45 protein-coding genes and 4 pseudogenes are annotated in these 57,671 nt (G+C 70.1%); 19 read left to right on the forward strand and 30 right to left on the reverse strand.

Annotation, left to right across the window (positions count from 1 at the left end):
• Positions 1–418 precede the first annotated feature (418 nt).
• The 5 genes and pseudogenes from ACGFSA_RS19760 to ACGFSA_RS19780 all read right to left on the reverse strand — a co-directional run bounded on the left by ACGFSA_RS19760 (position 419) and on the right by ACGFSA_RS19780 (position 4,767).
• Positions 419–1,813: an NAD(P)/FAD-dependent oxidoreductase gene (locus ACGFSA_RS19760; RefSeq protein WP_393305839.1), complete on the reverse strand. Its 1,395-nt coding sequence runs from the start codon at positions 1,811–1,813 to the stop codon at positions 419–421.
• Positions 1,814–1,982: 169 nt separating this feature from the next.
• Positions 1,983–2,741 carry a PaaX family transcriptional regulator C-terminal domain-containing protein gene (locus tag ACGFSA_RS19765; protein WP_393305841.1) on the reverse strand — a complete coding sequence of 253 codons (759 nt, stop codon included), beginning with the start codon at positions 2,739–2,741 and terminating at the stop codon, positions 1,983–1,985.
• A 54-nt stretch (positions 2,742–2,795) separates the two neighbouring features.
• Positions 2,796–3,665: pseudogene (locus tag ACGFSA_RS19770) on the reverse strand (4-hydroxybenzoate 3-monooxygenase); the annotation flags it as partial.
• Between the two features lie 43 nt (positions 3,666–3,708).
• Positions 3,709–4,443, reverse strand: a pseudogene (gene pcaC / locus ACGFSA_RS19775) (4-carboxymuconolactone decarboxylase); the annotation flags it as partial.
• Between the two features lie 108 nt (positions 4,444–4,551).
• Complete coding sequence (locus ACGFSA_RS19780) at positions 4,552–4,767, reverse strand: hypothetical protein (protein ID WP_393305843.1); 216 nt, start codon at positions 4,765–4,767, stop codon at positions 4,552–4,554.
• A 23-nt stretch (positions 4,768–4,790) separates the two neighbouring features.
• On the opposite strand from ACGFSA_RS19780, the gene ACGFSA_RS19785 reads away from it, so the two are divergent.
• The gene (locus ACGFSA_RS19785) at positions 4,791–5,603 is read left to right on the forward strand and encodes an ABC transporter ATP-binding protein (protein WP_393305845.1); all 813 of its coding nucleotides are present in this window, start codon (positions 4,791–4,793) and stop codon (positions 5,601–5,603) included.
• A 416-nt stretch (positions 5,604–6,019) separates the two neighbouring features.
• Here the strand turns inward: ACGFSA_RS19785 and ACGFSA_RS19790 are convergent, their stop codons facing one another.
• From ACGFSA_RS19790 to ACGFSA_RS19805, 4 genes are all read right to left on the reverse strand, one after another.
• Complete coding sequence (locus ACGFSA_RS19790) at positions 6,020–6,802, reverse strand: GntR family transcriptional regulator (protein WP_393305847.1); 783 nt, start codon at positions 6,800–6,802, stop codon at positions 6,020–6,022.
• A 477-nt stretch (positions 6,803–7,279) separates the two neighbouring features.
• Positions 7,280–8,257, reverse strand: coding sequence for a sulfite exporter TauE/SafE family protein (locus ACGFSA_RS19795; RefSeq protein WP_393305849.1), 978 nt, complete (start codon positions 8,255–8,257; stop codon positions 7,280–7,282).
• On the reverse strand, positions 8,254–9,681 hold the full coding sequence (locus ACGFSA_RS19800; protein WP_393305851.1) for a rhodanese-like domain-containing protein: 1,428 nt from the start codon (positions 9,679–9,681) through the stop codon (positions 8,254–8,256). The genes ACGFSA_RS19795 and ACGFSA_RS19800 overlap by 4 nt, the downstream gene beginning before the upstream one ends.
• Positions 9,682–10,093: 412 nt before the next feature.
• A complete protein-coding gene (locus ACGFSA_RS19805) occupies positions 10,094–11,296 on the reverse strand; it encodes an FAD-dependent oxidoreductase (RefSeq protein WP_393305853.1) in 1,203 nt (400 codons plus the stop codon).
• A 135-nt stretch (positions 11,297–11,431) separates the two neighbouring features.
• Here ACGFSA_RS19805 and ACGFSA_RS19810 point away from each other — a divergent pair, with 135 nt between their 5' ends.
• The 8 genes from ACGFSA_RS19810 (at position 11,432) to ACGFSA_RS19845 (ending at position 18,929) form a co-directional block, all read left to right on the forward strand.
• The gene (locus tag ACGFSA_RS19810) at positions 11,432–11,578 is read left to right on the forward strand and encodes a hypothetical protein (protein WP_393306002.1); all 147 of its coding nucleotides are present in this window, start codon (positions 11,432–11,434) and stop codon (positions 11,576–11,578) included.
• Positions 11,579–11,841: 263 nt separating this feature from the next.
• Positions 11,842–12,525, forward strand: a complete 684-nt coding sequence (locus tag ACGFSA_RS19815) for a cupin domain-containing protein (protein ID WP_393305855.1) — start codon at positions 11,842–11,844, stop codon at positions 12,523–12,525.
• The gene (locus tag ACGFSA_RS19820) at positions 12,522–13,586 is read left to right on the forward strand and encodes a hypothetical protein (protein ID WP_393305857.1); all 1,065 of its coding nucleotides are present in this window, start codon (positions 12,522–12,524) and stop codon (positions 13,584–13,586) included. The genes ACGFSA_RS19815 and ACGFSA_RS19820 overlap by 4 nt, the downstream gene beginning before the upstream one ends.
• Positions 13,583–14,128, forward strand: coding sequence for a hypothetical protein (locus ACGFSA_RS19825; protein ID WP_393305859.1), 546 nt, complete (start codon positions 13,583–13,585; stop codon positions 14,126–14,128). The genes ACGFSA_RS19820 and ACGFSA_RS19825 overlap by 4 nt, the downstream gene beginning before the upstream one ends.
• Positions 14,125–15,036 carry a hypothetical protein gene (locus ACGFSA_RS19830; protein ID WP_393305861.1) on the forward strand — a complete coding sequence of 304 codons (912 nt, stop codon included), beginning with the start codon at positions 14,125–14,127 and terminating at the stop codon, positions 15,034–15,036. Before ACGFSA_RS19825 ends, ACGFSA_RS19830 begins: the two co-directional genes overlap by 4 nt.
• Positions 15,037–15,135: 99 nt before the next feature.
• Positions 15,136–15,672, forward strand: a complete 537-nt coding sequence (locus ACGFSA_RS19835) for a hypothetical protein (RefSeq protein ID WP_393305863.1) — start codon at positions 15,136–15,138, stop codon at positions 15,670–15,672.
• Positions 15,673–15,754: 82 nt separating this feature from the next.
• The gene (locus ACGFSA_RS19840; protein ID WP_393305865.1) at positions 15,755–17,530 is read left to right on the forward strand and encodes an asparagine synthetase B family protein; all 1,776 of its coding nucleotides are present in this window, start codon (positions 15,755–15,757) and stop codon (positions 17,528–17,530) included.
• A gap of 37 nt (positions 17,531–17,567) precedes the next feature.
• A complete protein-coding gene (locus ACGFSA_RS19845) occupies positions 17,568–18,929 on the forward strand; it encodes an aldehyde dehydrogenase family protein (RefSeq protein WP_393305867.1) in 1,362 nt (453 codons plus the stop codon).
• Positions 18,930–19,124: 195 nt separating this feature from the next.
• Here the strand turns inward: ACGFSA_RS19845 and ACGFSA_RS19850 are convergent, their stop codons facing one another.
• A complete protein-coding gene (locus ACGFSA_RS19850) occupies positions 19,125–19,925 on the reverse strand; it encodes a YoaK family protein (protein ID WP_393305869.1) in 801 nt (266 codons plus the stop codon).
• Positions 19,926–20,628: 703 nt separating this feature from the next.
• Between ACGFSA_RS19850 and rox the strand changes: the two genes are divergently transcribed.
• On the forward strand, positions 20,629–22,056 hold the full coding sequence (rox, locus tag ACGFSA_RS19855) for a rifampin monooxygenase (RefSeq protein WP_393305871.1): 1,428 nt from the start codon (positions 20,629–20,631) through the stop codon (positions 22,054–22,056).
• Positions 22,057–22,606: 550 nt separating this feature from the next.
• Here rox and ACGFSA_RS19860 read toward each other — a convergent pair.
• Positions 22,607–23,212, reverse strand: a complete 606-nt coding sequence (locus ACGFSA_RS19860) for a TetR/AcrR family transcriptional regulator (RefSeq protein WP_393305873.1) — start codon at positions 23,210–23,212, stop codon at positions 22,607–22,609.
• Between the two features lie 46 nt (positions 23,213–23,258).
• Here ACGFSA_RS19860 and ACGFSA_RS19865 point away from each other — a divergent pair.
• Positions 23,259–23,723 (forward strand): annotated as a pseudogene (locus ACGFSA_RS19865) (SRPBCC family protein).
• 320 nt (positions 23,724–24,043) lie between these two features.
• Complete coding sequence (locus ACGFSA_RS19870) at positions 24,044–25,018, forward strand: alpha/beta fold hydrolase (protein ID WP_393305875.1); 975 nt, start codon at positions 24,044–24,046, stop codon at positions 25,016–25,018.
• Between the two features lie 167 nt (positions 25,019–25,185).
• Here the strand turns inward: ACGFSA_RS19870 and ACGFSA_RS19875 are convergent, their stop codons facing one another.
• The 8 genes and pseudogenes from ACGFSA_RS19875 to ACGFSA_RS19910 form a co-directional block, all read right to left on the reverse strand.
• Positions 25,186–26,388 carry an alpha/beta hydrolase gene (locus tag ACGFSA_RS19875; protein ID WP_393305989.1) on the reverse strand — a complete coding sequence of 401 codons (1,203 nt, stop codon included), beginning with the start codon at positions 26,386–26,388 and terminating at the stop codon, positions 25,186–25,188.
• Between the two features lie 491 nt (positions 26,389–26,879).
• Entirely contained in the window at positions 26,880–28,451 is a 1,572-nt protein-coding gene (locus ACGFSA_RS19880; RefSeq protein WP_393305877.1) for a N,N-dimethylformamidase beta subunit family domain-containing protein, read from the reverse strand.
• Between the two features lie 329 nt (positions 28,452–28,780).
• Positions 28,781–29,785 carry a hypothetical protein gene (locus tag ACGFSA_RS19885; RefSeq protein ID WP_393305879.1) on the reverse strand — a complete coding sequence of 335 codons (1,005 nt, stop codon included), beginning with the start codon at positions 29,783–29,785 and terminating at the stop codon, positions 28,781–28,783.
• Between the two features lie 16 nt (positions 29,786–29,801).
• The gene (locus tag ACGFSA_RS19890; protein WP_393305881.1) at positions 29,802–30,071 is read right to left on the reverse strand and encodes a hypothetical protein; all 270 of its coding nucleotides are present in this window, start codon (positions 30,069–30,071) and stop codon (positions 29,802–29,804) included.
• 74 nt (positions 30,072–30,145) lie between these two features.
• Entirely contained in the window at positions 30,146–31,144 is a 999-nt protein-coding gene (locus tag ACGFSA_RS19895; protein ID WP_393305991.1) for a PQQ-binding-like beta-propeller repeat protein, read from the reverse strand.
• 9 nt (positions 31,145–31,153) lie between these two features.
• Positions 31,154–31,498, reverse strand: coding sequence for a hypothetical protein (locus ACGFSA_RS19900; protein WP_393306005.1), 345 nt, complete (start codon positions 31,496–31,498; stop codon positions 31,154–31,156).
• A gap of 355 nt (positions 31,499–31,853) precedes the next feature.
• Positions 31,854–32,012 (reverse strand): annotated as a pseudogene (locus ACGFSA_RS19905) (hypothetical protein); the annotation flags it as partial.
• 161 nt (positions 32,013–32,173) lie between these two features.
• On the reverse strand, positions 32,174–32,683 hold the full coding sequence (locus ACGFSA_RS19910; RefSeq protein ID WP_393305883.1) for a hypothetical protein: 510 nt from the start codon (positions 32,681–32,683) through the stop codon (positions 32,174–32,176).
• 763 nt (positions 32,684–33,446) lie between these two features.
• Here ACGFSA_RS19910 and ctaD point away from each other — a divergent pair.
• Positions 33,447–35,177: a cytochrome c oxidase subunit I gene (ctaD, locus tag ACGFSA_RS19915; protein WP_393305885.1), complete on the forward strand. Its 1,731-nt coding sequence runs from the start codon at positions 33,447–33,449 to the stop codon at positions 35,175–35,177.
• Positions 35,178–35,216: 39 nt separating this feature from the next.
• A complete protein-coding gene (locus tag ACGFSA_RS19920) occupies positions 35,217–35,546 on the forward strand; it encodes a hypothetical protein (protein WP_393305887.1) in 330 nt (109 codons plus the stop codon).
• 533 nt (positions 35,547–36,079) lie between these two features.
• Here ACGFSA_RS19920 and lpdA read toward each other — a convergent pair.
• The gene (lpdA, locus tag ACGFSA_RS19925; protein ID WP_393305889.1) at positions 36,080–37,492 is read right to left on the reverse strand and encodes a dihydrolipoyl dehydrogenase; all 1,413 of its coding nucleotides are present in this window, start codon (positions 37,490–37,492) and stop codon (positions 36,080–36,082) included.
• 653 nt (positions 37,493–38,145) lie between these two features.
• Between lpdA and ACGFSA_RS19930 the strand changes: the two genes are divergently transcribed.
• The 3 genes from ACGFSA_RS19930 to ACGFSA_RS19940 all read left to right on the forward strand — a co-directional run bounded on the left by ACGFSA_RS19930 (position 38,146) and on the right by ACGFSA_RS19940 (position 40,704).
• The gene (locus tag ACGFSA_RS19930; protein WP_393305891.1) at positions 38,146–38,343 is read left to right on the forward strand and encodes a hypothetical protein; all 198 of its coding nucleotides are present in this window, start codon (positions 38,146–38,148) and stop codon (positions 38,341–38,343) included.
• A gap of 151 nt (positions 38,344–38,494) precedes the next feature.
• Positions 38,495–38,719 carry a hypothetical protein gene (locus tag ACGFSA_RS19935; protein ID WP_393305893.1) on the forward strand — a complete coding sequence of 75 codons (225 nt, stop codon included), beginning with the start codon at positions 38,495–38,497 and terminating at the stop codon, positions 38,717–38,719.
• 47 nt (positions 38,720–38,766) lie between these two features.
• The gene (locus tag ACGFSA_RS19940; RefSeq protein ID WP_393305895.1) at positions 38,767–40,704 is read left to right on the forward strand and encodes a M4 family metallopeptidase; all 1,938 of its coding nucleotides are present in this window, start codon (positions 38,767–38,769) and stop codon (positions 40,702–40,704) included.
• Between the two features lie 204 nt (positions 40,705–40,908).
• Here ACGFSA_RS19940 and ACGFSA_RS19945 read toward each other — a convergent pair whose 3' ends face one another.
• Genes ACGFSA_RS19945 through ACGFSA_RS19955 form a run of 3 tightly spaced genes read right to left on the reverse strand, consistent with a single transcriptional unit; the run spans position 40,909 to position 43,730 of the window.
• Entirely contained in the window at positions 40,909–42,129 is a 1,221-nt protein-coding gene (locus ACGFSA_RS19945) for a cytochrome P450 (RefSeq protein ID WP_393305897.1), read from the reverse strand.
• Positions 42,130–42,141: 12 nt separating this feature from the next.
• A complete protein-coding gene (locus ACGFSA_RS19950; RefSeq protein WP_393305899.1) occupies positions 42,142–43,524 on the reverse strand; it encodes an NAD(P)/FAD-dependent oxidoreductase in 1,383 nt (460 codons plus the stop codon).
• On the reverse strand, positions 43,521–43,730 hold the full coding sequence (locus tag ACGFSA_RS19955) for a ferredoxin (RefSeq protein ID WP_393305901.1): 210 nt from the start codon (positions 43,728–43,730) through the stop codon (positions 43,521–43,523). The genes ACGFSA_RS19950 and ACGFSA_RS19955 overlap by 4 nt, the downstream gene beginning before the upstream one ends.
• 757 nt (positions 43,731–44,487) lie before the next feature.
• On the opposite strand from ACGFSA_RS19955, the gene tkt reads away from it, so the two are divergent.
• A complete protein-coding gene (gene tkt, locus ACGFSA_RS19960; RefSeq protein ID WP_393305903.1) occupies positions 44,488–46,662 on the forward strand; it encodes a transketolase in 2,175 nt (724 codons plus the stop codon).
• 90 nt (positions 46,663–46,752) lie between these two features.
• On the opposite strand, the gene ACGFSA_RS19965 is transcribed toward tkt, so the two are convergent.
• The 7 genes from ACGFSA_RS19965 to dnaK form a co-directional block, all read right to left on the reverse strand.
• Positions 46,753–48,456: an FAD-dependent oxidoreductase gene (locus tag ACGFSA_RS19965; RefSeq protein WP_393305905.1), complete on the reverse strand. Its 1,704-nt coding sequence runs from the start codon at positions 48,454–48,456 to the stop codon at positions 46,753–46,755.
• 93 nt (positions 48,457–48,549) lie between these two features.
• On the reverse strand, positions 48,550–49,005 hold the full coding sequence (gene trxA, locus ACGFSA_RS19970; protein WP_393305907.1) for a thioredoxin: 456 nt from the start codon (positions 49,003–49,005) through the stop codon (positions 48,550–48,552).
• Positions 49,002–51,629 carry an ATP-dependent chaperone ClpB gene (gene clpB / locus ACGFSA_RS19975; RefSeq protein WP_393305909.1) on the reverse strand — a complete coding sequence of 876 codons (2,628 nt, stop codon included), beginning with the start codon at positions 51,627–51,629 and terminating at the stop codon, positions 49,002–49,004. The genes trxA and clpB overlap by 4 nt, the downstream gene beginning before the upstream one ends.
• Positions 51,620–52,003, reverse strand: coding sequence for a chaperone modulator CbpM (locus ACGFSA_RS19980; RefSeq protein WP_393305911.1), 384 nt, complete (start codon positions 52,001–52,003; stop codon positions 51,620–51,622). Before ACGFSA_RS19980 ends, clpB begins: the two co-directional genes overlap by 10 nt.
• Entirely contained in the window at positions 52,000–52,974 is a 975-nt protein-coding gene (locus ACGFSA_RS19985) for a DnaJ C-terminal domain-containing protein (protein ID WP_393305913.1), read from the reverse strand. The genes ACGFSA_RS19980 and ACGFSA_RS19985 overlap by 4 nt, the downstream gene beginning before the upstream one ends.
• Before the next feature lie 6 nt (positions 52,975–52,980).
• Positions 52,981–53,502, reverse strand: coding sequence for a nucleotide exchange factor GrpE (locus tag ACGFSA_RS19990; RefSeq protein ID WP_393305915.1), 522 nt, complete (start codon positions 53,500–53,502; stop codon positions 52,981–52,983).
• 9 nt (positions 53,503–53,511) lie between these two features.
• On the reverse strand, positions 53,512–55,404 hold the full coding sequence (gene dnaK / locus ACGFSA_RS19995; RefSeq protein WP_393305918.1) for a molecular chaperone DnaK: 1,893 nt from the start codon (positions 55,402–55,404) through the stop codon (positions 53,512–53,514).
• Positions 55,405–55,654: 250 nt separating this feature from the next.
• Between dnaK and ACGFSA_RS20000 the strand changes: the two genes are divergently transcribed.
• On the forward strand, positions 55,655–57,475 hold the full coding sequence (locus ACGFSA_RS20000) for a PucR family transcriptional regulator (RefSeq protein ID WP_393305920.1): 1,821 nt from the start codon (positions 55,655–55,657) through the stop codon (positions 57,473–57,475).
• Positions 57,476–57,671 lie beyond the last annotated feature (196 nt).

Genomic DNA, 57,671 nt, shown 5'->3' on the forward strand with positions numbered 1-57,671 from the left:
AGATCGACTACTTCGTCTCGGACGACGGCCTCGACGAACAGGCGCGGTCAGTGCTGGCCGAGTCCGTGGGCGAGCTGATCCTCGCGGACACCGGCCAGTCCTGACCGCGCCCCGCTCCGAGTACCGCGGTTCAGTGCGTCTCGAAGCTGCCGAGCCGTGGGGACACCGCGCCCGTCGCGCCGTCGGCGACGCGCGAGCACGGCCACTGGAAGGGCCTCCTGCCCGACGTGACGCTGCTGGTCGAATGGCCCGAGCGGGCCGACGACCCCACCGACCACTGGATCTCCAGCCTGCCGAGGACACCCCGCTCGTTACCCGACCGTGTCGTGGCTCCGGTGACACTTCGGGGAACAATCGGCGGCCATTCCCGGCGAGTTCCCCGTTACCCGCGTGATCTCGTCACTCGGGCTACCCGTCGTCAGCTGTCGAAGCCGAGGCCGAAGCGGTCGAGCGTCTTGAGCCAGAGGTTGCGCCGGCCCTCGTTGCGGTCGGCGCGCGCCATCGACCACTTGGTGATGCCGATCCCGGCCGAGCGGATCGGGTCGGGCGGGAACGGGAACGGTTTGCGGCGGACGAGCTCCAGTTGGGTCCGCTCGGTGCGTTCGCCCGCCAGGAGGTCCAGCATGACCTCGGCACCGAAGCGCGTGGCACCGACGCCGAGGCCGGTGAATCCGGCCGCGTGGGCGACCTTCCCGTGATGACTCGTGTCGAAGAACACGCAGAAACGGGTGGAGGTGTCGATGGCACCACCCCAGGCGTGGGTGAACCGGATGCCTTCCAACTGCGGGAAGGTCGTGAAGAAGTGCCGGGCGAGGGTGGCGAAGGTCTCGGGCCGCTGGTCGTGTTCGGCGCGGACCTTGCCGTCGCGGTGGTAGACGGCGTCGTAGCCGCCCCACAGGATGCGGTTGTCCGCGGAGAGCCTGACGTAGTGGAACTCATTGGCACAGTCGGCAAAACCCTGCCGGTTCCGCCAGCCGACCGAGGCGAGCTGCTGCTCGGTCAGCGGCTCGGTCATGAGCGCGTAGTCGTACACGGGGACGGTGTACGGGCGGTGGCGGCGCAGCAGGGAGGGATAGGCGTTGGTGGCCAGGGCGACACGCCGGGCGGTGATCCGCCCGTAGGGGGTACGGACCGCGATCACGGCGCCATGCTCGGCGAGCGAGGTGGCGGGCGTGTGCTCGTGGATGCGGACGCCGAGGTCGAGGCAGGCGCGCTTGAGCCCCCAGGCGAGCCGGGCCGGGTTGACCATGGCCACGTCGTCCTTGTTCCACATGCCGCCGTGGAACGTCGGCGAGTCGATCTCGGCACGGACCGCCTCGGCGTCGAGCAGCAGCGGCTTGCCACCGAACCGGGCGAGGGCCTCGGCCTCCTCCTTCAGTCCCTCGACCTGGTACGGCTCGGTGGCCACCACCAGGGAGCCGGTGCGCTCCCAGGAGCAGTCGATGCCGTGGCGTTCCACAGTGTCCTCGATGGCCTGGAGGTTCTCGCGGCCGAGTCGTTCCAGGAGGCCGATCTCCTCGGGCCAGCGCTGGAGGCCGTTGTGCAGGCCGTGGGTGAGGCTGGACTCGCAGAATCCACCGTTGCGGCCGGAGGCGGCGCCGCCGGCCTCGTCCGCCTCGATGAGCACCACGTCCATGGACGGATCGCGCTCCTTGGCGACGAGGGCGGTCCACAGCCCGGTGTATCCGCCGCCGACCACGAGCAGGTCGCAGGTGGTGCCGCCGACGAGTGCGGGGGCGGCCTGCGGCCGGTCGGGGTCGTCGAGCCAGAACGGGGTCGGCGAGGCGTCCCGGAGTGAGGTGAGGTGGTCCATGGGGCGGGGCTCCTTCGGATCGCGGAGGTACGGGCCTCCGAAGTGCCGCTATGAGACCGCCCGGGGGACCATAAGGTCAATGGTGTTGACATAAGGCTCCCGAACGCCGTCTCCGCCGTCGTGCTCGGCCGACCCGCGATCCCGCCGGCTCCCGGCGGTCCAGGATCTCCTAGGCGATCCGCTTGGCCTCGGGCTCGAACCGCTCCGCCAGCTCGCGGAAAAGTCCCTCCGCGCGCTCGGCGGGCCACTCCTCGGGAAGGTGTTCGGCAGGCAGGTGGGGGTCGCGGCGCACCAGGTCGAGCCAGTCGGTGTGGAGCAGAAGCTGGCGCCCCAGGTCGTCGCGTGCCTCGGTCGGTGCGTGGCCGTCGCCCCATCGGGCCAGGAAGGCGCGGTAACCCTCGGCAATGACGTCGACGTCGAAGGCGGTACGGAGCAGAGGGCCGGCCTCGGTGGGTGCGGCAGCCTCGCCGTGGAAGGCCTTGATACGGTCCTCCAGCCCGAGTTCCACAGCCAGGGGGGCGACGTCGACCTGGCCGGGGGCCTCCCACAGGCCGCTCTGCAGCAGGCCGAATCCGGCCCAGACGAGCCGTGAGCGCAGGTCGTGCCGCTCGCGGCGCCAGGATTCGGACAGCGAAAAGGCAACCAGGGTCCCGGTGCCGTCCCAGGCACGGTTGACGGCACCGGTCCGCCAGATCCGCTCCCGCCCATCGGCGAGCACGGCGGCGGCACGGCCGGTCAGCGAGAAGTACATCCGGCGGCCCCGCCGGCGCCGCTCCAGCAGGCCGCGGCCGACCATGCGAGTGAGGGTCGAGCGGACGGCGTCCTCGCCGACCTGAACGCGGGCGAAGGCATCGATGACGCTCGCCGAGGACAGGGCGGTGTCCGTGCCGAGGACGTGGATGCCGAAAAAGCTCAGAGACGAGATCAAGGCTCAGGCGGGCGCCGACCTCGGGCGCAGCTCCTGGCTGGAGATCGCCCAGCCGTGGGCCGCGTCGCCGGCCAGGAAGAGGCGACCGTGGCGCATGGGCTCGGCGACGAAGCTGCGCATCGGGGTGATGCTCTTCTCGGTGATCGGTCCCCGCCGCAGCGTCCAGTCACCGTCGACGGCGAAGCGGGTCTCCAGCTCGTCCCAGACGCGCTCGTCCGGCCAGTTGTCGGTGCTGTCGTCCGGGTCGACCTGGAGGTAGAGCCGGCTGACCTCGGGCGAGCGCATGCTGTGCAGGGCGAAGCCGCGCTCGTGGTGGGCGTAGATCAATTCCTCGCACGAGGGCGGGACGTCGGCGAGGATGCCGAGCCAGGAGAAGGGGTACGTCCGTTCCGTCACGGTGAGCAGGCCGTCCGGCACGGAGCGGCGACCGATGCCGTGGAAGCCGTCGCAGGCGACGACGATCTCGCAGTCCAGGGTGTGTTCGGCGCCTTCGTGGCGGTAGCGAATGCTCGGGCGGTCGGTCTCGATGCCGTCGACGGACAGCGCTTCCGCCTCGAACAGGACAGTTCCGCCGTCCTGTTGGCGCCGGTCGATGAGGTCCTTGACCACTTCGGTCTGCGCGTAGACCATGACCGACCGGCCACCGGTGAGGGACGGGAAGTCGATGCGGTGGGAGCGCCGGTCGAAGCGCAGTTCGATGCCGTGATGCTCCAGGCCCTGGCGGTCCATCCGCTCGCCGGCCCCGGAGTCGCGCAGCACGTCGACGGTGTCCTGTTCGAGGATGCCGGCCCGCTGGCGGCGTTCGACGTAGCCGCGGCTGCGCAGTTCGAGGACGACGTTGTCGATGCCCTGCCGGTGGAGCAGGTGGGAGAGCAGGAGTCCGGCGGGGCCGGCGCCGATGATTCCTACGGTGGTACGGGGCATGAGGGCTCCAAGAGAGGTAAGAGGGGTGCTGGGCGCGGCCGTATCAGAGGGGGGACAGGACGCCGTCCTCGGCGAGGACGCGCTGGGCCGTGGCGAAGGCGGAGTTGGCCGCCGGCACACCGCAGTAGACGGCGGAGTGCAGCAGGACTTCCTTGATGTCCTCCGGGGTGAGCCCGTTGCGCAGCGCCGCTCGTACGTGCAGAGCGAGTTCCTCCTGATGCCCGTGGGCGATCAGGGCGGTCAGCGTGAGGCAACTGCGGGTGCGGCGATCGAGACCGGGGCGGGTCCAGATCTCTCCCCAGGCACAGCGGGTGATGTAGTCCTGGAAGTCGGCGGTGAACTCGGTGGTGCGGGCGACGGTCCGGTCGATGTGCGCGTCGCCGAGGACCGCTCGGCGGACCGCCATCCCCTCGGCGTGCCTGCTGCCGTCGTCGGCGGGGGCCTCGAAGTGGCCGAGGAGGGTGCCGAGGACGGCCTGAGGGCGTTCGGCGGGCGCCAGGTGCGAGGCTCCGGGGAGTTCCAGGAGAGTCGCTCCGGGGATGCCGTCGGCCAGTTCCCGGGCGTGCCCGGGCGGGGTGGCCGGGTCGTCCCGGCCGGCGACGACGAGCGTCGGCGCGGTGATCCGGTGCAGATCGCGCCGCAGGTCGTAGGCGGCGAGGGCGTCGCAGCAGGCCGCGTACCCCTCGGGGGCAGCGGCGCGTAGGTCGTCGACGAGCCGTCCGGCCACCTGGGTACGGGTGAACCCGGCGGTGAACCAGCGTCCGGGGGCGCCGTGGGCCGCTTCTCCCCTGTGCCCACCGGCTGATCCTCACAGCCGCTGGGCCCGCGCACGACGGTCCCGGGAACCGTCCGCCGGGACGCTCGTGGACGGCGCCACCGATCGCTTTCAGGAACCACTCGGTTGACCATGCGTGGCCACGGCGACGCCCTCGTTCGTCAGCGCCATGGCGCTGGTCTCGCTGTTCTCCGTCCAACTGGGCTGGTTCCCGGGGCCGGGCGGCACCCCGGAGGGCTTCACGGCCCGCTGCGCCCACGCACAACCGCGCTGCTCCGAGGAGCCCCCGTACTGGCGCGGTACGGCGACGGACTCGCCGCGTGCCACCGCGCCGACGAAGGGATCACGCTGTGACCGGCACGACGAAGGGGCTCGTGGTCGAGGGGCTGTGCAAACGGTACGGGGACCACACGGCGGTCGACGACGTGTCGTTCACCCTGGCACCGGGGGCTTCACTGCCGATCGTCGGCGAGTCCGGCAGCGGGAAGACGACGACCGTACGGATGCTGGTGGGCCTGGCACGACCGGACGGCGGCACCGTCCGCCTGGACGGCCGGGACCGCTCCGCCCGCGCCCGGAGCCGGGCCGAACGGCTCGCGCGCGCCCGCGAGATACAGATGGTCTTCCAGGATCCGTATCTCTCGCTGGACCCACGGGTGACGGTCTCCGACTGCGTCGACGAGGTGCTGCGCCTTCACACCCGGTTGGACGCGGCCGCCCGTCGCTCGCGGGTCGCCGAACTCCTGGACCAGGTGGGCCTCGGCGAACGGGAGGCCGGGGCCCTGCCCCGGCGGCTCTCCGGCGGACAGCGCCAGCGGGTCGCCATCGCCCGGGCCCTGGCGGTCGAACCCCGCGTCCTCATCCTCGACGAGGCGGTCGCGGCGCTCGACGTGTCCATCCAGGCACAGATCCTCGACCTGCTCACCACGATCCGGCGCGAGTCGGGCATCGGCTACCTCTTCGTCACCCACGACCTCGCCGTGGTCCGGCACATCGCCGACGATGTCCTGGTGCTCAGGTCGGGCCGAGTCGTCGAGGCGGGCCCGACGCATCGCGTACTGGACACCCCGGAGCATCCGTACACCCGTCTGCTCCTCGACTCCGTACCGCGTCGCGGCTGGGACCCGAGCCTGGCGACGGCCGGCCGCCGCGCCCTCGACTGACGGACACCGGCCTGACCGCCGCCTCGCGGCGGTCAGGCGGGCCCACGTCAGGCCGTACGGAGAAGCGTCCACGTAGGCACCGGCCTCGTTCCGCAACAGCCGACCGCCCGGCGTCACGCCACAGCTCTCGATGTGCGTACGGAGCATGCACACGAACTGCGGTGGGACGGGCACAGGTCGCGTGACTGTAGGGCCTGTTTCGGAAGTCCCGCCTGCCAGGCGGCGTCTGGCCCGCCCTACGGGCGGACGACGCTACTTTCGAAACACGCCCAAGTAGGGTCGGGGACTGGCGCGGTGGCTTACGCTCCGTTTCCAGTCCCCGACCCTACCAAGTGCTTGCTGCGGTAGTTGCCGTGCCGCAGCGGTATCCACCTCGTTCGGCACGCTCCGTCGGGCCCCCGAGGAGCGATCCCGGGTCAGGGCGTACGGACCGGAGCGCCCAGCCGGTAGCCGTCGTCGGTGGAGAACGCGGCGGCGACGGCGAAGCGATCTGCTCGGACGAGCGTCTGCCGCCACTCGACCTGGCGTCGGCCGGCGTCGTGACCAAGCCGGTCGATCGCGAACAGCGCAGTGGACTCGGGGCAATCGAGCAGGGTGCGCTCCCCGCGGCCGGGCGTGACGGCCCGAATGCGCTCCCAGCCGCCGCTGATGCGAGTGCCGCAGTGGCGTTCGAGCTCGTCGTAGAGCGAGGTGCGGGTGAAGTCGACGTCCAGGAGAGGGCGGGCCACGTCCGCAGGAAGCCACACGCGATCGACGGCGAGCGGCTCCTCGTCGGCGAGACGGAGACGTTCGAGGTAGACGAGCGGTGTGGATTCCTCAAGTCCCAGACGAGCAGCAATGACACCGTCGGCGCGCTGGTCGAGCACACGCACGATGCTGCGCTGGACGGCGCCGACCTCTTCGACAGATCGAAAAAGGCTGTACGCCTCACCGACCTTCTGCTCCAGCGGGTGGCCAGCAGTGAACCGGGAGACCTTGCCGCGCCGGGCGGTGACGAGGCCCTCCGCACGAAGCTGACGGAGGGCCTCGCGGACCGTGTGCCGACTGACCTGGTACTCGGCGACGAGGTCGTGCTCGCCGGGGAAGACGTCGCGGAACTCGCCGTCTTCGAGACGGCGCAGCAGGTCGGCGCGCAGCTGTGCCCACAGCGGCTTGCCCGCGGATCGGGTGAGGGAACGGGGGCCGGGTCGGGAGGTCACCGGTGCCCTCCTGGGGCTCGGGGGTCGGACGGAGGCTACTGACACAACGTGAATGTTCGTACATTTGCAGGGGCGGTGCAAACCCGCGCTCACCGGCTCCTCGGACTAAGAGCGACCGGCACATGGGAGGCGGCGTCGCGGGGCTGGGCACGCACATCTGCGGCGTTGTCGTCAGTCAACAACTCCCCCATAGCCCTAAGGGCATGGGGGACCCCCTTCGCGTTGCCTCCCTCCTCCGCCGTGCAGCTGCACGCACCCAGCCCCGCTCCTTCTCCCACCCCCCATGTGCCGGTCGGTCTAAAGACGCGTTGACCTGGCCCGCAGGGGTGGCGGCCCGACGTGACCGGCACCCGTACCCCCGGCGGGTTCCGGACGCCAAAGGCCACGCGACGGGCTCGGTTGCCCGTCGCTCAGGCGGCAGCCGATCAGCAGTGACCGTCACCCGCCGCGGCACCAACCGCGGCCATGCGGGAAACCTCAGACGAACACGTCGATGAGCATGAACACGGCCATCGCGAGCAACAGGGTGGCGAAAGCCCGCTGCAAGGTGGCACCGGAGAGCTTGGCGGCCAGCCGCTTGCCGTCCCAGGCGCCAAGGATGGCGGCGCCCACGAACGGACCGAATATCGCGAGGTCGAGGGACATTCCTCCGGCCGCTAGGCGGGTGGCGAGGGACGCGACCGAGTTGATGAGGATGACCACGAGGCTGGTGCCGACAGCCTTCCGCATCGACAGGCGGAGCACCGACACCAGGGCCGGTACGGCCAGGAAGCCGCCGCCGACGCCCAGCAACCCGGTCACCGCACCCAGGCCGGCCCCGGCCACGGCGGTCCGCAGGTACCCGGCCCGGCCGACGGACCTCCCATGGCCGTCGTCGGCGTCAGCGCCGCCCGCCTCTTCCGGCGCGGGACCGCCCGCACGCTTTGCAGCCACGCTTGTCCCGCCGGCCGTTCGGTGTGCCGCCCGGACGGCGGTCGCGTCCGCAAGCCCGGGCCGGCCGGAGTGGGACGCGACGGCCCCCACGGCCGGCCCGGGTGCGGTGGCCTGCGAGGCGGCCGTCTCGGACGCGGCGGCCTGGCGCGTCCCGTGCGCTGCGCGCAGACCGCGCAGCATCACCGCGGCGGCGAGAGCGGCCAGGACAGCGAACGCGGTGGTCAGCACGGCCTGCGGGATGCGGTGGGCGACCATGGACGCCCCGATGGCGGGTGCCACGCCGGCCGCGGCGAACAGGGCGCCGGTCCGCCAGCGGATGTTGCCGGTGCCGAGGTGGCGGGCGAGGGCGGTGACGGAGGTGACGGTGACGACGACCAGACTGGTGGTCCCGGCGTCGGCGGGTGCGACGCCCAGGAGATACACCAGGGCCGGGACCGCGAGCACACCCCCGCCACCACCGAGCGCGCCGAGAGCCAGGCCGACCACGGCTCCGCAGAGCAGGGCGAGGATCAGGACGCTCACGCCGGGACGCCACCCGGGGTCGTGTCGGCGGGGTGCGTGACCTCACCACGCCAGGCGGAGAAGCCGCCGCGTAGGTCGGTGGCCTCGAAGCCGCGGGCGCGCAGTACGGACGCGGCCACCGATGAGCGGTTGCCGCTCGCGCAGAACACGGTCAGCGACTGGTCGGTCGGCAGCTCACTGAGGCGGCCGACCAGTTCGGGCAGCGGGATGAGGCGAGCACCGGGGATGGTGCCGCTTTCACGCACCTCGCCCGGGCCGCGCACGTCCACCAGCTCGAAGTCGTCCGCGTCCTTGGCGAGCCGGTCATCGAGGCCGGCGGCTTCCACGCGCTCTGCGGCGGTCAGGTATTCGGCGTCGACGGCGTCAACCGGGGTCATCAAGGCACCGAGGACGTGGTCGAAGCCGATGCGGGCGAGACGGTTGCGGGCCTCGCGCGCGGTGGCCGGGTCGCCGCACAGGATGATGCTGTCCCGGGCGTCGAGCACCTCGCCGGCGAGCTCGGCGAAGCGTCCGCCGAGGGGGACGTTGACCGCGCCGGGCAGGTGGGCGGAGGCGAACGACTCCGGGTCCCGCGTGTCCAGGACGATGGCGCCGTGCGCCCGGGCGTCGAGGAAGGCCTCCGGGGCGAGGGGGACAGCGGGGGTGTTTTCGTCCAGGACTGGACGTGCCTGGCGGTTGCGCACGGATGTGAACGCGAAGTAGGCGGGCGCGGCGGGCTGACCTTCGGTCACAACGGAAACGAACTCGTCCTCGGTCATGTCGGCCAGGGCATAGTTGTTCAGGCGCTGGTTGCCGATCGTACAGCTCAGCTCGGTCGAGAGGTTCTTGCCGCAAGCCGAGCCGGCCCCGTGCGCCGGGTAGACACGTGTGTCGTCGGGGAGGGTGAGCAGGCGCTCGCGGGTGGAGTGGTACAGGGCGCGGGCCATGTCCTCGGCGGACCGGCCGCGGGCGCTGAGCAGGTCGGGACGGCCGACGTCGCCGATGAACAGCGTGTCGCCGGTGAGGACACCGTAGGGTATGGCGTCGCCTGCATGTTCGCGTACGACGACGCAGATCGACTCGGGGGTGTGGCCAGGGGTGTGCAGGATCTCCAGGTCGACCTCGCCGAGGCTGAGGTGCTCGCCGTCGTCCAGGGGGTCGGTGTCGAAGTCGAGCGTGCCGGCGGAGCCATAGGAGATGCGGGCGCCGGTGCGCTCGGCCAGCTCCAGGTGACCGGAGAGGAAGTCGGCGTGGATGTGGGTCTCGAGGACCCGCTCTATGGTCAGGCCGTGACGGTCGGCGGTGGAGATGTAGTCGTTGACGTCACGCTGTGGGTCGACCACGACGGCCCGGCCGGTGGTGCGGTCGCCGACGAGGTACGAGGCGTGGGAGAGGCAGTCGAGGTAGAACTGCACGAAGACCAGCGGTCCGGTGTGGTTCGTCATGACGGGCTCCTGCGGTTGAGCGGTGAGGATGCGCCGGGGCATCGGGCCCGGGGCGCGAGTGGCGGGTCAGTGGGGCCGCGCGTCATGGATGCGGCGCGGCGACGGCTAGTGCCGTGACCGGCAATGTTTGCCCCGTGAGGAGCGTCGTCCGGTGCGTGCGGTCGCAAGGCGGCCGGAAGTCCTTGGATGGGGTCTCCCCTGCTCGAACGGAGCTGAGAGCTTGGGGATGGAGCTACCAGGGCTTTTGGCCAACGCGGCGAGCGGGCGTGCTGGACGACGCGACGGGGCAAAGCTTGCCGGGAGGGGCACTAGGTGGCCAGCAACAGGATGGCGATGTACGCCGGGACCGCGGGTGCGACCCGCCGGGTCTCCGGTCGGTGCGGCGGTCGGGTTCCCGCTTTCGGGCGTCGGATCAGGCAAGCCCGCGGAGCATGAGGTTCCAGTAGAGGAACGGCAGGCCGCGCCGCTTGAGGTACCACATGTCGGTGCGTTCGCGGATGGTGTCGATCACCGGGATCGACGGGGTGGGCTGACCGCTGTAGTCGAACTCGGCGAGCAGCATCTTGTTGCGGGCCGTGGTCAGCGGGCACGAGGAGTAGCCGTGGTAGGCGGCCGTGGGTTCCCGGCCGTTCATCGTGGCGAGGAGGTTCTCGACGACCACGGGCGCCTGCTTGCGCACGGCGGCGCCGGTCTTGGAGTTCGGGGACGATCCGACGTCTCCGAGGGCCCAGACATTGGGGTACCTGACATGCCGCATGGTGTGCTTGTCGATCTCGACGTAGCCGGCCGGGTCGTCGGCTCCGGCGAGCGGGCTGCGCTTGATCCAGTCCGGGGCGCTCTGCGGTGGGACGAGGTGAGCCATGTCGTACGGCAGGGTCTTCGTGCCCCCGGTGCCCAGGTCGGTGACGATCACCTCGCGGGCCTCGGGGCGCACCTCGGTGACCTCGCTGCCGTAGTGGACGTTGATGCCGTACCGGCGGACCACGTCGTCGAGCACGCGCGCGAACTCCGGAACGCCGAAGATGGCGGCACCGGGTATCACGAGGTGGACGTCGATCCTGCCCAGGACGCCCTGTTCCCGCCAGTAGTCGGCGGCGAGGTACGCGATCTTCTGCGGGGCGCCGCCGCACTTGATGGCGCCCGTCGGCATGCTGAACACCGCGCTGCCCGAGCGGGTCCCGCGGATGAAGCGCCAGGTCGCGGGAGCCGTGTGCGGCAGGTAGTTGCTCGACAGGCCGTCCTTGCCGAGCCCGGCCTCCAGGCCCGGCACTCGATCCCAGTCCAACTGGATGCCGGGGCAGACCACCAGGTGGTCGTAGGAGACGGTGCCGCCGTCGTCCAGCGTCACCTCCTGGGCTTCGGGGTCGATGGAGACCGCGGCGTGGCGGATCCACCGCACGCCCTTCGGTACCACGGTCTCCTGCGGGCGGATGCTCTCCTTCAGCGGCGCTCGTCCGCCGCCGACCAGCGTCCACAACGGTTGGTAGTAGTGGTGAAGGCTCGGGTCGAGCACTGCGACGTCCTTTTCACCGGCGCGGCGGAGCCGAGCCGCGACCGAGATACCTGCGGTCCCGCCGCCGATGATCACGGTCCGGTGGTGCTGCTTGGTCACCAAGGGAACCCTCCGATCAAATGTACGTACATTCAAGCTAGACGGCGCGACTCCGGTGCGCAAGCCCCCCTGCGGAAATGTCAATCAATTGTACGTACATTTATCTTGCGCTCGGCTGCGCGCCTGTCCGCCTCGCGCGTGGCCGGATCGGCCTTCTCCCGGCTCGGACGGCGTGCCCCGTCCTCCGGAAGGGATCTCTCCCGCAACCTGGTGCTCAACGTCGTCGCCGACCGCACCGGCGAAACGACCATGGGCGCGGTCGCCGAGGAAACCCTCGGTAGCTGAGCCCGACCATCCAAGATCCCGACAGAGTCAAGCCGGCCGCGCGCCGCTTCAACACGTGCACCTCGTGGACTGCGCGGTCATCCGTCCACTCCGTGCCACGCACGTTCGCCCGCCGTTCCCTCGCGCTTTGCCCAAGTGCCAGTCCAAAGGCTCCCGTTGTTGTGGATCAAGGCCATACGATGCGCTTACGAAGCGCGCGCCGCGCACAGGAGGACGGGGGAGGCGCGATGTCCGGGAGACCGCATGACGGTATATCCGACGCCATGCCGGGCGGAGCATGGGGCACGCTCCCCGACGCTGTGGAGCTGTACCACCTGAGGCCGGACGGAGGCATCGGGCTGGCCGACTGCGAGGGCGCCCGCGAACTGGGACCCGAGCGGGAGTTTCTCCGCTTCATCGATGACGGGCAGTTCGCCCACTACCTGGTGGGCGACGCGGCGACCTCCCCCGAGCGTCCCTCGAACGCCACGGTCAAACTCGGTGTCGTGGGGCCGCGCAGCGCCTTCACCCCGCATGCCCACGGCGGTGAACACTTCGTCCTCAGCCTCGGCCACGCGGCCTGCGGCCTCTACGACGCGGACCGCGACCTGGTTACCGAAGTCCCGATGACTCCCGGGATGTTGATACGGATTCCGGAGATGATGCCCCACTCCTTCGCGAACAGGGGCACCGATCCGCTGACGATCCTCGCGGCCAACACCGGTTACGGGATCGACCACGAGGACTACGCGATCACCGCCGGGGAGGCCGAGCGCCGCGCCGCGGGTGACACCCCGACAGCCGGCCAGGTGGCGGTAGCCGCCGCCACCGACTATCGCGCCCTCGCCGCCGCCCTGCGCGACATCGAGCGCCATCAGCAGGACCGCGGCATCGCCACCACCACCGTCCGCGAGCGCCTGGCCGCACGACTGCGCCGTGTGGCGACCGCACTGGAGGTCCGCCGGTGATCTGTCCGCACTGCGAGAAGAACCTGCTCCGCAAGGAGCGCCCCAACAACACCTGCTCCCACTGCGGGCGCACGTACGCGCTCGACCCCAAGACCAACTCCCTCGGCCTCAGCGACCTGCGGGTGCGCAGGATCGTCGCCAAGGCGACGGAGGAGGGCAGGATCGCGGTGACGCCGGACCAATTGTGGTACGCGCTCTCGCGCAGGCGCCTCAAAAAGGGCACGTTCGCGCCGGGGTGTACGGAAATCTCACTCTTCGTGGGCCTGATCGTCGGCGTCTTCGGCATCTTCACCGGGACCGTGTACCTGGCCCTCATCGCGTGCGCCCTGCTGCTCGTCGCCGCGGGCTTCGCCCTCGCACGAGCCGCCGGTGCGGGCCGGGGCTTCCCGGTCATGAGCCGTGCGGCGTTCCGTTCGGAGGCGCTCGCGTCCTGGCGGTACGTGTACGGCGGGCTGCCGCCCGGGGTGGTCGACGACGCCCCTCCCGTTCCCTCTCAGGCCAGGACTCGTGCGCCCTCCGGTGCTGAGGCCGGGGCCGTACTCCTGTGCCCCGACCACTCCATCACGGCCTTCCTCGACGCCGACGGCCTGCCCGCCCATTACGGGATCGCGCTCGCCGAGGATCTCGACGCGGTCCTCGCCCTGCCCGCACGGGGCCCGGTGATCGTGCTCCACGACGCCGACGCGCACGGGGAGCTTCTCGTCCGGCGCGCCCGCACGGGTCTGGGGCAACGCACGGTGATCGACGCCGGGTTGCCGCTGCGCACCGTCCGCGGTCTGGCACAGGCCGTGCCCTACCGCGACAAGCAGGGGAAGCCCGACAAAGAGACCATGGCGCTCCTCACCGAGCTGGGCGAGTTCACCAAGGCGGAGCTGAGGTGGCTGGGAAAGGGCTGGCGCTTCCCGCTCGTCGGCATGCCCCCCGCCCGGCTGCTCGCCGCCGTCACCCGGGTCGCCGAACAGGTCACGCGGAGCGTCGATCCGGAGCGGCGTCGCGCCGCGTCCGTGGGATTCATGACCTGGCCGGGTCCAGGGGCCCAGGACCACGCGGGTGAGCGATGATCTGCCCCCGCTGCGCCGCCTCGCTGACGGGCAAGCAGCGCAACGGCAGAATACGCGCGCACTGCGGGAAGCGCTTCGCGCTCGACCCCGCCGTACACGGCAAGGGCATGCATGACATCCCTATCCGGGGCATCGCGGAACGCGCCACCGACCACGGCCGCCTGAGGATCACCCTCACCCAGCTCTGGTACCTGTTCCGCAGCCGTAACTACGCCTGGGCCGGGCGGGATCCGCAGGGTGTGCCGGCGAAGATCCGCTGGCTCGTGGCCCTGCCCGAGGCCGACGCGGAGTGGCTCGGCGAAGGCTTCTGGGGTCCGCTCGCCGCCGTGCCGCCGCGCGTCCTCGAGTCGATCGTCGTACGGGCGGTGGAACGGGCGCCGGCCGCCCCGCGGCCCACCCCCCGCGAGACCCTCACGCACGGCTTCCTCACCTGGCCGCAGGCGCCGTGGACCCCGAGAACCTCGCGGGCACCTGGCGCCCGCCCACCCGGCACGTACAAGAAGAGAACCGGCACGTACAAGAAGGGCACCAGCTCCGCATGACGCCGCGACGCCTCCAGGCTCCCGGAATCGGGACCTCCACGGCCCGGGACTCCCGTACCGGCCGCGGGCCGGGCGCCCGCCTCCTCGACCTCGCGATCACCGGCGCCGCCGCGCGCGCCGCGGGCCCGGGCGGCATCAGATTCACGGAACGGCAGCTCTATTACGAGACCTGCCGTGTCCTGAGCCCGGCCGCGACCCTGCTCCCCCGCATCCCGCGCACCCCGGCCCCTCCCCTGCGGCTGCCCACGTTCACGCGTGCGCTGGAGGCACGGGGCCGGGAGGCCGTGGACGGCCTGCTCCCGCCGGTCCCGTCCGCGCCGTCACGGCCTCTGCCCGCGCCCGATGCCGCCGAACCCGACCTCTACGCCTACGGGCTCCCCCGCCTGCTCGTCTGCCAGGACGGCTCGATCGCCCGGATGCTGCTCGCCAACCATGTGCACCTGGAGGCGGCCTGCCCCGTCCTCGCGGCGCCCGACGCCCTGCCGCTCGACCCGCGCCTCGTCGCGGCGCTGGAGCGGGCCGAGGGCGCGACGGTCCATGTGCTGCACGACGCGAGCCCGGAGGGCATCGGGCTCCCGGCGCGGGTCAGGGCCGCTCTCGGCCCGGTCCCCGGCGTGCGGATCGCATCGATCGGGCTCGTGCCCCGGCATGCGGCAACCCTGCGCCTTCCGACCGGCCGTGGCCCGGTACCGGCTCCGCCGCTGGAGCCCTGGCCGCCCGGGCTGCGGCCCGAGGAGGCCGCATGGCTGGCGCGGGGACGGTTCACTCAGGTCGCGGCCGTGTCACCGCCCCGCTTGGTGCGTACGGTGCTGCGCCTCACGCGGGGACCGCGACCGCCGCGGAACTCCATGTGGTCCGAACTGCGCGGGCTGCGCACCGCGGGTTTCCTGACCTGGCCCGCCTCGTGATCCGCCGCGTCACCCGCCCGTGAACCGCGGGGTGACCCGTCCCGGCGAGCCCCTCTTCCCGCGGGCACGACCGCCCCACAGACCCGAGGAACGCACACGATGATCCGACCTCAAGAGATCGGCTACTCCGACGAACTGCTCGCCGACGGCAGCGTGCACCGGCGTTACGAGGACGGCCGGGAGGAGTGGCGCGACCACGAGAGCTCCTCCCGTCACCTCGTGCGCTGGCACGACAACCGGAATGCCTCCGGCACCGACGAACTCCTCGGCAACCACATCATCAAGCGGGTTTTCGCCGACGGCACGGTGACATACGCCCGGGACATCGGATACGGCCGCACCCTGTGGGGCCGCGGCGAGACGGTGATGGTCAACCGGACGTCGTTCGGCGGCAGGATGGGCGTCATGCTCGCGGGCCTGGGCATTGCGGGCCTCGCCATCACCGCCGCCCAGCTGCCGCCGTCGATCATGAGCCCGGAAGAGGAGGAGGAGCTCCGCCGGCAGCAGGCGCAGAGCCAGTCGTCGTCCTCGGGCGACTCGGGCGGGGGCGGCGATTCCGGTGGCGGCGGGACGGACGACTGGGACGCGGGCTGGGACGACGGCGGGGACACCTGGAGCGACGACGACTTCGGCTGAGCCTGCCGCGTCGGCACCAATGGAAGCCGTAGGAGCGGCGGTAGCAGTACGGAACACGGAGCACCGAGGAGAGGAGCCATCCATGGCACGCTTCTGCGTCTGCCTGTCCCCGACCACCCGGCAGGCCCGGGCCCATGTCGAGGCGATGGGTGCGGCCGGGACCGGCCGGGCATCCGTGGACGTCCCCGGGGCTGCCCTGGGGCTGATCGCGGACGAACCCGGCCGCGCCGACGGCCCGTTCACGGCATTCGGCCTCACGGCGATGGGTGAAGTCACCCTCCACAACCGCCCGGCCCTCCTGTCCGCGCTGCACACCGAGGGGACCCCCGTACCTGCCCGCTGCTCCGACGGTGAACTGCTGCTGCGCTGCTGGGCGCGGCTCGGCGACGCGGGAGTGGCGCTGGCCGAAGGCATGTTCGTGCTGGCCGTGCTGGACGGCACGGACCTGATCCTGATCCGCGACCACGTGGGAGCCCGAACGCTCTTCTACGCCCGCGCCGAAGGAGCCTGGACGGCCTCGACCTCGCTGCGGGCGCTGCGGCGCTGGCCCGCGCTCGGCACCTCGATGAATCTGTCCGCGGTCCGTTCGTTCCTCACCTTCGCCTATCTGCCGGGCGAGGAGACGCTCCTGACCGGCGTGCGGGAAGTCCTGCCCGGACGGGTGCTGCGGCTGACAGAGGACGGCGCGGTCACCGAGACCGTGCACTGGGAGCCCCACGAGCACATCGCGGAGCCGGTGCCGCAGGATCCGACGGAGCATGTCCTTGCCCTACGGGCGATCCTGGAGCAGGCGACGGCCGAAAGGCTCCCGGAGGCGGAGCCGGCAGCGGTGCTTCTCTCCGGCGGGATCGACAGCTCCCTCGTCACCGCGCTGGCGACGAAGCTCCACAGCCATCCGGTGCACACGTACTCGATCAGCTTCGGCGACGAACTCCCCAACGAGCTGGGCTACTCGGGCCTGGTGGCCGCCCACTGCCATACCCGCCACCGAGTTCTGAACGTGTCGGGGAAGACGGTCGCCTCACGGCTCGCGGAGGCGGCTGCGCTCCTGGACAGCCCGGTGGGCGATCCGTTGACGGTCCCGAACCTGTTGCTCGCGGAGACCGTGGCCGCGGACGGCGCGTCGGTGGTGCTCAACGGCGAGGGCGGCGACCCCGTGTTCGGCGGCCCGAAGAACCTCCCGATGCTGGTGCAGGAGATGCACCGTGAACCGGGGGCGCCCTGGGACGAGGACCGGGCTACGGCGTATCTGCGCTCGTACCGCAAGTGCTGGACGGACCTCCCCACGCTACTGACCCCGCAGACGCTGGACGCACTGCGGGACGCCCCGCGCCCCCAGCGGTTCGTGGAGCCGTATCTGGCGCCGGGCGTCGACAGCCCACACCGCATGGGCCACCTCCTCAACCAGCTCCTGCACTGCAATCTGCGGACCAAGGGCGCACACCACATCCTGACCAAGGTGGAGCGCCTGACGGCATCGCAGGGCATCGAGGGCCGGGCACCGCTCTTCGACCGCCGGGTCGTCGACCACGCGTTCGCGACGCCGCCGACGTACAAACTCCGTGGCTCTGCGGAGAAGTGGATCCTCAAGGAGGCCGTGCGCGATCTTCTCCCCGACACGGTGGTCGACCGCCCGAAGAGCGGGATGCGGGTGCCGGTGCAGCAGTGGCTGACGGGTCCCCTGCGCGACCTCGGAAACGATCTGCTGCTGAGCCGGCAGTCGGCCCACCGGGGCCTGTTCCGCCCGGACACGATCCGCGCCTGGATGAAGGGCGAGGGCACGCTCCTGCCCCGTCACGGCGGCAAGCTGTGGCTGGTGCTGACACTGGAACTGTGGCTGCGGTCGTACGCGTTGTGAGAAACGAGCAGCAGGAAGCGACGAGCGGGAAGCAACGATGAACACTGAACTCACCGATCCTCGCACGGGACGTCCCCGCGGCACCGCTCCCGTCTCCCGCGAGCCCGAGGTGGCTGCGGCCGTGGCAGCGGCCCGTACGGCGCTCGGCGCATGGAGCGCCCTGACCCCCAAGGACCGGGCGCGACGCCTGGACCGGCTGGCGACGCTGATCGAGGACAGCGCGGCGGAGTACGCGGCTCGTGAGCGGGCCGGTACGGGCAAACCGGATGCGGAGACGGCAGGCGAGGTCGAGCAGGTGGCGGATCTGTTCCGTTTCTACGCGACGGCGGCACGGACCCGGACAGCCCCGGCGGCGGGCCGACTGGTGACCGGGCACGAGAGCTGGGTGCGCTGGGAGCCGATGGGCGTGGTCGGGGTGATCATCCCCTGGAACTACCCGCTGATGATGGCGGCCTGGCGCTGCGCCCCGGCACTCGCCGCGGGCAACACGGTGGTGGTGAAGCCGGCGGAGACCACCCCGGACACGCTGGAACTGCTGGCGGAGCACGCCGAGCGGACCCTGGGCGAGGGCGTGCTCCAGTCCCTTCCGGGAGACCGGCGGACAGGCCGGCTGCTGGTCGAGTCCCCGGTGGACATGGTCGCGTTCACGGGCAGCGGGCGGGCGGGCCTGGATGTGGCGGCGCGGGCGGGGACGCGCCGGATCAGCCTGGAGCTGGGCGGCAACGCCCCGGCCGTCGTTCTCCCGGACGCCCCGGCGGACACGTATGCGTCGCTCGCGGAAGCGGCCACGTACAACGCGGGCCAGAGCTGCGCGGCGCCGGCTCGGGTCGTCACGCTCACGGAGAACTACGAGTCGACCATCGCCCGCCTGACGGAGGCGATGGGGGCCCGGCTGGCAGGCCGTGACTTCGGCCCGCTGAACAACCCGGACCAGGTGGCGCGTTACGACGCCCTGGTCGCCTCCTCGTCCGCGAAGCGACTCCTGGCGGCGGACATCGCCACCCTGCCGGGCGAGGAGCACGGCCATTGGCGCGCGGCCCTTGTCCTGGCGGATCTCCCGCACGACGACCCGACGGTCACCGAGGAAGTCTTCGGCCCGCTCCTCACAGTCCAGCACGCGGACACCGTGGAGGCGGCCCTGGACCTGGCAAACAGTGTCCCCCAGGCCCTGGCGGCCAGTGTCTGGACTACCGACCTCGGCACGGGGCTCGATCTCGCGGCCCGCCTCGACGCGGGCGAGGCCTGGCTCAACTGCCATCTGGTGCAGACGGCGGAGCTCCCGCACGGCGGGCGTGGCTCGTCCGGCCACGGCACGGACCTGAGCACGCTGGCGCTCCAGGAGTACCAACGGCCCAAGACGGTGACGGTGCGACTGAGGCCCGGCCTGCGCGAGAGCTGAGGCAGAGGGCCACCGGACGACGGCGGGCGGCGCCCGTCCAGTGGTCCGATCGCAAGGCGCCGGAAGTCCTTGGATGGGGTCTCCCCTGCTCGAACGAAGCTGAGAGCTCGGGGAAGGAGCTACCAGGGCCGTTGGCCAACGCGGCGCGCGGGCGTGCCGGGCGGCACGACGGGGCAAAGCGCGCCAGGAGGGGCGCTAGTGGGGCACAGGTCGCCGGAAAGAAAGCGTGAGGGCCGCAGTCAGCAGCACCAAGGGGAGGGCCAGAGCAGCCGCCCGTGCGTGGGTGACAAGAAGCGCTCCCAACCCTGCCCCTGTCGGCAGCATCGCGATCACCGCAATGTTGTATCGCTCAACCTCTTTCTTGACGGCGAGTGCGACCAGCGCGCCGGTGAGAGCGCCCGTCATGTAGGTGGTCGAGAGATTCGACCCGCCGGCGACACGGATCATGCCGCCCTGGCAGCCCATGCACACGGCCATGGCCGCCAGGAGGACCAGTTGGCTGGTGCCGGCCGGCTTGCCGTCCAGAGCGGCCCAGGCCGTCATCGCACCAGTCATGACAATCACCTCTGCGAGCAGTGCGATCCGGGCACCGCTCCATCGTGCGCGGCCCGGGAGGGAAGCAACCCGACTGCCGAGAAGCACGCCGCAGGTGTACGCGATGATCGCCAGTGCTGCGTGACCGGCCAGCAGCACGTCGTGGGTGGCGATGGCGAGACCGAACAGAGCAAGGTTCGCGGTCATCACGCTGGTGAACACACCACCGAGGGTCATGAAGCTGATCGCGTCGACCGCTCCCGTCGCCATGGCCAAAAGCAGAACAGGAAAAGAGGACTTGAGGTTTCGTGGCTGAGCGAGCCACAGCTCGGGGGCCTGCGTCATGCATCGACTCCACATCGAGGTCGGATTCATGTGTGCACCGCAGAACGTCTGACACTGCACGGCAGGTTCGGTGCGGACGTCATCGGGCTGTGCGCGGCGCACGGTGAAGCCGGACACCGTGCCGCGAGTCTAAGACCGACCGGGTGGAGTGTCCGCACTACCCATGTCGGGCGACACCAGCGTCGACTCTGCGGCGCGCTGCGGTGGCACGCAGGCGCAAGCGCAGACCGTCCGCCGGACCTCGATGCGAGCGAGCACCCACACCCCCTGCTCGTCCCGAGCCCGGACAGCTGTCTGCCGGGCGGGGACTTCGCGTTCCTGCGGCACCAGTCCCGCGGAAGCTGGAATGCCTGAGGAATGTTCACCCGCAACTTCTGGCTGGACGACGACATCGGTGAGCTCGTCACGGTCCTGGACCTGCTGGCTCCCCACGTTGAAGATCCCGGATACGGCGGAGCCGGCGGCGGCATCACCGTACGCGGCGCATCACCGCTTCGGGAGGGGTTTGCCCGTCCACAGCCGACAACAAAAGGCAAGGAGGTTACCCACTCCTTGCCGCTCTCAACGTATAGCGCACCGGGGGCCTTGCGGCAAGACCCGGGTCGTGCTGCAGAATCTCCAGCCGAAGCCAGAACCTGTGTAAATCAGGGATTCGCGAAGTGCGTGTGCTTTTGGCGACGTATGGGTCTCGCGGGACGTCGAACCGTCGGTGGGACTCGCGGTGCGGTTGCGGGCACTCGGCGCCAGAGGTGCGGGTGCCCGCCGCCGGACTGCGCGGAGCAGCTGGCGAAATGCAACCTTGTCGAATTGGGGGGTTTTCATGATTGACGTGATCGTTGCCGGCGGCGGGCCGACCGGCTTGATGCTGGCCGGCGAGTTGCGGCTGCACGGCGTACGCGCGCTCGTGCTGGAGAAGGAGGCGGAGCCGACCGGGCTGTCCCGCGCGCTCGGCCTGCACGCGCGCAGCGTCGAGGTGATGGACCAGCGAGGTCTGCTGAGGCGGTTTCTCCCGCTCGGGCAGCAGTTCGCGGTCGGTGGTTTCTTCGCCGGCCTCGGCACGTCGTGGCCTGACCGGCTGGACACCGCGCATTCGTACGTCCTCGCCATCCCGCAGAGCATCACCGAGCGCCTGCTGACCGAGCACGCCACCGAGCTCGGCGCCGAGATCCGGCGCGGCTGCGAACTGGTCGGGCTGAGCCAGGACGAACACGGAGTGACCGCCGAGCTGGCCGACGGCACGCGGCTGCGCTCGCGCTACCTCGTCGGCTGCGACGGCGGCCGCAGCACGGTGCGCAAGCTGCTCGGCGTCGGCTTCCCCGGCGAGCCCGCCAGGATCGAGACGCTGCTGGGCGAAGTGGAGGTGGCCGCGCCGCCGGAGACGCTGGCCGCCGTGGTGGCCGAAGTCCGCAAGACCCATGTGCGGTTCGGCACCATCCCCATGGGGGACGGGGTGTACCGCATGATCGTGCCCGCCGAAGGGGTGGCCGAGGACCGTGCGACCGCGCCGACCCTTGAGGAGTTCAAGCAGCGGCTGCGGGTGTTCGCCGGCACCGACTTCGGCGTGCACTCACCGCGCTGGCTCTCCCGCTTCGGCGACGCCACCCGGCTGGCCGAGCGCTACCGGACCGGCCGGGTGCTGCTGGCCGGCGACGCGGCGCACATCCACCCGCCGACCGGCGGGCAGGGGCTCAACCTCGGCATTCAGGACGCGTTCAACCTCGGCTGGAAACTGGCCGCCGAGGTGGGCGGCTGGGCACCGGAGGGGCTGCTGGACAGCTACCACACGGAACGGCACCCGGTGGCCGCCGACGTGCTGGACAACACGCGCGCGCAGACCGAGCTGCTGTCCTCCGAGCCGGGTCCCCGGTCAGTGCGCCGGCTGGTGTCGCAACTGATGGAGTTCGAGGAGGTGAACCGGTACCTGATCGAGAAGATCACTGCGATCGGGGTCCGCTACGACTTCGGCGAGGGGCATGAACTGCTCGGCCGGCGGCTGCGGGACGTGGGGCTGAAGCGCGGTCGCCTCTACGAGCTGATGCACGGCGGCCGCGGACTGCTGCTCGACCAGACCGGCCGGCTCTCGGTGGCGGGCTGGACAGATCGGGTGGACCACGTCGTCGACGTCAGCGAGGAACTGGACGTGCCCGCGGCGCTACTACGGCCGGACGGCCATGTGGCGTGGGTCGGTGAGGATCAGCAGGATCTGCTCAGCCAGCTGCCCAAGTGGTTCGGCGCTGCCGCCGGCTGAGCGCGCAGTTGTGGCTCGCGAGAGCAGGACCTGTCTCCGGCCGGGTTCGGCACGGTCCGGTGCCGGACCCCGCCGGCTCGAAGCCCCCGCGAAGTACGCCGACCCCGGTCACGGGAGAAATCGGTCGTCGCCCATCTCAACCAGTGGGGCGGCACCCTGATGTGATCGGACTCGATGATCCAAACGAGACAGCGTAGACCATTCCGCAACATCTGATAGCCGGGCTTATCAGCAGGGTCGCAGTTCTCCGGGGTGTGGTCGAGGTGCGCGGTGGTCAGGATGACGCGGGAACCGGTGCCGTACGCGGGTTGGCCGTGCCGGTTGAGGCACCGGCCGGGGTGGCTGCCGCGTCCGCACTCGCCCTCACGCTCACGTTGCCACCCGGCGCGTTCCCTGACGGTCTTGGAGCTCTCCGGCCAGTTGTCGGGCTCTCCAGACGCTCGCATGTGTCTCAGGAAGCCTGCGAAGCGGCGTACGTCCACCTCGGCGACCGTTGTTCGAACGGTGGTACGTCGTCTGACCCAGCCGCTCGGCCTGATCGGCGACCCCGTCACTCCGAGCCGTAATACAGCCGGAGGAACTCCTCCATCGCCGCGTCGACGCCGGCGCGGTCACCGGTAGCGAGCAGGTCAAGCAACAGACCGCGGACGGTGGCAAGCCCCAGCCTGGCGCGGTTCCGGGCCGCGGCAGGATCCGCCCCTGCGGCCATCTCGGCGGCCACGAGTGGCTCCAGCCAGTCCGTCACGAACCCTTCGAGAACAGGGGCGGCCTCGAAGCGGCCCCGCAGCGCGCGCCCGCAGATTTCGAAGAAGAGCCGCTCCTGACCGGCCAGCGCAGGGTCCGTCAACTGCTGCCACAGTCGCCGCGCGACATTGGCCGGCGAGAGACCGGGCTCCAGTCGGAGCCGGGACAGCAGATCACGCTGGCGCCGCTCAGACGTCCTGACGATCTCGACGAGCAGCTGTTCCTTGGAACCGAAGTAATGGATCAGCATGCGGTGACTGACGCCGATCGCGGCGCCCAGGCGGCGCAGGCTCAGGTCCGCGATGCCGTGTGCTGCGACGTGGTCGACGGCCGCGTCCACCAGTTGGGCGCGCCGGCCCCCGTCCGTGCCGTGCGCGGCGCTCTCTGGATGCACGTCGTCCGTATTCACCACATCGCGAGTGTACCAATTGGTACATGGCGCATGTACCGTGTGGTACATGAAGTCTGTCACCGTGTCGATCGACGTGCCGCAGGCGCCGGAGCAGGTCTACGACTTCCTCGATGTCATGGCTCACCACGAGCGATTCACCAACCACTACCTGACCGACTGACGCTACAGCGGCCCCGGCCGCGGCGTCGGGTCGTGCGCCACGGTCACCGCCGCACTGGGCGGCACGAAGACCGACGTCACCATCGAGGTGGTCGAGGCCGACGCACCGCGGCGCATCGTCGAACGCAATGTCAGTACGGCCGGCCGGCGCCTGGCCCACGGCGTCTACACCATCGAACCGCTGCGAACCGGTGGGAGCCGCGTCTCGTTCACGTACACCTGGGTGCGCGCCCCTCTCGCCGACCGCCTCCTGGCACCCGTCGTCCGGGCCATGATGCAGCGCGCCAACCGCACGGTCATGCATCGCCTGGCCGCCGAGTTGGCTCGCCACGTCTCCGCTGCCGGCTCCTGACGGCGGCGCATCTCGACTCTTCTGCCCGAAGCAGGGATCGAGCCCCGTGGCGGCCCGGACGATCGAGGCGGTGGTGGTGACGATACGGGCGGGAGCCCAGGTGGCGAGCACGTCGGGCGGCAGGCCGAGCGCTTCCTGAGTGCGGCGTTGACCGACAACCTGTGCTCCGCCCCGGGGAGCGGGTCCTGGCATGCCCGGCGAGGCCGGCCCTTCACTCCGATGCCCCGCCCCTTTCACCCGGTCGGACAGCGCTGCCGGGCCCGGCGGCGCCTATGGGTGAACGCTGAGGTGCTGTTGACCTCAAGGGAGGAGAAAACCGGATGAACGCATGGGCGATCTCCGGCACACGGCGTCGAATACTGCGCGCACACGTCACCGTCGCCGGATGTGCACTGGCCCTGTGCGCGTCCGCGTCGGCTCCGGCTGCCGCGGAAGGCGACACGACCGCCACGAAACCCACCGTGGTCCTGGTGCACGGCGCGTTCGCGGACGGCTCCAGCTGGAACGGTGTCATTTCACGCCTCGAGCGCAGCGGCTACACCGTCGTCGCGCCCGCCAACCCGCTGCGCGGGCTGTACAACGACTCGACCTACATCGCCTCGGTACTCGACAGCATCAAGGGCCCGGTCGTGCTTGTGGGCCACTCCTACGGCGGCGCCGTGATCAGCTCGGCCGCGGCCGACAACCCCAGGGTGAAGTCGCTCGTGTACGTGTCGGCGCAGATGCCCGACGTGGGCGAGAGCGGCATGTCGCTGGCCGCGCGGTTCCCCAGTGAACTGGCCACCGCCACCAGGTCCGTCCCGTACCGGGAGAGCGGCCGCAGCGGGACCGACCTGTACCTCAAGCGCGACAAGGTTCACCAGGTCTTCGCCGCCGACCTGCCGGTGAGCCAGGCGAATCTGCTGGGGGCCACCCAGCGGCCCGCCGCTACGACCGCGTTCTCCGAGAAGGCCAAGGTCGCGGCCTGGAAGCACATCCCGTCCTGGGCGCTCGTCGGCCGGCAGGACAAGACCATCAGCCCGGATCAGGAACGCTTCCAGGCGAAGCGCGCCGGTTCGCACACCGTAGAGATCAACTCCTCCCACGTGTCCTTGATCGCCCATCCCGCGGCGGTCGCCGACCTGATCCTCCAGGCGGCCGGAGCTCCCTCCTCCGCCCGGCCGTCCCGGGCGGTCGCCGGGTCCGCGAATGACGTCCGCGCCAAGGCCGCCCTCGCTGGTTTCGCGGGAGCGTCCGTGGCCGCCGGCGCAGGGGCCGTCCTCCTCGGCCGCCGGCTGCGACGCACCCGCCGCTGACGGCGGGCCGACACGGCGCGCCCCTCACGCGTCCTCCGCTTCGGGGCCGACGAGTGGTAGCGCGCCGAGCTGCGCCCTGGCTCGGCTCACAGGTTCAATCCAACCGTGCGGGATCTCCGTCGTCGCCGCGGCAGTCACCGAGCTGACCGCAGCCCACGACGGCGTCCTCACCGCAGATGATCCACGGGCCGCACTCGCGCGCCCCGGTCCGGCTCGCCCCCCTCGATCGGATGTGCCTCGTGGGAGCGAACCGGCCCGCGTGGGGACGTCATTTCGGCCGTCAGCCAGCGGAAGACCTGCGGCACTTGGCGTTTCCACACCCTGATTGTGTGCGGCCCGCGCGCCTCGACCACCACCACCCGTGTCGGGGGTGCTGCCGCCCGCCGCAGCGCGAGGCCGTCACGGTAGCCGTCGTTGCGCCGGCCCGAGAGGTACAGCGCGACGCGCGGCGGGGTGGTGGCGTGGCGCAGGATCCACAGCGGATTGTTGACCCGCCGCAGCTTCGGGTCCCCGGCCGTGAGGGAGACCCGCTCGGCGGCCGGGTCGTTGTAGCCGGAGAGGCCCACGGCGGCCCGGTACCGGTCGGGGTGGGCGAGCGCCATTTTCACGGCGCAGTGTGCCCCGGCCGAGAACCCGGCCACCGCCCAGCCTCTCGCACGGCTCTGCGCGCGGAAGGTGTCGGTCACCATCTGCCGGACGTCCACACTCAGCCAGGATTCGGCGTCCACGACACCCGGCACGTTGGCGCACCCGGTGTCCTGGCCGGCCAGCAGATTGGTGCGCGGCTCCACGAGGATGAACGGGGCGATCTCCCCACTCCGCATCCCGGCCTCCAGTTGCGACTGCACCCGCAAGCCGCTGAACCACGCCTTCGCCGATCCGGGGTAGCCGCCGAGGAGCTCGACCACGGGGAACTTCCGGTTCCGGAAGGCCGGCTGGTTGTACTGGGGCGGCAGCCATACGTACACCTCGCCACGCACCCCCGACACCCGACCGCTCAACCGGGTGACGCGGACGCCCGGGCCCATGCGGGCGTCATGCGCCGGACTGAAGTCCTGGACGACCTTCGGCTCGTTCGCCGGTCGTTTGTGGTCCCCGAGTCCATCGCGCCCAAGGTCCGGCGCGGCGACGATGTGTTGTCCGGTGCCGAGCAGGTCGGCCCAGCTGTCATACAGGCCGTTGGCGTTGTTGACCATCACGAAGACGCTCAGCACGGCCGACGCCTGGGCGAGGACGACCATCGCCAGGCGCACCGCGCCGCGCACCAGGGCGGGGCCGCGTACCCGGCCCCACAGCAGCAGGGGCAGCAGCACGGTGACCACGGCCAGCGCGATCGTGGTCAGGGAGAAAGGTGTCCCCGTCAGGCTCATCACGCCTGGGAGGATGCCGTACGAACTGCGCTGGTTACCCGCTTTTCCGTCTTTTTACGCCGAACGCGAGAGACCGGGGAACGCCATGTTGACGCCAGGGACTGTCGGCCCGTGTCCTCACGGCTCGGTCTCCCTGTGCGCGGGGGCTCCGACGCGCCGGCGGTGCCGCCGCCCCCGGACAAGTCGGCAGGGGCGGCCCAGCGGGTCGGTTCGTGGCGGTTCGAGAGCTGGGCTTGCGCAGGCCGGAGGGCCCCGATGACGTTCTCGGCGGCGTCGGAGACCGCAGGGCGGGTATCCGGACGGGGCGCTCGGGCCCCGTCCCGGCCAGTGACCGCGCTGCTCGCCTGCGCGCTCGGCACCTGCATCGGCGTGCGCCCCACCGTCACGGCCGGTGCCGCCCTGCTCTCGCCGGGGCCGCTCGTTCGGCACGATGACCCGGATACGGAGGACAACGAACGTCTGCGGAACGCCATCGGAGACGGCGGAGAAGCTCAGGGTGGCGGCGGCGGATAGAGGGTGCTCGCATTGTTCCGGGGCTTCGGCCTGTTCCTGCCGCACGGGCCCTCCGCGAACGCTCGGATCAGGTTCTCCGTCGTGCGGGTGACGAACCGCCCGGTGCGTGCGTCCATTCCATGGTTGCGTCCGTTGTCCCGGGTTCCGGCCATAAGGGCCTCGACCCATCGCATCGTCCCGGAAGCGAAGACTCCCGATCCGCTCGGCACGGTGTAGTACGCGGAGTCAGAATGGCTTGGCATGCCTTTGAAAAAGAGCGGGGAGTGCGCAACGACCTCAAGCGGCGCCGGGGTGGGCGTCCCCGGCGTGACCCGGTCGTACTCCACCCCGACCAGATGGTCGAAGGAGTCTCCGCGCCTGACCCCGGTCCCTTCGAAGAGCCAGTGGTCGTCGGCATGGACCACATACGGGGCGTCGACCGGATAACCCTCGTAAAGGACGCCGGTGAGGGAGGATTCGGGGTCGGCTCCGGGCGGCTGTCGGAAGTCATGTGTCGGCAGGGCCGGATGGTCAGTGAGGTAAGGGTCTGCCCGATAGTCCGATTTGTAACAGACCACCGTGCGTGCGTCGCCGGTGGGTCCCCGCTCCAGCCTGATCCGGCGGAAGCAGGCGTTGGCGCCGAGGAAGGCCACATTGGTACCGGAGTCACGCGCCCGGGTCACGTGGTCCCGTTGCTGTGGGCTCCAGTACTCGTCGTGGCCCAGGGAAAGCGCCGCGCTGGCGCCGCGAAGCACGCCGGGTTCGCGGTGGACGTCCACCCCCGTGGTGTAGGCGAGCGGAATTCCCAGCCGCTCCGCGAGAACGACTACCGCCCTCTCGTAGACCATGAACTTCTCGGCGCCGCTGCGGTCATAGGGCCGGTCGAAGCTGACAGCGAGCGACCGTGTCCCGTACGCACCGTCCTCGCCCTGATAGAGGCTGTACCCGCCCCAGGCGTTGTACGCCTGCCAGGTCGACGCCGCGTGCATCAGCACTGTCCTGCCCACGCCGGACGCCGAACGGACGATCAACGGCACATAGCGCTGGTGACCGTTGTCTGCTTCCAGTCGGAGCAGGTACGCACCCTCCGGCCAGCCGTCGGTGCGTACGCCGACCGTGCGCTTCCAGTCGGCCCGCACTGTACGAGTGACCTCCAGCAGCCGGGGCCGGGCCTGGACCGAGCCGGCGATACGGCGCGAACGCCACACCAGGCGCGCCTGGTGTCCCCCGTACCAGCCGACCCGGTAAGCCGAGACCCGGAAGCCGGAAGCGGTCGTGGAGACGTACAGACCGAACTCCTCGCCCGGCAGCACGCTGACTCTGTCGGTGTATCCCTGGACGGCCTCGGGCGTTCCCTCCGAACGGATACGCCAGTCGGGGTTTCCCGCGCGGGTCCGCTCACCGTCCCCGGTGGACCGGGTGGCACCGGGCGGGGTGGTCTCGGCGCGGGACCCCTTCGCAACGGAGGAGCGGCAGCCGGCCGCCATCGCACCAGCCACGGCAACAGCGAGGAAATGCCTGCGCTCCAGACGCCCGGGCGCCCCGTCGTCCTGCCTCTCGGCCCGCTCCATGTGATCCGCCAAGTGTTCCCGCCGCGACACCGTCACAGGCGATCGTCCCCCGGCACGCGCTCGCGGACGAGCCGAATCGGGCACACGGGGCAGCGCCCGTGATGAGCCCCACCATGCGCAGAGCCGCCTCGGTGACCGAGGGGGTGCGGACGGGCACATCACGACCGCGAACGCGGTGCTGGTGCCAAGGCGTCGCACCGCCGACGGGCGCGGGAGGGAGAACGTCTGCCCGGCCCGGCGTCCGCTCGTGGAGACGCCGGCTGAACTTCTGGTGGTGGCTGACACCGAGGACGGGCACGTGGACGCCCGCCGCCGCCCCTTGCCGTGGATCACGATGCGAGGACGCGGCCGGCGGCGACTGCTGATGCCACGGTGCCGCCGATGACGACGGCCCAGGCAGCGACGACCGGGACGCGGGTGCTCCAGGTGCGCAACGCGGGCGAGGTCGTCGCTCGGGCGAGAAGGGCGTCGCGACCGCGTAGCACCGCAAGGCCGACGGCGGTCAGGGTCAGCGCCATGCCGGCACCGAACGCCGCCACCATCGCGACGGCCGCGCCGACCCGGCCGGTCAGCAGTCCACTGAGGAGGACGAGGAACGCCGACGGGGAAGGGAGCAGGCCGCCGGATGTGCCGAGCAGCAGGATGCCGCGCCAGGTGAGCAGAGACGCGGACGTCGGGACGTGGTGGCTGTGGTCGTGGTGATCGTGGTCATGCCCGTGGTGGTGACCATGGCTGTGGCTGTGCTTCCGGTTGGTCAGGTGGCGCCGGAGCAGGCCGATGCCCACGGCGACCACGACCAGGGCTGCGGTCAGCTGCAGCCAGTTCGTCACCGCTGCGACGTCCGGTGCGTGTTGGGCGGCGAGCCACCAGCCCACGGCGAGTACGGCGACCGACGCCGTGTGCATGACTGCGACGATGGCGCCGAGCCACACCGCGTCCCGTGCCCTGCCCTGGCCGCCCACGAGGTACCCGGCCGCGAGCGACTTCCCGTGACCGGGGGCGCAGGCGTGGAAGGCGCCCACCGCTACGGAGACGAGAAGGGCCAGTGGCAGTACGACTCCGTGATCCAGCAGTGCCGCAAGGTCTGTGGTCCATATCGTCGCCGGCCCCGTGGATGCGGTGGCGGCGGAGCTGCCTGCTCCGCCGAGGGCGAGGGTAAGGGTGGGGTCGCTCGCCGTGTGCAGGCCGCCGCCGCCTTCCTCGGTCACGGAGATCGTGCGATAGGCCTGGTTGACGTCGGTCAGCGCGGTGATGGTCAGGGCGACCGTGTCCACGGGTTCGGGGCAGGTGTAGTGGATCAGGGCGCCCTTGCTCGCGAGCTGCAGGGTGTCCACTGCGCCCAGCCGGCACTCACGCCCGTCCTGGCGCACGGTGATGTGCGAGCCGAGGTAGGCCGCGTCGTCCCCCCCTGGCCGCCTGGTGCAGGACGTCCAGGTCGTTGCGCTGGGCCGACCAGGTGATCTCGACGGTGCGGCCTTCGGCCTTGACCTGGGCGACCGGCGGTGTGCCGAAGGGGTGTGCCTCGGCCATGCCTGCGGCGCCGAGCAGCGCCAGTGCGGCAGCGAGGCCGATCAGCAGGAGACGGGCGGCGTGGCTGCGGGTGGTGCGGAGGGTGTGCACAGTGGTGGTCCCGTCGGGAGTGGAGCGCCGCGAGTTGCCTCCCCTGGCGGGGGAGGCAACTCGCGGACGGTTGATCAGTGGTCGTTACCGCGCAGGTGGCGGGCGGCCAGTGCGTGGAGCGTGCCGTCGTCGGTGAGGGCGAACACGTAGTCACCGCTGACGGAGAGCGCCGAGGCCACGCCGGCGCCGAGGTTGTACTCGGTCAGTCGCTTGCCGGTGGCGCGGTCCAGGACGACCAGGCGGCCGTCGCGGGTGCCCGCGTACACCAGGTCCTTGGTGACCAGGGCGTGCATCGCGGGCGAGCTGAGGTCCCCGGTGCACCCCACGGGGCTCCTGCCGGGCAGGTAGCCGACCTTGGTCTCCCAGAGCGGCTTGGACGGGTCGGCCGCGCTGGTGTCGTAGGCGCGGATGACGCCGTCGCGGCTGGCGATGTAGGCGGTGGTGCCCCAGATCGCGGGGCTGGTCAGCGGGGCGGGGCCGCTCTCGCCGCAGCCGCTGCCGCCGCCCAGCGGGGACTGCCACAGCACAGCACCAGTGCTGAGGTTGTGCCCACGGACGCCACTGTTCGTCATCGTCACCAGCTGCGGGTCCCCGTTGGCCGGGTCGGTCAGGGCCGGGGAGGAGTGGCTGGCGATGTCGCCGTTGGTGTCCTTCGCCCACAGCTGGCGGCAGCCGACGAGGTCCATGGCGACCACCGTGTTGCTGGAACCGGTGTGCAGGTAGGCGATGTCGGAGCCGGGCCGGCGGACCGCCGTGCTGTGGAACTGGCCCCAGCTCGTTGCGCCGTTGAAGCCGCCCAGCAGGTCGCCGGTCTTGGCGTCACGGCACTCGACCTTGCTCCAGTTCTGGTAGACGGCGACGGTGCGCGGCTCGGCGTTCAGGTCGAAGACGGTGACCGGACCACCGGCCCGGCCGTACCGGCGCACAGTGTCGCCGTACTGCTTCTCGTCCTCGATCTTCTGCCAGACGACGTGGCCGTCCTCGACGTCCAGAGCGTAGATCCGGCCGACAGCGGTGGTCAGGTAGACCTTGCCGTCGTGGTAGGTCGGCGCCGACTCGGCGTCACCGTCCAGGTAGGTGCGTCAGATCTCGCGGCCGGACTTGATGTCGTAGGCCAGCATCATGTGGTTCGGCGAGTCGAACGCCCTGGAGGAGACGATCACCTTGCCGTCCACGACGACCGAACCGTTGAGGTTGAACTGCTCGCCGGTGTTGGCCGCCCACTGCAGGTCGAGCTCGGCGCCCGGGTTGTCGCTGCTGGCGGAGCGCCCCGCTTCGTCGCGGCCCTGACGCAGCCAGTCCTGGCCGGTCTTCGGCGCGGCGATCTTGCCTTCGGGCACCACCGTGAAGGTGTTGGTGACGGTGGGCCACGCCTTGCCGCGAGTGTCGACCGCGGTCATCTCGGCCGTGTAGGTGTCCGGCCGCATGCCGGGGAGGCGGTCGGACCACGGGGTAGAAGGGCATGCCGAGCTTGCCGTCGGTCAGGCCCTTGCGCAGGATGTCGTAGCCGCGCTGACGCCGCGGCTCCGCCGCGTAGTCGGTCACGGTGTTGTCGCCGGTCGTGATCGCCATGGTGGCGCCGTCGACCTCGGACATCGCCTCGACCTGCCTGGGCCACCACTGCGACGCGCTGAGGGCGGCGCCGTCCGTGGTGTTGCTGACCTCGATGTCGGAGTTCATCACCCACTTTTCGGTGGGGTTGGCGGCGTTCTTGTCCTTGACGAGGGCGAAGTCGATGCCGGAGTGCGGGTCTTCGCCCTCCGGGACCTTGTGGAAGAACTGCGGGATGTAGTCCTCGCGCAGTGCGGGGGTGTAGCCGTTCGGGGAGACGATGCTGATGAGGTCGGTCTCCCGGCGGGTCGGATCGATCTGCAGGGTGTACGAGCCGTCGGGGCCGGTCGTCGTCCAGATGGAGCCGTCCGTGACGTCGACCCCGGGCATCGGAGCCTCGCCCGGGTCGCGCTTGCCGTTGCCGTTGGTGTCCTCGAAGACCGTGCCCGTGCCCGTGCCCGTGACAGTGACCGTGACCGTGTTCGCGGTCGCCGCTGCTTCCCCGGCGAGCGGCGCCGCCACGGCCACCTGGGGAGCCAGGAAGGACAACGTCACCCCGCCGGCGACGGCCAGCTTGATCCGCCCGCGGCCGGCACACACCCTGGCGACCAGCTGGGCGAGCTGGAACCGCCCGGTGCGGATCTGCCACACCGCGAGCAGCAGCGCGGCGGCCAGCACGATGCCGAGCGCCACCGCTGCCCACGGGAGGTGGGAAGCGCGTGGGCACCTGTTGCGTCGACAACCGGGGTCTGCGCGTTGGCATTGACCGTGGTGCCGTCGAACTCGACGACGGCCTGGGTCAGCCCGCCCTGCTTCAGCATCGCGCTCAGGTCGAGCTTGTCGACGTGGCAGCCCCACGCGAGCTCGACCACCACACCGCCGGGGACGCCGCCGGTGTCCCCGGCGACGCCGGAGCCGGTGGCGGGGCAGCTCGCGCTCAACAGGTGCGACGCCCAGGCACCCGCCTTCTGCGGTGACACCACGTCACGATGGACTATCAGCCGCCCACTGGTGACGTCGTCCTTGGTCGCGATGACGAGTTCGGCGTGCTGCGGTGACACATGCGCCGCAGCAGGCGGTGCACAGAAACACAGGATGAAGTAGAGCAGTGCAAGGCCAAGGCCAGCTGCTCTTCGGAGGGATCTCATGGGCAGGGAGGCTAGCTTGACTAGACAACTTGCCGGTCCTGGGAAGCGCGATCTTCATCGAACGGTCCACGGGAATTCATGCGTGGGCGCGTGAGGCCTCCCGTGGCGGCGCCGCCCGGCGTCGGTGAGCCGCATGAGGACCGGAGCCCGGATGGTGTGGACCGAGGGCCGCACGAGTGGACCGGGGATGAGCCGGCGGCCTTGCTCTCCTCCGCGCCCGGAGCTTTTCCCGGGCTGGGGGCGCGCTCCAGGCCGGTGTCCGGCTCGCCTTCGGGGGTCTGGTCCGGTTCGGGCATAACGGCGCGTTGGATGCTGAGGAACGCGGTGGCCAGCATGCAGGCGGTGACGTGCCGGTGCCAGGGGGTCCACTTGGGGACCTGGTACTGGGTCAGGCCGAAAGCGTGGACTCATCAGTACTCAGCCGGACACACCGACGAACAGCTCTCGGGGTCGGACAGCGCGGGCAGGGCCGACTTTGGCGAGACACTTCCTTAACAGGAAAACAATTCCCTTCTGTTCGCTCCGGCCTTGGGCATATGAAAGAGCAATCATCCCGGGTGCGGCCCTGATCTCTACTCCGATCGGCCGAATGACCAGCGGCTCACTTCGCCAGCCGGGACCCTCTCGCCTACAGTTCCCGCGTGGCCGGTATGCCGTCGGCCGAAGGAGCGTTGAAGTGGCGAACAGGGTCACCGTCGGACCGGCTGATTCCGACGATTCATACGAGGACGAACTGCCGGCAAAGCAGAAGCGGCCAGGCAGCATCGTCGTGAAATGGGCGACTACCACCGATCACAAGACGATCGGCACGATGTACCTGGTCACGTCGTTCGCGTTCTTTGTCATCGGCGGTGTGCTGGCGCTCCTCATGCGCGCCGAGCTGGCCCGTCCCGGCCTGCAGATCCTGTCGAAAGAGCAGTTCAACCAGTTGTTCACGATGCACGGCACGGTCATGCTGCTGATGTTCGCGACGCCGCTGTTCGCCGGGTTCGCGAACTGGATCATGCCGCTGCAGATCGGCGCGCCCGACGTGGCGTTCCCGCGGCTGAACATGTTCGCGTACTGGCTGTACCTCTTCGGCTCGATCATCGTCGTCAGCGGCTTCCTCACCCCGCAGGGTGCGGCGGACTTCGGCTGGTTCGCCTACTCCCCGCTCACGGACGCCGTCCGTTCGCCGGGCATCGGCGGCGACCTGTGGATCATGGGCCTGGCCTTCTCCGGATTCGGCACGATCCTCGGTTCGGTCAACTTCATCACCACGATCGTCTGCATGCGCGCACCCGGCATGACGATGTTCCGCATGCCGATCTTCGTGTGGAACGTCCTGCTGACCGCCGTGCTGGTCCTGCTGGCCTTCCCGGTGCTCGCCGCCGCGCTCCTCGCGCTGGAGGCGGACCGCAAGTTCGGTGCGCACGTATTCGACGCGGCCAATGGCGGCGCGCTGCTCTGGCAACACCTCTTCTGGTTCTTCGGCCATCCAGAGGTGTACATCATCGCGTTGCCGTTCTTCGGGATCGCCTCCGAAATCATTCCCGTCTTCAGCCGCAAACCGATCTTCGGTTATGTCGGTCTGATCTCCGCGACGATCGCCATCGCGGGCCTCTCCATTACTGTGTGGGCGCACCACATGTACGTCACCGGCGGTGTGTTGCTGCCGTTCTTCTCGTTCATGACGTTCCTCATCGCGGTACCGACCGGTGTGAAGTTCTTCAACTGGATCGGCACGATGTGGGGAGGATCGGCCTCCTTCGAGACACCGATGCTCTGGACCGTCGGCTTTCTCGTCACGTTCCTCTTCGGTGGTCTGACCGGCGTCATCCTGGCCTCGCCGCCGATGGACTTCCACGTCTCGGACTCGTACTTCATCGTCGCGCACTTCCACTACGTCGTCTTCGGCACCGTGGTCTTCGCGATGTTCGCCGGATTCCACTTCTGGTGGCCGAAGTTCACGGGCAAGATGCTGGACGAGCGGCTCGGCAAGATCACGTTCTGGACGCTGTTCGCGGGCTTCCACGGCACGTTCCTGGTGCAGCACTGGCTCGGCGCGGAGGGCATGCCGCGCCGTTACGCGGACTACCTCGCCGCCGACGGCTTCACCCTGCTGAACACGGTCTCGTCCATCTCCTCGTTCCTCCTCGGACTGTCGATGCTGCCGTTCTTCTACAACGTGTGGAAGACCGCCAAGTACGGGAAACCGGTTGGGGTCGACGACCCGTGGGGCTACGGCCGTTCGCTGGAGTGGGCAACCTCCTGCCCGCCGCCGCGGCACAACTTCCTCACCCTGCCGCGGATCCGCTCCGAATCCCCGGCATTCGACCTCCATCACCTGGAGATCAGCTCCATCGAGGAGATCGGCAGACATCCGGCCGCCCCGGCGACAGCGGCGCCGGGGGACGAGCAGGCGTGAGGACAGGTGCCGGAGGACAGCGTGTTCGTAGGGGCTGATATGGAGGACGACGGCCCGCTCGCTCGGCTCGGCGACTACGTCCTGTCGAGTGCGGAGGACGAAGAGGCGCGCCGCCGGGCCGTCCGCTTCGCTGAGCAGCTGCCCTGGCTGACGGCTGCTCAGCGGGCCGAAATCGAACGTGTCTTCGCTGCCGACTGGGCTGCCGCTGCGCGGGCGATCGACGCCCGGGTCTCCGCTCGGTCGGCCGAACTCGTCACCGAGTACGCCACCCGCTACCGATTTCTCAGAACGCGCTGTCTGCTGGCCGTCGCGGCCGGCATCGGCGTGGTGACCGGCGTCCTCGGCGTTGCCATGCTTGTCGCCCGCTGACGTCCGTCCTCCCGGACCGGACCGGCCTGTGAGCCGAGAGAAGATCATGGACAGGGGGCGGGTGCCATACCCGTCAACTGGATTCGCCGGTGCGACGCTCATCGCCGGGTGCCTCGCTGCGTTCAGCTCCTGCGGCATCACAGACCGCCGGACAGGTCTGAACCCGTAGGTGAACGCAAGCAGCTCCCACCGCCCGGACAGACGACCGCCCAACTGGGATTTCCGTAGCCTCCGAACCCGGCAAGCGCACGACGCAGGTGCCTGGTTCCGGCTCCGCAGCCGCGACGCCGGCCCGGGCCGCGCCCGCTGACGTACTCCGCATCAGCGGAGAAAGGCCGGACCCGCTGACAGGTCCCGGGGGCAGGCACATCCACGTTCGGCGACCCCAGGTGCCGAGCCCGACCGGAGTCATGAAGGGTGGACATGCCACAGCCGGTGGCGGGCGACGTGCCGTCGGGGCGGTTTCATGGCCTGCCCCGGCCCCCGAAGACGGAGCCGACGGAGTCCGGGGGCGAACGTGGGGCGCCGCCTTCTCACATGTTGATCATGTGCCCGGCGAGTCCGTGCACGGCCTCCTTGACCGCCTCGCCGAGCGTCGGGTGGGCGTGGACGTTGCGAGCGACCTCGTGGACCGTCAGGTCCCACTGCTGGGCCAAGGTGAGCTCCGGCAGCAGTTCGGTGACGTCCGGGCCGACGAGGTGAGCGCCGATGATCTCGCCGTACTTCGCGTCGCTGATCAGCTTCACGAAGCCGGTCGTGTCGCCCAGGCCGTGCGCCTTGCCGTTCGCGGCGAAGGGGAACTTGGCCACCTTGACGTCGAAGCCCTTCTCGCGCGCCTGCGCCTCGGTCCAGCCGAAGCTCGCGATCTGCGGCTGGCAGTAGGTGGCACGCGGGATCATCGGGTAGTCGAGCTCCATGGTCTCGGCTCCCGCGATGGTCTCGGCCGCGACCACGCCCATCGCCTCGGCTGCGTGCGCGAGCATCAGCTTCGCGGTGACGTCGCCGATCGCGTAGATGTGCGGAACGGAAGTGCGGCAGCGGCCGTCGACATCGATCGCGCCGCGCTCGGTGACGCGTACGCCCGTGCTCTCCAGACCGTAGTCGGTGACGTTCGGTGTGAATCCGATCGCCTGCAGAACCTTGTCGGCCTCCAGGACCTGCTGGGCGCCGTCCTTGCCGGTGACCGTGACGCGGACCTGCGGGCCGGACTCGTCGATCGAGTCGACGCGGGTGGAGGTGAGCACATCAATGCCCAACTTGCGGTACTGCCGCGCCAGTTCGGCGGATACGTCCGCGTCCTCGAGCGGCGCCATCCGGTCCAGGAACTCAACGACGGTGACCTTCACACCGTAGTTGTGCAAGACATACGCGAATTCGACGCCGATGGCGCCGGCGCCCGCGATCAGAATGGACTGCGGCAAGTCCTCGGCAAGGATCTGCTCTTCGTACGTCACCACGCGTGAGGTGCGGCGGGTCCCCGGCAACAGCTTCGGAGTCGCTCCGGAGGCGATGATGCAGTGGTCGAAGCTGACCGTCCGGGTCGAGCCGTCGAAGAGGGCCACGTCGAGCGTGTGCGAGTCCACAAACGTGCCACGGCCGCTGATCTCCGTGATCCCGTTCTTCTTCATCAGGTAGTGGACGCCCTTGACCCGGCCGTCCGCGACACGGCGACTGCGCCGGAACGCCTCGCCGTAGTCGAAGGACACCTGCCCTTCGACCTTGATGCCGAAGGTCTTGGCCTCACGTGTGACGATGTACGCCAGTTCGGCGTTGCGCAGCAAGGCCTTGGTGGGAATGCAACCGACGTTCAGACAGACGCCGCCCCAGTATTTGGCCTCGACGACGGCGACGCGCTTGCCGAGCTGGGCGGCGCGAATGGCGGCGACATATCCGCCTGGGCCTGCTCCGAGTACGACGACGTCGAAGCGCTCATCCTGCTCATCCATGGAAATTTCCTTTCTGATGAGGATCGGCCGGTCCTGCGTAGAGAGCCGGCTCATCCTGGTCGAACAGCCTGTGCACCCAGCTCGGAGGCTGTGGTTTCCGACACCCGTCCGCAGCAGGAATATCACCCGGAAGGCAACGCGGGCGATCGCGTGGCCGGTCACCTCGTCGATCACCTTTCCGTCTCCAGCAGCATGCTCCATCAGCCACCAGGGCGCGCTCCAGCCCGCACGCCGTTATGGCGAGCTGACCTCTTCAGCCCTTCCCCCGGTCGGCTCCTGAAGCCGGGGTGCCACGGCCGACTCGGCGTGGGGACCCTTCGGGAACGGCCGGCTCATCCGGCTCCACGGCACAGTCACGGTTGTCCGTATCCGACTTCGGCTCGGTCCTGCCCCATGGCTGATCGCGGCGAGTCCACCGCCGCTCCTGATGGGCCCCTGTCAACGCCATCGCCCGGACCCGACGGGATTATGCGGACACCGACACGGCCGGCCCGCGACATGTGTTGCTGCGCTGCACCACTGTCCGCAGATGGCTGCCCCGAATCCCGTCGTATCGCGCACGGAGTCAGCCGGATAGGGCGTGTTTCAGAAGTGGCCTGAGATGCTGTTGGTTCGTCACTCCTGATGCCACCAGATCGTCTCCCCTGTTGTACGTGGGAATGACCGACGCCGCCATCGGACGTCAGCTCGGCATAGGGCACCGTACCGTCCAGCGGCGCCTGCAGTCCCTCATGGTGGAGGTGGGGGCGGCCACGCGTTTCCAGCTCGGCTGGCATGCGGCGTGCAGCGGCTGGCTGGACGAGGCGGACGCGCAAAACCTTCCGAACCGGAGTGAAAACAGCGCCGTCTGAGGCGTATTTACGCCGCGACGTGTTCACGCCAGGGACATCTCTTGTACGCGCCACCGACCGTGCCCAAACATCTAGGCACCGACCGCGTGGGGCTCCCGCATCTCACGCAGCTGGGCGAGTTCACGCATCCGTGCGACAGGGGAGGGTTCACGTGTTCCCGACACGACAAAGACGGCTCCGCCGTGTCCTGACCGCCGCAGTGGTCGTCGCGGCCACCGGCTCGACGCTGCTGGCGTCGCCGGCCTGGGCCGACGAGGAAGCGCCGTCGGCCACCACCGTGGCCGGCGATCGGGTGCCCGTCGCGCCCGCCATGACTCAGCGTCTCGATGACACGGTCCGTGAGGGCACCCGGCCCAGGCAGCACGGGCTCACCTGAAAGCCCATCAGGACACGTACAAGGTTCCGGTCACGGACCTCAAGACCGTGAGCACCAGCAAGGACGGCAAGCAGTCGTCCGTCCGCTTCCAGCAGAAGCACGACGGGGTGCCGGTCTTCGGCGCCGAATACGCCGTGCAGACCGAGGCGGCCGACGGCGGCCAGAGCGTCACCTCCGCCACGGGCACCCTGTACACGGACCTGTCGGTCTCCACCACGCCGAGCGTTTCCGAGGCCGCCGCGGAGAAGCGGATGTTCTCCCTCGACGGGAATCTGTCGCGGGTCGAGGGCGCCAAGACCGAGGGCCACGGGCTCATCGTCCTGCCGGACGCCCGAGGCGGCAAGCTGACCTGGCACTTCACCGTCACGGGCGCCGAGGCCAACGGCAGCCCGGTGCGCCAGGAGGTGTACGTCGACGCGAACATCGGCGGCATCGCCCTCTCGTACAACAATATCGACGCCGCGGACGCCGCACCGGCCAAGGGCACGGGCGCGCGCGTGGACGGCTCCTCGGCGGAGCTGGACATCAACAAGGAGACGGACGGGTCGTACACGCTCGTCGACTCCACCCGGGACATGTACGCGCGGACCGGCGGCCAGATACGCACCTACGACGCCCGGCGCAAGAGCTACTCGCTCGTGGCGGGCGGCCCGGTCACCGAGGACGTTCCCCTGGCGACCTCCGCGAGCGACCGGTTCGACGGCACCAACACCTCCTCCGGCGCGGTCGACGCACATGTGAACGCGGCGAAGATCTACGAATACCTCAAGGACAAGCTCGGCCGTGACGGCGTCGACGGCAAGGGCGGCACGATCTACTCCGTCGTCAACGTCGCGAACAACGGCAAGGACTACGCCAACGCCTTCTGGGACGGCTCCAAGATGGTCTACGACCACATGGGAGGCGTGCCGCTGTCCGTGGGCCTGGACGTGGTCGGTCACGAGATGACCCACGGCGTCACCGAGCACTCCGCCGGGCTCGTCTACCTGAACCAGTCGGGCGCCCTGAACGAGGCGATCTCCGACTACTTCGGCAACGCCATGGAGACCGCCGACAAGGGCGTCGCGATGAGCGACCCGACGTCCGGCCTCGTCGGCGAGTACCTCTGCAACGGAACCAAGCCGCTGGCGGAGTGCGCGCTGCGCGACCTCAACGACGGCCGCAACGCACAGACCGACTACGAGCCCATCACGCTCGACATCGACAACGGCGGTGTGCACTCAAACTCCACCATCGTCGGTGGGGCGCTGTGGGACATGCGCAAGAACATCGACGCCGGCCTCGCCGACCGGATCACGTACCGAGCCGCCCAGAACTACCTCACCCCGCTGTCCGGCTTCACCGACATGCGCAACGCGGTCACCCTGGCCGCGAAGTCCCTGAAGGTCTCGGCGGCCGACCTCGACGCCATCGGCCGGGCCGCGCAGATCAACGGCGATGTCTACGCCATCGGTCACGGTGACGCGATCGCCTGGGGCGAGGGAAGCGCCGCCTTCGGCATCACGGTCGGACGATTCGGCAAGAAGCCCCAGCACGAGCTGGCGCAGTCGGACGCCTACCTGATGGACCCGTCCCTCGACGACGAGCGTGTCGTCTTCACCCGTATCTCCGCCGCCGGCGTCGGCATCTACCAGGCCGGCGACAAGGGTCAGGGCGCGATCAAGAAGCTGGTCGACTCCCCGGACGCCGACGAGACCGAGCCGGTCACCGAGAGCGGCGCCCTCGCCTACATCAGCACCACCGCCGACGGCGAGCAGGACGTCATGCTCCGGAAGGCCGACGGCACCACGGTCAACGTGACACCCGAAGCCGGCACCAAGGCCTCCCGCCTCGCCGGGCTGAACAACTTCAGCCTCGCCTCCTGCTCCTCCGGTTCGCAGCTGGCCCCGTCGCTCGGTGACGGACAGCGCATCGTCTGGCTGGACACCACGGCCGCGGCGACGGACGTCGTGACGCGCGGGACGTTCGCGGGCACCTGCGAGTAGCATCCGCCACACGTCCGAGGCGGTCACCGGATCTTCCGGTGACCGCCTCTTCGCGTACGGACCTCGGCCCGCAGCCTCGCTCTGCACATCACCGGCCCCTGCCGGACGTCACGGGGGTGAGAGGGTTCCGGGCAGCACGAGGCCGAACCCGACGCACCGACCGGGTAGTCCCCCATCGGTGGCCGGTCGGGCGCGACCGGCGGCCTACGTTCCTGCGGTGCGCTCGATCGGGAGATGGCGGGGACCTCGCAGCACGGGGCTTCGCCGGTACGGAGGCGGGTCCTCGACCAGACGGGGGTCGTCGAGGTGGCGGAGGAGCGCGTCGAGCGCGATCTGCGCCTCGATGCGGGCGAGCGGGGCGCCGAAGCAGTTGTGGATGCCGCTGCCGAAGCCGAAGTGCTGATTGTCCTCGCGCATCGGGTCGAACCGGTCGGGGTCATGGAATCTCAGCGGGTCCCGGTTGCCGGAAGCCAGCACGAGGACCAGGGGTGCCCCCTTGGGAATGGTGATGCCCCCGACGTCGATATCGGTGAGCGGTGAGCGATGTGGCAGAAAGTGGACAGGGGGCTCGTAGCGCAGCAGTTCCTCCGCCGCCCTCGGCATGAGTTCGGGCGCGGCGCGCAGCCGCTCCAGGATGTCGGGGTGGCGCAGCAGGGTGAGCATGCCGTTGGTGATCAGGTTGACGGTCGTCTCGTGACCGGCGATGAGCAGCAGTACCGCTGTGGCCATCAGTTCCGGATGTGTGAGGCGCCCTTCGGGGCCTTCGTCATTGGCAAGGGCGGAGAGCAGGTCCCCGGACGGGTGGCCGCGCCGCTCTTCGGCAAGTGCGCCCAGATAGTGCGCCATCGCCATCCGCGCCTCCTGGGCCGACCGCCGACGCTGCTCCGGGTCATCCCCGGGCGTGGGGTCGAAACCGGCGATGATCGCGTTCGTCCAGGCACGGACACGGGGCACATCCTCCTGGGGCACGCCCAGGAGCCGACAGATCACGGTGACGGGGAGCGGGTAGGCAAAATCGTCGACGAGGTCGATCCGGTCCTTGTCCTGGAACGAGCGGATCAGTTCCTCGGCGATGCCGGTGATGTCGCCGTGCAGGGCGTCGATCCGTCCCGGGGAGTGCGGCGGACCGAAGGGACGCATGGCGAGGCGGCGGAGCCGGTCGTGTTCGGGGTCGTCGACACCGATGAAGGCCGGCGGCAGTTCGTCCGTCCTGGCCAGAGCCGCTTCCGGGTCCTTACGGTTACGGAGGTCCGAGCTGATCCGTGGGTCATGAAGCAGAGCGGCGATCTCATGGTAGGTGCCCACCAGGTAGCTGCCGTTGTTCTGTCGTACCACCCCGCTCTCGCGCAGTTCCGCGTAGAGGGGGTACGGGTCTGCGCGGTTCGCGTAATCGGTGATGCGCTCAAAGAGCGTGTCCGGGGGCATGCGTGGGGCTCCTCATCGACGGTGGGTGGCGATCGGGGACGGTTCGTTGCGCACCAGAGTCAGGTGCCTGTTCGGCAGATGACCCGTGAGAGCCACGGTCGGGCCGTGCGAGAGCAGTTGCGGGGACGGCACGTCGGAGGGGACGGGATCGGACGAACCGGGCCGGTCGGCGGCACCGGGCGCGGGGGGAAACGGTGCCGCCGTCTCGATGAGGTACTGGTAGTACTCCAGCCACTTGGCGCGGTTCACACTGACCGCCGCGGTGATGCGCCCCCGGTATCCGTAGACGGCGACGAAGCGGCCCTCGCGCAACGAGCCCTGGGCAATGACCACGTGGTCGGAGAAGGTCGGTACACCCACGGACTTGATGTTCAGGCCGAACTGGCTGGACCAGAAGGCGGGCACGGTCAGGTGCGGGCGCCTGCGCGGCCCCGGACTGATCATGTTGTGGGCCGCCACCTCGGCCTGCGCAACCGCATTGCCCCAGTGTTCGAGGGACAGCATCTGGTACTCGAAGAGCGGGTGCGGGAAGCGTGCCACGTCTCCGGCGACGAAGACGTCGTCGGTGACGATCCCGTACATGTCGAAGGCTCGGCACCCCGCGTCGCACGCGACGCCCCGGGGGCCCGCGGCCAGGCCTGATCCGTCAAGCCATTCGGTGTTGCGGAGGGCGCCCAGGGCGACCACGGCGACATCGGCGTCGATCCGGCCGCCGTCGGAGAATTCGGCGCCGGTGAGCCGGCCGTTTCGGCCCTTCAGCGCGGTGACGGTCACGCCGCAGCGGAGGTCGACTCCGTGCGCGCGTTGCAGCTTCCCGGCATAGGTTCCGAGTGCCCCGCCGAGCGCGCCGACGAGGGGCGAGGGTCCGCGTTCGGCGACCGTTACGTCGAGACCGCGCTCCCGGCAGGCGGAGGCGATCTCCGAGCCGATGAATCCGGCGCCGATCACCAGCACCCGGCGCGGTCCGGCGTCGAGGCGTTCGGCGAGGCGGGCCGCATCGTCGTTCGTACGCAGGGTGAGTACGCCGTCCAGGCGGGCCTCGTCGGCGTTCGGCCAGGGTCGGGCCCGGGTTCCGGTGGCGATCAGCAGCCTGTCGTAGGCGAGTTGTTCACCGTCGGCGAGGATCACCCGCTTCTCGATCGGGTCGACCCCGACGGCACGTACACCGAGCTTCCACCGGGCGTCCAGCGCACGACGGCTCGGCAGCGCGACGTCCTGCGCGCGCGCCCGCCCGAGCAGCACCTGCTTGGACAGCGGTGGTCTGTCGTACGGGGGGTGCGGCTCCTCCCCGACCAGGGTCAGCGATCCGGCGAAGCCTTCCTCGCGCAGCGTCTCGGCGGCGCGCAGGCCGGCCAGCGACGCGCCGACGACGACGATCCGGCCCTCGCCGATCACGAGGCGCCGAGGCCTGCCGGCTCGCCGACCAGGATGGCCTGCACCGGACAGGCCGCCGCCGCGCGTCGGACACGCTCATGCTGATGGTCGGGCACGCTCGGCCTGAACATCAGGGCCTCCTCGCCATGCAGTTCGAACACCTGGGGAGCGAGAAACACGCACTGCGCGTAACCCTGGCACCGATTGAGGTCGACAACGATCTGCATTCCGGCCCACTCCTCCGTGCCACCGTTATCCCTGTCCTATTACCTGCCGGAGTGCGACGCCAACGGTGCTGGGCCGTGCGGGTTCGCGCCGGCCGACCGATCAGGAAAGGCAGTGGCCGCGGCGGACCGTGCGCCAGGAACGCACCGGTGCGATGCGCCAACGGCGCACGATGACTCTGTCGGCCCGCACACCGCCCGTCAGGCCGGCGCTCCGGTGTCCGAGGGAGTCATCGGCCCAGCCCATCGGTGCGCCGGCCTTCCGCCGGGAGACGTCCGTCAACGGCATGTCGCGGCATTCAGCCAGGGCGACGCCTGTTGATAATGACGCGTCACGGCAGAGCGGCGATGGGAGCCCGATGCGGGGCCGACAACTGCGCGTCGGACTGCTGGTGCCCCTGCTCGGAGCAGTGAGCGCATGCGGCGGTACGGGCGAGCACAGCGAGGACGCTTCAGCCCGTGCCAGGGGTTCGGGCGGTTCCTGGCGGCCGCGGGCGGGCGCACGGCCTTTGCGTCGGCACGGCTCAGCGGAATCCAAGCCTGCGGGCGCCGCGCATCGGTCGACCGGCCTCGAGGACCGACTGCCTCTCCCTCTCAGCCGGGACCATCAGGAATCCCGCGGCACGACGTCGATCTCCGGTGAAAGCAGCCGGAGCGGGGCCGTTCCCTCCCCGTAGGCGCGGATACGCAGGCCAGCGGCGTGGCGCTGGGCAGACCGAGGCGCCCAAAAGGTCGTCGAAGCAACCAGAAAGGCAGTGCCATGGATGAGCGGCAGGCAGCCACCGGAATGATTGCGGGTCGCGATGCGAAGCTCGCACTTCCGGTCGCGGACACGGTGGGCTGGGGTCCGCTGGATGTGCGAGCGGTGGACACCGTACGCGTTCTGGCCGCTGACGCGGTCCAGAGGGTGGGAAACGGTCATCCGGGAACCGCGATGAGCCTGGCCCCGCTGGCCTATCTGCTGTTCCAGCAGGTCATGCGCCACGACCCTGCCGATGACCAATGGCTGGGACGCGATCGATTCGTGCTCTCGTGCGGGCACTCGAGTCTCACTCTGTACATCCAGCTGTACCTCAGCGGGTACGGACTGGAGCTGCAGGATCTAGAGCAGCTCCGTACCTGGGGCTCCGCAACACCGGGGCATCCGGAATACCGCCACACCCGGGGTGTGGAGGTCACCACGGGCCCGCTGGGCCAGGGGCTGGCCGCCGCGGTGGGGATGGCGCTGGCGGCACGGCGCGAGCGCGGGCTGCTGGATCCCGACGCCCCGCCGGGTGAGAGCCCGTTCGACCATCACGTGTACGTCGTCGCCTCGGACGGCGACCTCATGGAAGGAGTCACGTCGGAGGCGAGTTCGCTCGCCGGGCACCAGGAACTGGGCAATCTGGTTGTCTTCTACGACTCCAACCACATCTCGATCGAGGACGACACCGAGATCTCGTTCAGCGAGGATGTCGCCGCGCGCTACTCCGCGTACGGATGGCAGGTGCAGACAGTCGACTTCACGCTCACGGGCTCCTACGTCGAGGACGTCGACGCCCTCTCGGCGGCGATCACCGCAGCCAAGCAGGACGCTTCGCGGCCGTCCATGATCGTGCTGCGTACGGTCATCGGCTGGCCCGCCCCCACGAAGCAGAACACCGGAAAGGCCCATGGCGCAGCACTCGGTGACGAAGAAGTCGCCGCCACCAAGACCTTGCTGGGCTTCGACCCGGGTCGGAGCTTCGTCGTGGAGGATGAAGTCCTGGCCCACGTCAGGAAGGTGCGGGAGCGGGGCGCTGCTGCCCGTCGCCAGTGGGTGAGCGTGTATGAGAGGTGGCGCGCTGCCCATCCTGACCGGGCCGCGCTGCTTGACCGGTTGCGCGACCGGCGTCTGCCCGACGGCTGGGCCGACAAGCTGCCGATTTTCCCCGCCGACCCTGCCGGAATGGCCACCCGCAAGGCATCCGGCGAGGTACTGACGGCGCTGGCGCCCGTCCTGCCCGAACTGTGGGGTGGGTCCGCCGATCTTGCGGGGAGCAATAACACCACGATGAAGGGGGAACCCTCCTTCATCCCGGTCGCCAAGCAGACGGCCGAGTGGAAGGGCAACCCCTATGGGCGGACGTTGCACTTCGGCATCCGTGAGCACGCCATGGCCGCAATCCTCAACGGCATCGCGTTGCAGGGTCTGACACGTCCCTACGGCGGCACATTCCTCGTCTTCAGCGACTACATGCGTCCGGCTGTCCGGCTGGCAGCGCTCATGCGGCTCCCGGCCACCTACGTCTGGACACATGACTCCATCGGGTTGGGCGAGGACGGGCCCACCCATCAGCCCGTCGAGCACCTGGCCGCGCTACGGGCGATTCCTGGCCTCGACGTCGTACGGCCGGCCGATGCGAACGAGACCACCATCTGCTGGCGCACCATCATCGAGCATCAGGACAGACCCGCCGGTCTCGTGCTCACCCGGCAGCCGCTGCCCGTCCTGGAACGGGGCACCGGCACCCATGCCCCGGCCGAGGAAGCGGCCCGCGGCGCGTACGTCCTCGTGGACTGCTCCGACGGGCAGCCCGACGTCGTCCTTGTCGCGACCGGCTCGGAAGTGCATATCGCCCTGCGGGCGCGTGACCTGCTGGCTGCCGAAGGGTACGAGGCACGCGTGGTGTCCATGCCGTGCCGGGAGTGGTTCCACGCTCAGCCCTCTGCCTATCAGAACGCGGTACTGCCGCCCGCTGTGCGCGCCCGCGTGAGCGTCGAGGCGGCCGTCGGTCAGGGCTGGCGCGACATCGTGGGCGACGCGGGCCACATCGTCAGTCTGGAGCACTTCGGCGCCTCCGCCGACTATCAGCGCCTCTACCGGGAATTCGACATCACGCCGCAGGCTGTGGTTGCCGCAGCCCTCAGCAGCATCCGTGCGGCCTCCGGCCCGGTGAAGCCGGGCGGAGAGTGACCCCAGGGCCTCCTGGACGCCGTGGCCGCGGACTCTCCCGGCTGACGACCACCTGCCGGAGGGCATATCGGCAGAACGTCACCACGTTGTTCACGCTCGGGTCGTCGTGGCCTTCGTCGCGTGTCGACGTATGCCCGGAGAGCCCACCCCCCGAAGGTGCTCGTGCACCATGCGAACCGCCATCGCGCCCTCGCCCACCGCGGAGGCCACCCGCTTGACCGAGCCGCTACGGACGTCGCCGACAGCGAAGAGTCCCGGGAGACCGGTCTCCAGGGCGAGTGGGGCACGGGCGAGGTGGCGCCAGAGGTCCGCGGGGACGTCGACCACGTCCGGTCCCGTGCGGATGAAGCCGTGCGGGTCCAGGTCGACGGCCGCGTCGAGCCAGGAACTGGCGGGGCGCGCGCCGATGAAGACGAACAGGGCGCGCGCTGCCAGCACCTGCCGTTCGCCAGTTCTGTTGTCCTGGACGAGAACGGACTCGACCCGGTCGCTGCCGGTGACTTCCCGGACCTCGGTGTGCATCAGCACATCGATCCGGGGGTGCCGCTCTATCCGGTCGATCAGGTAGCGGGACATGCTGTGGGTGAGGTCGCCGCCCCGTACGAGCAGATGCACCGCGGGCGAATGACGTGCCAGGAACAGCGCGGCCTGGCCGGCGGGGTTGCCGCCGCCTACGACGGCCACGGGGTCCATACGGCAGTTTCTCGCCTCCCAGAGGGTGGCGGCGTAGTGGACCCCGGCTCCTTCGAGCCGTTCGACGCCGGCCGCGGGCAGGCGCCGGTACCGGGCGCCGGTGGCCACCACGACGGTGTGGGCGGAGATCGTGGCACCGTCGGTGAGCGTCACGACGTGGGACCCCTCCCGCTGTTCCAGGACTGCGGCTTCGGCGGGGACGGTGATCCGGGCGCCGAACCGGTCGGCCTGGACGGCGGCGCGTTCGGCGAGTTCGGTGCCGGAGATCCCGCCGGGGAATCCCAGGTAGTTCTCGATCCGGGAGGAGGTTCCGGCCTGACCGCCGGTGGCCACGGCTTCCAGGACGACCGTGGCCAGTCCTTCGGAGGCCCCGTACACGGCCGCGGCCAGACCCGCGGGTCCCGCGCCGACCACCAGCAGATCGCAGACGGCTTCTGTGGGGGTGTCGGAGCGCAGGCCTATCACCCTTACCAGCTCGGCGTCGGTGGGGTTGCGCAGCACCCGGTCGTCATGCCAGACCACCACAGGGGTCTCTTCGGGTGTCACTCCCACACGGCGCAGCAGCACCTCGGCCTCGGTGTCCTTCTCCAGATCGATCCAGCGATGCGGAAGCCGGTTACGGGCGGTGAACTCGAGCAGCCTCCGGGTGTCCGGGGAGAACGCGGAGCCGATGATCCTGAAACCGGTGGCCATCCCGGCCGGCAGTGTCCGGCGCAGAAGGCCGGCGCGCAGGATGAGGTCGCCGAGCGCGGGTTCGCGGATGAGCAGGTCGCGCAGTTCTGCCGAACCGACCGCCAGGACCTCACCTGGGGCACGGACCACTGCGGTGAGGAAGGCGGCCTGACCCTCCAGCAGGCCGAGCTCCCCGAGGAAGCTCCCGGGGCCATGGAGCTGGTAGGTCCTCTCCCGACCGCCATGGCCTTTTACCACGGCCACCGTGCCGCTGAGAACGACGAAGAACTCCTGACTGGGCCTGCCCGCCTGATAGAGCAGTTCGCCTTCGACGGTCGGCCACCGCTGTCCACAGGCGCTCAGCACTTCGATCTGGTCATCCGTCAATTGTGGGTACGCGTCGTACGGAGTGGGCGTTTCAGCGGTCACAGTGCACTTCCCTTGGGGCGGAAATGAGGGTGGGAAAGCTCAGACCATGGCTTCTGGGTCGGGCGGGACGGTCATCGCGGCCTCCAGGTTCGGTCAGGCGGGCCGGGCACTGTCCGTCAGTGCCCGCTCCACCCACTGGCGCAGCACCGGGGCCGACGCGGCGCCGGCCTGGCGGGCGATGGTCCGGCCCCGGTCGAGGATCAGCAGAGTGGGGACGGCCTGGACCTCGAAGCGCCGGGCGAGCGCCGGTGACTTGTCGATGTCGACCTTCACAAGTTTGATCCGGCCGGCCAGGTCGTCGGCGACCTTCTCCAGAGCGGGGCTGACCATCCGGCAGGGGCTGCACCAGGTGGCCCAGAGATCGACGAGGACCGGCAGACCGGCCTGCTCGGCGACGGTTGCGAAGTCGGAATCCCCCGCTTCGGCGATCCAGGGCAGCGGAGCTCGGCAGTTGCCGCACTGGGGGCGGCCCTGTGCGGCGGCGGGGACACGGTTGGTCTTGCCGCAGGTGCCGCAGCGGGCGGTGTGACTGACCGGGGAGGCGCTCATGACGACTCCTTCGGCTCGTCCTGGAGCGTGAAGGTCAGTTCGTCGTCCTGGGCGTCGACCAGGATCGTCACGCCCTCGGTCGCCTCGCCGCTGAGCAGCGCGCGGCCGATCCTGGTCTCGACCTCGTGGGAGATGAAGCGGCGCAGCGGACGGGCGCCGTAGACCGGGTCGTAGCCTTCGGCGGCGATGAGACGGCGGGCCTGTTCGGTGAGGACGAGGGAGATGCGCTGGTCGGCGAGGCGACGGCGCAGCTCGTCGAGGAGCAGGTCGACGATGCGTTCGATCTGCGCCAGGCCGAGCGGGTGGAAGAGGACGATGTCGTCGACACGGTTGAGGAATTCGGGGCGGAAGTGGCTGTTGAGTTCGCCCATCACGAGTTCCCGTACCTCGGGCTTGATCTCGCCGGCGTCGGTGGCGTCCTCGAGCAGGTACGGGGAGCCGAGGTTCGAGGTCATGATGACGACTGTGTTGCGGAAGTCGACGGTTCGACCCTGGGCATCGGTGATCCTGCCGTCGTCCAGGACCTGGAGCAGCGTGTTGAACACGTCGGCGTGGGCCTTCTCGATCTCGTCGAAGAGGACGACGGAGTACGGCTTGCGGCGCACCGCCTCGGTGAGCTGGCCGCCCTCCTCGTAGCCGACATATCCGGGCGGTGCGCCGACGAGGCGGCTCACGGTGTGCCTCTCCTGGTACTCGCTCATGTCGAGGCGGATCATGTTGCTCTCGCTGTCGAAGAGTGCGGCGGCGAGAGTCTTGGCCAGCTCGGTCTTTCCGACACCCGTGGGGCCCAGGAAGATGAACGAGCCGATCGGCCGGCGTGGGTCGCGCACTCCGGAGCGGGCCCGGATCACCGCGTCGGCGACCAGCTGTACGGCCTCGTCCTGGCCGATGACCCGCTCGCGCAGGATCTCGTCCAGGCGCAGCAGTTTCTGCCGTTCGCCTTCCTGGAGCCGAGTGACGGGGATACCGGTCCACGCGGAGACGATCTCGGCGATCTCCTCGGCGGTGACCACCTCACGCAGCAGCCGTGTCTCGCCCTGCTTGACGGCGAGCCGCTCCTCTTCGGCGGCAAGGCGGCGTTCGAGCTCGCTGATGGTGCCGTAGCGCAGCTGGGCGGCGCGGTTGAGGTCGTAGGCGCGTTCGGCCTCCTCGGCCTCCTGCCGGGCGCGTTCCAGTTCCTGACGCAGTTCCTGGACGCGGCGGATGGCCTGGCGTTCGGCCTCCCACTGGGCATGCTTGGCGTCCGCCTCGCCCCGCAGGTCGGCCAGTTCACGGCGCAGGTCGTCCAGGCGGGCACGGCTTGCCGGGTCGGTCTCCTCGGCCAGGGCCGCCTCCTCGATCTCCAGCCGGGTCACCCGACGGGTGAGTTCGTCCAGTTCGGCCGGCATGGAGTCGATCTCGGTGCGCAGCCGCGCGCACGCCTCGTCGACCAGGTCGATGGCCTTGTCGGGGAGGAAGCGGTCGCTGATGTAGCGGTGGCTGAGGGTGGCGGCGGCGACCAGCGCGCCGTCCTGGATCTTGACGCCGTGGAAGATCTCCAGGCGCTCGCGGATACCCCGCAGGATGGAGATCGCGTCCTCGACGGTCGGCTCGTCCACGAGGACGGTCTGGAAACGGCGTTCCAGGGCGGCATCGGACTCGATGCGCTTGCGGTACTCCTCCAGTGTGGTGGCGCCGATCATGTGCAGTTCGCCGCGGGCCAGCATCGGCTTGAGCATGTTGCCCGCGTCCATGGCACCCTCGGCGGCGCCGGCACCGACGACGGTGTGCAGCTCATCGACGAAGAGCAGGATCGAGCCCTCAGCGCCCTTGACCTCCGCCAGGACGGCCTTGAGGCGTTCCTCGAACTCGCCGCGGTACTTGGCTCCGGCCACCAGCGAGCCCATGTCGAGCGAGAACACCGTCTTGTCCCGCAACCCCTCCGGTACGTCACCGCGCACGATCCGCTGGGCCAGACCCTCGACGATGGCGGTCTTGCCGACGCCGGGTTCACCGATCAGGACCGGGTTGTTCTTGGTCTTGCGGCTGAGGATCTGGATCACCCGCCGGATCTCTGCGTCCCGGCCGATCACCGGGTCGAGCCGACCGGTGCGGGCCTCCACCACCAGGTCCCGGCCGTACTTCTCCAGAGCCTCGTAGGCGGCTTCCGGGTTGGCGGAGGTGACCCTCTGATTGCCACGCACCAGGGTGAGGGCGGCGAGAAAGGTGTCCTTGGTGATGCCCTGTTCGGTGAGTCGTCGGCCGGCGGCAGTGGCCGAGCCCTCGTCCACCAGAGCCATGACCAGGTGCTCGGTCGAGACGTATTCGTCCTTGAGGCGTTTGGCCTCCTGCTCCGCCGTGTCGAGCAATCGGGCGAGGCGCTGGGTGACCATCACCTGGCCGGGGGCGGCGCCCGGTCCGGTGGTGCGCGGGCGCTTGGCGAGATCGCCTTCGACGGCGCCCCGCAGCGCGGCCGGGTCGGCGCCGGCGCCGGCGAGCAGCCGGGTCGTCAGGCCGTCCCGCTGGTCGAGCAACGCCAGCAGCAGATGCTCCCCGTCGACCTCGTTCTGGCCGAGCCGCACTGCCACGCTCTGCGCTTCCTGCAGCGCTTCCTGGGACTTCTGCGTGAGGCGGTTCATGTCCATGACGTTCGCTCCTCGGCGGCTCGTCGGCTGCGCCGCAGCGCCCTCTCCAGATGATCGATACGGTCGAGCAGGTCCAGCACGACCCCGACGGCCGCGTAGTTGAGCGACAGGCCGGTCCGCAGTCGCTGCACGCGGGCGATGGCCGAGGGAGCGGTGGTACGGAACCACAGTCGCCCGTGGGCGTCCCGCTCGGCGTCCAGCAGCCCGAGGGCTACGAAGCGGCGGACCAGGTCGGGCGAGAGGCCGCTGCGTCGGGCGACTCCGGCCAGGGACAGCTCATAGGGAGTGATCCGGCAGATCCGGACCAGGGGATACTGGGCGACGGCACGGCCGTGCGCGGCGTCTTCGGCGGGAGAACGCTGATCGTCACTCATGCCTGCTTCCTCGGGTCGAAGGTCGAGACCCCGGCCAGCTCCTCGAACAACTCGCGTTCGCGCGGGCTCGGCGACGAGGGCACGATCACCTGGATCTCGGCGTAGAGGTCACCGGCGGAGCCCTTGGGGTGGGGCATCCCCTCCCCGCGCAGCCGCAGCCGCCGGCCGGTGGAGGTACCCGGGGGGACGTGGACCTTCGCGGTGCCGCCGGGGCCGGTGACCGGCACGGTCGCCCCCAGGACGGCCTCCCAGGGGGTGACCGGCAGATCGACGTGGATGTCGCGACCGGTGAGCCGGTACCGGGGGTGGGGGGCGATACGGACCACGAGGTAGAGGTCCCCCGCGGCGCCTTGACCACGGCCCCGGCCTCCCTCCCCCGCGAGGCGGATGCGCTGCCCGTCGACGACACCCGCGGGAATGTTCACGTCATAGCTGCGCTCCCCGCCCGGGCCACCCAGGGTGATCTTCCGCCGGCCGCCGCGGTAGGCCTCTTCCACGGTGAGGGTGAGCTCGGCCTCCTGGTCGGCGCCGGGCACCGGCCCTGGCCCGCGGCCCGCCCGGCCGCCGAACACCCCCCCGAAGAGGTCCTCGAAGTCGAAGCCGGCGGTGTCGAAGTCCCCTTCCGTCCAGACCCGGGCGCCTCCGCGGCCCGCACCCCGGCCCCCCTGGAAGGGTCCGCCGCGGTACGCTCCGGCTCCGGCCCCGCGGAAGCCCTGTGCTGCCGCGACCCGCTCGTCGTAGTCCGCCGGGATCTGCCGGAAGTCGGCGCCGAACCGGTCGTACCTGGCCCGGGTATCGGGGTCGGAGAGGACTCCGTACGCCTCGTTGATCTCCTTGAAGCGCTCCTCGGCGGCCGGATCCTTGTTGACATCCGGGTGGTGGCGTCGGGCCAGGGTGCGGAATGCCTGCTGGATCTCGGCCGCGTCGGCGGTCCGGGGGACGCCCAGCACCTCGTAGTAGTCGCGTGCCATGGCGGGTTACTCCTGCTTTCGGCTGACCGCTACCGCCGCCGGTCGCAGTTGGCGGTCGGGGTCGCCGTAGCCGGGGCGCAGCACCTGGACGACGGTTCCCGGGGCGGTGTCCGGGTCCTCGACCACGGAGACCACCTCGTGCAGCACGGGATCGAAGGGGACACCGGTCTCGTCGTGGCGCGGATAGCCGAGTCCCCTCAGCACGTCCAGAGCCTGATCGCGTACCGCCTGAACACCGCGGACGATCGTTTCGGGGTCCGCGTCGGCGTGGGCGAGGGCCAGTTCGAGGTTGTCGACGACCGGGAGCCAGGCGGCCGTGACCCTGGCTCGTTCCGCCTCCAGCTCCCGGGGGCGGTCGCGGGCATACCGCTTGCGGAGGTTGTCCAGATCGGCGAGAGCTCGCCGCCACCGGTCCTCCAGCTCCTCGGCGTCGAGGGCCGACGGATCCTGCGGTGCGGGTGCCTCTTCCTGCGGACGCTCCGTCCGGGCCGCGTCATCGGCGGGAGGTGCCTGGTCATGTTCCGACATCACGCCACCTCAGCCCCGGTCGAACTCGGCGTCGATGACATCGTCGTCGCCACCGGATGGCCCGCCCGAGGCGGACGTCGCGCCCTGGTCCGCGGTCTGTGCCGCCGCGGCGGAGTGGGTGGCCAGTGCGGCGTAGATCTGCTGGAGTTCGGAGCTGAGGGCGCGGGCGCGCTCCACCGGCGCCTCCTCCTTGACGGCGGTACGCGCCTCCTCGATGACCATGTCGGCGCGGGCCCGCTCGTGCTGCGGCGCGGCGTCACCGAGTTCTCCCAGCCGGCGCTCCACCTGGTACGCGGCGGCGTCGAGTTCGTTACGGGCGTCGACGGCCTGGCGCAGCGCCTGGTCGGCGGTGCGGTTGCGCTCGGCCTCCTCGATCATCCGATCGACCTCGGCCTGGTCGAGGTTGGATCCCTCGCTGATCGTGATCGATTGTTCGGCGCCGGTGTCATTGTCCTTGGCGCCGACCTTGAGGATGCCGTTGGCGTCGATGTCGAAGGTGACTTCGATCTGGGTCTCCCCGCGGGGGGCGGGCCTGAGGTTCTCCAGCCTGAAGCGGCCCAGCACCCTGTTGTCGGCGGCCAGTTCGCGTTCACCCTGGAGCACCACGATGTCGACGGCCGGCTGGTTGTCCTCGGCCGTCGAGAAGACCTCGGACCGTCGGGCGGGGATGGTGGTGTTCCGCTCGATGATCTTCGTCATGACGCCGCCCGCGGTCTCCACGCCCAACGAGAGCGGAGTGACGTCCAGCAGGAGGACGTCCTTGACCTCGCCCTTGAGCACCCCGGCCTGAACGGCGGCGCCCAGCGCCACCACCTCGTCCGGATTGACGCTCATGTTGGGGTCCTTGCCGCCGGTCAGGCGCCGTACCAGAGTCTGTACGGCCGGGATACGCGTCGAGCCGCCGACCAGGATGACCTCGTCGATGTCGTTGTCACTGATCTTCGCGTCGCCCATCGCCTGCTTGACCGGGGCCAGGCAGCGCTCCACCAGATCCGCGGTGATCTGGTCGAAGGTGGACCGGCGGACGGTCTCGGTGAGGTGCTTGGGCCCGGAGGCATCCGCCGTGACGAACGGCAGACTCACCTGGGTCTGGGTGACCGAACTCAGTTCGGTCTTCGCCTTCTCGGCCGCCTCGAACAGGCGCTGCAGGGCCTGCGGGTCTTTGCGCAGGTCGATGCCCTCGGTCTTCTGGAACGCGTCCGCCAGATAGTCCACCAGGCGGCGGTCGAAGTCGTCGCCGCCCAGATGGGAGTCGCCTGCCGTGGACCGTACCTCCACCACGCCGTCGCCGACGTCGAGGATGCTGACATCGAAGGTGCCACCGCCGAGGTCGAAGACCAGGACCGTCTCGTGGCCCTTCTTGTCCAGACCGTAGGCCAGGGCTGCGGCGGTCGGCTCGTTGATGATCCGCAGAACCTCCAGACCGGCGATCTTTCCCGCGTCCTTCGTGGCCTGCCGCTGAGCGTCGTTGAAGTAGGCGGGTACGGTGATGACAGCTTCTGTCACCCGCTCTCCGAGTGACTTTCCCGCGTCCTCGGCCAGCTTGCGCAGCACCTGCGCGCTGATCTCCTCCGGCGCGTACTGCTTGCCGTTCACCTCGAAGCGGGCTACCCCGCCCGGTCCCTCGACCACGTCGAAGGAGACCGCCTTGGCCTCCTCGGGGACCTCGTCGAAGCGACGGCCGATGAACCGCTTCGCAGAGGTGATGGTGCCCTTGGGATTGAGGATCGACTGCCGGCGTGCCAGCTGTCCGACCAGCCGCTCGCCGGTGTCGGAGAAGGCGACCACCGAGGGGGTGGTCCTGGCTCCCTCGGCATTCGGGATCACGACGGGCTCGCCGCCCTCCCATGCCGCGATGACCGAGTTGGTGGTGCCGAGGTCGATACCTACTGCCTTGGCCATGGGATTCTCCTCCGTCGCGGCACTGACCGAACGCCGCGGCTGCCGGGATCACCGCCCCGCTCGCGGCCACACATGGGGAAAGGGTGGCGCGGTGGCGCACGCGTTTCCCTGCCCCGGCAGGACCAATCCGGGCAGGCCCGCCCGTCCCGCGAGGTCAGGGCGTGGACAGGGCCAGCTGAGGTGGCCCGGCGCCGGACGGCGTAGCGTGAAAGGCGGAGAGCTGCTGTGTCGAGACACGAATGGATCTCCGATGGATGCTGTCCGCTCCGGATCATCGACGGTGTGTGCGGTGCGCCCGATCCCGCAGCGCTGGGCCGGCCGGCACACGTTCCTCCGTCTCACCACGGCGATGTTCGACGCCGCCGACGAGCGTGAGGTGGTGTGGGCGGCCATGGCGGCGGTCGCCGTCACCGGGCCGTTCGCGGCAGAAGCGGCCTATGCGGCTCACCACGGCGTCGCCCAGCGGTGTCGCCGGTGTTCCGCGGCCGGCTCCGGTCATTCCCGGCCGGGCATCGTGGCGGTGAACGCCACGGCGGCCGAGCCCGCCGTGGCGGACGACGACCCGACGGCCACCGACGGCGTCGACCGGTGGATCGGTGCGCTGGAGGGCCGCAGCGGGCGCTGGGACGACCAGGACGGCCACTGCCTGTGGGCCTTGGCGCTGCGCCACCGCGGGCGATGTCTCGGCTACCTCGTCGTTCGGATACTGGACACCCCCTCGGCCGAGGAGACCGCCGACGCCGGGCTGCTCGCCCGGCAGGCCGCAGCCGCGCTCGCGGGACTGAGCCGGCCATGGGAGAAGCCCGCCCATGCCGAAAGGGAACAGTGGCCGACGGCGGAGGAACCCGGACCGGGGGTCGATCTCAGCGCCACCGTGTCCGCCCTTTCGCACCAGAACGCCTTCCACCGAGCCCTCACCCGTGTCGGGGCCTCCGGCAAGGGTGAGAAGGGGATGCTCCAGGCCCTGCACGATCACACGGGGTTCTCTGCACTGACCGAGGATCCCTTCGGCAATCTGCGGGCGTGGGCAGGCCCCGGCCGCGGCGGACCGCGCCCCGGATCGGCGAACCGGCCCCGGGACGAGCTGCTGCGGCAGGTGCGGCGCCGGCAGGGCGCCGTCCGCGACCGGGACCGCCTGGTCGTCCCCATCGAGGCGGCGGGCGACCTGCTCGGACTGGTCGCCCTGGTGGACCCCGACCGACGTGCGGGGAAGCTGGACACCGCGGCTCTGGAGGAGACGGGCCTGGCCCTCGCCCCCGAGCTCTCCCACGAACGCGCTCTCGCCGAACTCGAGCCGAGGCTGCGCCACGACCTGGTCGACAGACTGATCTCCGGTGAGGCGACCGACGGCGTGTTCGTCCATGCCGCCGCCCTCGGTCACGACCTGCACGGGCCGCACCGCATCGCCGTGCTGCAGTGGGACGGAGCAGCGGAGGAGGTGACGCTGGGCGACGCCGTCGCGCGGGCGGCCGAGCGCCTGGGACTGGATGTGCTCATCGGTGCCCGAGAAACCACCACCGTCCTCCTGATGGCGGGTCCCGATCCCGGGGATGCCTTGTACCGAGCCGTCGCGCAGGACCTCGGCACGGCGACCGGGGCCGTCGGTATCGGCAGCCGCTGCGACCTCTTCACCGAACTGCCGCACTCCTACGACGAGGCCGTCCGTGCTCTCACCGTACGGCGCAGATCTCCGGAACCGCACGGCAGCACCAGCTTCGAGGACATCGGCATCTGCCGCATGATGGGAACCGGGGACGGCGAACGGGAGACCGACCGCTTCGTCAGGGAATGGCTCGGAGCTCTTCTGGAGTACGACGCCCGACACCACACCGACATGGTCACCACGCTCTCGCACTACCTGGAGAGCGGCGGCAGCTACGACACCACAGCCGACGTTCTCCAGATCCACCGAAGCACCGTGCGCTACCGCCTCCGGCGCATCCGCGAGATCACCGACCACGATCTCAGCGATGTCGAGACCCGGCTCAACCTGCACGTTGCCACTCGCATCCGCAACGTTCTGGGCAGACCAGGAACAGCACGAACATCGTCTCGTCAGACATCCCCTTGACCGCCCTCGGGCGGTCGGAGCACCACCCCGCCGTCGCCTGTCGGGGTGGTGCCGCGTCGTGTCCGCTCCGGAGCCCGTCCCACGCCACAGACGCGGCTCCGCCGCCGACGGCGGTCGGGCAGAACGGATTTCCGGTCCATCGGCGAGCTGAAGTCCCTTACCCGGCAGGGCTGGTGTCGGCCGACACCTGGATACG

Source organism: Streptomyces sp. NPDC048496 (genome assembly GCF_043200055.1).
Taxonomy (GTDB): Bacteria; Actinomycetota; Actinomycetes; order Streptomycetales; family Streptomycetaceae; genus Streptomyces.

What these genes read in the sequence shown, in the direction of transcription:
- trxA (WP_393305907.1), bottom strand. Translation starts at nt 49,005, where the DNA reads ATGAGCGCCTCCCCGGTCAGTCACACCGCCCGCTGCGGCACCTGCGGC.
- ACGFSA_RS20000 (WP_393305920.1), top strand. Translation starts at nt 55,655, where the DNA reads ATGGATGCTGTCCGCTCCGGATCATCGACGGTGTGTGCGGTGCGCCCG.
- lpdA (WP_393305889.1), bottom strand. Translation starts at nt 37,492, where the DNA reads ATGGATGAGCAGGATGAGCGCTTCGACGTCGTCGTACTCGGAGCAGGC.
- ACGFSA_RS19900 (WP_393306005.1), bottom strand. Translation starts at nt 31,498, where the DNA reads ATGCGGCCGGACACCTACACGGCCGAGATGACCGCGGTCGACACTCGC.
- ACGFSA_RS19990 (WP_393305915.1), bottom strand. Translation starts at nt 53,502, where the DNA reads ATGTCGGAACATGACCAGGCACCTCCCGCCGATGACGCGGCCCGGACG.
- ACGFSA_RS19825 (WP_393305859.1), top strand. Translation starts at nt 13,583, where the DNA reads ATGATCTGCCCCCGCTGCGCCGCCTCGCTGACGGGCAAGCAGCGCAAC.
- ACGFSA_RS19955 (WP_393305901.1), bottom strand. Translation starts at nt 43,730, where the DNA reads ATGCAGATCGTTGTCGACCTCAATCGGTGCCAGGGTTACGCGCAGTGC.
- ACGFSA_RS19880 (WP_393305877.1), bottom strand. Translation starts at nt 28,451, where the DNA reads ATGGAGCGGGCCGAGAGGCAGGACGACGGGGCGCCCGGGCGTCTGGAG.
- ACGFSA_RS19830 (WP_393305861.1), top strand. Translation starts at nt 14,125, where the DNA reads ATGACGCCGCGACGCCTCCAGGCTCCCGGAATCGGGACCTCCACGGCC.
- rox (WP_393305871.1), top strand. Translation starts at nt 20,629, where the DNA reads ATGATTGACGTGATCGTTGCCGGCGGCGGGCCGACCGGCTTGATGCTG.
- tkt (WP_393305903.1), top strand. Translation starts at nt 44,488, where the DNA reads ATGGATGAGCGGCAGGCAGCCACCGGAATGATTGCGGGTCGCGATGCG.
- ACGFSA_RS19835 (WP_393305863.1), top strand. Translation starts at nt 15,136, where the DNA reads ATGATCCGACCTCAAGAGATCGGCTACTCCGACGAACTGCTCGCCGAC.
- ACGFSA_RS19840 (WP_393305865.1), top strand. Translation starts at nt 15,755, where the DNA reads ATGGCACGCTTCTGCGTCTGCCTGTCCCCGACCACCCGGCAGGCCCGG.
- ACGFSA_RS19800 (WP_393305851.1), bottom strand. Translation starts at nt 9,681, where the DNA reads ATGACGAACCACACCGGACCGCTGGTCTTCGTGCAGTTCTACCTCGAC.
- ACGFSA_RS19980 (WP_393305911.1), bottom strand. Translation starts at nt 52,003, where the DNA reads ATGAGTGACGATCAGCGTTCTCCCGCCGAAGACGCCGCGCACGGCCGT.
- ACGFSA_RS19920 (WP_393305887.1), top strand. Translation starts at nt 35,217, where the DNA reads ATGGAGGACGACGGCCCGCTCGCTCGGCTCGGCGACTACGTCCTGTCG.
- ACGFSA_RS19945 (WP_393305897.1), bottom strand. Translation starts at nt 42,129, where the DNA reads ATGCCCCCGGACACGCTCTTTGAGCGCATCACCGATTACGCGAACCGC.
- clpB (WP_393305909.1), bottom strand. Translation starts at nt 51,629, where the DNA reads ATGGACATGAACCGCCTCACGCAGAAGTCCCAGGAAGCGCTGCAGGAA.
- ACGFSA_RS19870 (WP_393305875.1), top strand. Translation starts at nt 24,044, where the DNA reads ATGAACGCATGGGCGATCTCCGGCACACGGCGTCGAATACTGCGCGCA.
- ACGFSA_RS19875 (WP_393305989.1), bottom strand. Translation starts at nt 26,388, where the DNA reads ATGAGCCTGACGGGGACACCTTTCTCCCTGACCACGATCGCGCTGGCC.
- ACGFSA_RS19985 (WP_393305913.1), bottom strand. Translation starts at nt 52,974, where the DNA reads ATGGCACGCGACTACTACGAGGTGCTGGGCGTCCCCCGGACCGCCGAC.
- ACGFSA_RS19845 (WP_393305867.1), top strand. Translation starts at nt 17,568, where the DNA reads ATGAACACTGAACTCACCGATCCTCGCACGGGACGTCCCCGCGGCACC.
- ACGFSA_RS19815 (WP_393305855.1), top strand. Translation starts at nt 11,842, where the DNA reads ATGCCGGGCGGAGCATGGGGCACGCTCCCCGACGCTGTGGAGCTGTAC.
- ACGFSA_RS19760 (WP_393305839.1), bottom strand. Translation starts at nt 1,813, where the DNA reads ATGGACCACCTCACCTCACTCCGGGACGCCTCGCCGACCCCGTTCTGG.
- dnaK (WP_393305918.1), bottom strand. Translation starts at nt 55,404, where the DNA reads ATGGCCAAGGCAGTAGGTATCGACCTCGGCACCACCAACTCGGTCATC.